The organism is Simiduia aestuariiviva (assembly GCF_014192475.1).
Classification (GTDB): Bacteria; Pseudomonadota; Gammaproteobacteria; order Pseudomonadales; family Cellvibrionaceae; genus Simiduia; species Simiduia aestuariiviva.
Genome location: NZ_JACHXZ010000001.1, coordinates 1 through 56,203, shown reverse-complemented (window position 1 = coordinate 56,203; position 56,203 = coordinate 1). Strand labels below are relative to the sequence as shown.

Sequence of the window (56,203 nt, the reverse complement as noted above, 5' to 3'; positions counted from 1 at the left end):
TTGCACAGCTGCGCTAAGTAGTAGCTGTGCATGGAGGTGCGATTGATGGATGCCAGCCCCAATAAGATGATCGACACGGCGAGGGAAATTTTATAGCCCAGGGTGTCGATGATGCCGGCGTCAAACACCCAGTGATAGGCGGCAGCGGCCAGGCCAAATAGCAACAAGGTGAGGCCAAACATCGCAAATTGTGGCCGCGCTTTCACGCGACTCAAGGCGGCGACACCACTTAAAAATGGCACGGCGTAATTTAAGTGGTCGGTCCAAACGTCCAGTGCCTCGGCCTCTGCCGCACCGACAATGGCGTCACCCAATTGTGCGGCGACGGGTAATAGTCCAATGAGCCCTGTGACTAAACTGAAGGTTAACAACTGGCCCATGCGGCGGCGCGCGCGAAAACTATGGTGGCGGTTGTGCTGACGCCACAGTGCCATGGTGGGGATACTCAATAAAAACAGGCCAAAACTGCAAACCGACAACCAAAGCGCCAGTAGATAACCCGCGTGACCCTCGATGATTTCAGCGCCCGGTAGATGCCAGTGGCTGGGCCAGCTAAAGGTGGCGTGGGGCAAGCCCGCGAGCCACACGGCGCCGAGTAACAATGGCACCACCACCAATAAGTTAAACAGCGTGCTGGCCAGCAGCGCCGATAGCAAGGTAACACCGGTAACGGATTTGCCATCGATTAAAAATTTGCCGTGCGCGCGCAACCAGTCGAGCACGCTGCCCTTGCCGGCCGTTTGGTTGAACAACGGCGCGTCGTCTGCGGAGGTGGCGTGGTGTTTTAACCATTGAAAGCAAGCGCCGATGTAGCCGCCACCCGAGACGCTGGATAAATAATCTACCTCGCGCAGTTTGTTGGCGGCTTGCAGCGCTTGTAACACGCCCAAGTGAAAGCACGCAGAGCGAATGCCACCGCCAGAAAACGCCAGCCCCAGGGCGGGTTTGTCGAGCGCGACGCCGGCATTTTTCCGGCGCTTGGCAATCCAGTGCTGTTCGGCGGCGTTAACCTGATCAAAGTTTTCAGTGCTAGCCATTATGGGTAGCTCGCCAGGCAGCTGCTACCGGGCGTGAATTGATAGCCCTCCGGGTTATCGCGGTGCACTTTCAGGTATTCGATGAGCGCCATGCGTTGCTCGTGGCTCAGCTCGGGGCCAATGATACCTTTGGGCAGCGGGTTGGCTTTGTAGTCGGCCTTGTAAGCGGCCCACTGTTCTGGTGATGCGCTGAAACCGTGGCCGGTATTGTGGTTGCCGGTAATGCCGGTGTCGAACCACATGCCATCGTGCTCGCGCCCCGCTGCGGGCGTGGTGATATAGCCTAAGTGCGCTGGGTCGTAATCGCGACGGCCCACAAAAAAGCGCTTGTCGCGCTCAGCCGGCGGCATCAGCATTTGATAAATGTTGGGCACCGAGCCGTTGTGCAGGAACGGCGGCGTGGCCCACACACCGGCCAGCGGACGCGGCTTGTAACCGGCGATTTGTTGCGGTAAGTCGAGTGTGCCGAATCCTTCTAAACATTGAATTTGTTCGTGGCTCAACTGGTTGTCTTCGTAGTAGCGCGCCTTGATCAGCAGGCCCACGATGTTTAACCCAACGCCTTCCGTGAGGGCAGTCGGGTCGAGCGCGTCGAGCTTTTTCGCCACCGCGGCTTGACCGTAATCCAAGTTCCACCAGAGCGCATTAATTTGACACTGGGTGTTGCAGCCCAGTTGGCGGTAGGGTTGGTAATCGGCGTTCACTTTTTTACTGGGCAGAAAATTATTTTCGGTGAGCGCGGTGCGAATAGCGTCGAAGGGTGCCGCGTTAAAACCATCGAGCGCCAATTGATCGGGGTCGGGATAGTTGGCGGCGAGCGTTGCGAAAATGGAATCGTTATTGCCGTCTGCCTGCTGTTTGGCCGCCAGGGTTTGGAGGCGGGCCAGTATGTCGCGCGCCAACTGTTTATCGAACAGTGGCGTGAGCACGGCGCCGATGGTTGCTTTGTCGATACCGGCCGGCGTTAGGTCGTAGGTTTTGTTAATAAAGCCTTCGGCGGCGTTGGGATCCGTGCCGATGTGATCGAGATCGATCACTTCAATTAACCATTGATCATCGGTGCTGGTTTTGAGCGGCGCTTCGGCGTGCATGCGCGCAGCGCTGGCTGGATGCGGGCCGTGGCATTCCACGCAGTGGTTTTCAAACAGCGCTTTGCCGTCGGCGGCGAGTGCTTCATTGACCGCACCGAAAATTTCGGTGGGCCACGCAGGCTCTTGCAGCGTTTGCAGGGTGTGTTCAATTTTTTCAATATCGGGAATGCGCACGGAGCTGCGGAAGCGTTGGTGCGCGGGCAGTGGTGCGCCCTCTGGGGTAATCAATGGAATCACCGCGCCCACACCCAGCGCTTCGCCGATGTTGCGCGCCAGCGGCTGCGCCACTGAGCCGTTGTATTGCACCCAGTTAAATTTCCAAATATTCCACAAGTAGGGATAGCTTACGGGCGCGTCGCCCACTTGCATGTTGGACTCTATCAAGTGATCGCCAAACAAGGTGTTGGCGATGCGGCCCAGCGCATCGGTGCGACCATAGCCCTCGCGCGTGGGGTAGAGGTGTTTGAGCGGGTTGTTTTGCTTAATGCCCACGAACGCTTTCAGCGATTGCCCCAGTTGGGTTTTCAGCGCAGCGCGGTCGCCGCCGTCGGCCAACACCTTGTCGGCGAAGCGATTAAATTTAACTGGGTTGGCCCAGGTTTCTATTAACGCGGTTATCAACGTGGGGCCAAAGGTGCCGCGATTGAGATCGGTAAAGGCGTGCATGGCTTGGCCGCCGTCCACGCGCACGGCGTAGTTGGTGTCGCCCTTTTGGTAGTGCAGCTCGCCGGTGTGACAAGCGGCACAGGTAATGTCGAGTACGTCTTCGCCAATATCAGTGTTGAAATGTTTGGTAAAACCCACGGGCAGATGATCGGGGTTGGCCGTTGACGCTTCGGGGTCTACCAAAAATTTAAACCGGCGCATGTTCGAGGGCGCGGCAAAGCGCTCAGTGGACAATGGCATTTCCAAATTGATAAACCAGCTGTAGCGCAGGGCGCCAAGATTGGCCCCCTGGGGCACGGAGGTGCCCTGCGGGGTGTAGTAGTAGATGTCGCGCTCGGCGTCGGACCAGTGTTGTGTGAGGTACACGGTTTTATCGGTGACTTCCTCCTGCGGCTGCAGCGACTTTGATGTTTCAACAAAGTACACAAACGCCATGACTACTACCGCCACAAAGGTGACTGCAGTGCCCACCAACCAGCGCAACCAGCGCTGGCTCGCCAATGTTTTAATCCAGTGTGTCATGCTTTTTATCCTTATCTGAATGTTGGGAGCCAGCGTGGCTTACAGTGTTTTTAAATATTCGATGAGCGCGCGCTTGGCGTCGGTACTGAGTTGCACGCCATAGGTGTGGCCGGCATTACTATTGCCAAGCAGGCGGGTTTCAAACCGGTGCGCTTGCGATTCATCGAGAAGGTTGTTGCTGAGGCCCACTGCCGTGGGATCGAATTCCACTTTGCCCACGAAAAATTCTGTGGGGCGCTGCGCGGGTTGGGTGAGCATGGCGTCCAGCGTGGGTACCGAGCCGTTGTGTAAATAGGGCGCGGAAGACCAGATGCCCGACAGGGGGCGCGCCTTGTAATAATGCGGATCGGTGCTGAGTGGGGCCTTGTCGACTTGGTGCATGCTGAGCGCCGCCTGCCAAGTCGCTGCGAGTGGGTGGTCGAGCAGTGCACCGACGGCCGCGTGGGCCACCAGCTGGATTGTGGGCGCGGTTTCTCCAATGACGGGGCCGGCAGCGAACAGAATTTTCTTGCCGGCGAATGCGCCGGACTTGGCGTGAGCGCCCGTGAAATTGTGCGCCATGGTGGGGTCGGTGCCGATGCTGGCCACGTCGACGGGGGTGCTCTTTAATATGCGCTTGGGGTCATTGCGGTTGGAGAGCTCGTGGCACTGCACGCACTCGCGCTGATAGATATCGGCACCCTGTGCAATCAGTTGCTGATCGAGTGAACCCAGAATGGCTTCGGGCCACTGGGGTGAAGTCAATTGATACCATTGGTCTTGTATGGCACCGAGGTTGTCGATTTCAACGGTGGATTTGTAGCCAAGGCCGAAGTCATTATCGTGAATATTCAAGTGACCAAACACGGCCAGCGCCGTGGTGGCATTTTGAATCAGTGGGCCGGGGCCGGCGTTGGGCGCCGAGGCGTTCCACTGCACCAGATCGAGGTGCGAGGCATCCCAGAGCACGGGGTAGCTCACGGGCGCATTGGGTTCGCGACGATTGTCGGGAATGCCTAAAAACTCTACCGCCACCGCGTTAAAAATTTGGCCGAACGCATCGAGCCGACCGTAGCCGTAGTGGCTGTCGGTGCGATTGGTGTGTTGGCGCTCGGTGAGGCTGGCAACCCATTCGCGCATTGCCGCGCGCAGTGCATCGGGTTTGGAGGGCTGAATTTTGTCGCTAAAGCGCGCAAATTTTTCGGCGTCCTCAAGGGTGCTAGTGAGCGCGTCGATGGCGGCCTGCTCAAAGGCTTGGAAGTCGAGTAGCGCGGCGCCGCCGTCGATGTGAATGCGTTGGTCGCCATAAAATACTTGCCCCGAGTGGCAACCTGAACAGCCAAGGCCCAACCACGCGTGGCCGTCCCGTGGCTTGCTGACGGTGAGTCCAATGGGCAGGTTGTCGGGATTGGTTGCGCTGGCGCCCGGCACCGCAAAGCCGAAGGACTCTAGATAGGCTGGGTTGTTAAACGCAGTGCGCGCATTGGGTTGCTCGAGTGCGAGGAACCAACTCTGGGGCATGACCCGCGAACCGAAGGACGTAAACCACGCCTTGTTGCGAGTGGCGTCGTCCCAATTTTGATCCAGCAACACTAGGCCACTGGGCGTTGAATGGTGTTGGCTGGTGGGTGTTTGGTCACAGGCGGTGAGCCCAGCGGTCGCCACGGCCGCGCACAGGCCGAGTGATCCCCAAGAAGGTGTCGTCACGGAAGAAGTCCTTATTGTGTTTTTTATCCAGCGCGTTTTTTACCATATTTGGCGAGTGATTGCGTGTTTCACTCGAAGTAATGTCTGAGCGCGCTGGTTTCACTGGCGAGAGTAACTTGGCACAATAGCTAAAACGCGGGTTTGTCACCTTTGCTATCAAATGATTTGGGCGACATTTGCGAAGGCAAACCAGCAACAATAACAAGTGAGTAAATGTTATGGCGGATTTTCGGGTGTGGTGCATGGTGGTTTTGCTGTGTGTGGGGTGCAGCAGTTTCGCCGACGAGCACGCGGTAAAAGTGCAGGCCAATATGCCAAATCTCTCCTTGGTTCCGCACATGACGTTGCTCGAGGATCCATCGGCTGAACTTACGTTGAAAGAGATCGTGAGTGGCAAGGCCCCCGAGTTTCGCCGCTGGGCGCAGCCCGCGGCAAATTTTGGTTTTTCCTCGTCGGCCTATTGGGTGGCACTGACCTTTGAAAATACCCAAGGTAGCGCAGCCGATTTGTTCATTCGGCAAGATTACCCGCTCATCGACTATCTGGACTTTTGGTTTAAGGATGCCAACGGTGTGTGGCGCAATCAGGCCACGGGTGATCGGCGCCAGTTTTCGAGTCGCCCGGTGGGGGTTAGGGATTTCGTGTTTCCGTTACAGGTTCCGCCCCACGAACGGCAAACGGTTTACTTTCGGTTTAAATCTGACGGCCCCATTAATATCGGCTTAAGCGTGGCCGCCCCCGGCCCCGCCTTGAGCCGCGCGGCCGGTGAGCAATTGTTGTTTGGCGCTTACTACGGCGGCTTCCTGGTCTTAGTGATTTACAACCTGATTTTATTTTTGGCGGTTAAAGACCGCGTCTATGTGTACTACATGGTGTATGTGGTGAGCTATGGGCTCTACATGTCGGTGCACAACGGTTTGGCCTTTCAATATATTTGGCCCGGTAGCCCGTGGTTGGCCAATCAAAGTTTGCTAATGCTGTTGGGCATCTCTCTGCTATTTGGGCTGCAGTTTTCCCGAGAGGTCAACGGCACCGTGCGGCTTGCGCCCAAGACCGATCGCGTGGCAGTGGTGCTCCAGGCGGTTAGCGCGGCGCTGTTACTGGTGACGCCATTTCTCTCCTATCAATTGTTGGTGTTGGCCTACTCGCTTCAAACTGTGTTTGTGTGCAGCGTGATCGTAGTGCTGGGTTTCCTATGTTGCTTGAGAGGTTCGGTTCCGGCGCGCTACTTTATGGCGGCCTGGCTGTTTTTCATGGTGTCGGTGTTGATATACATGTTTAAGCAGTTTGGCTTTCTACCGCACAACTTCTTTACCCAAAACAGTTTTCAAATGGGCTCGCTGTTAGAGATGGTTTTGTTGTCGCTGGCACTGGCCGCGCGCGTAAATGAAATGCAAAAGTTAGGTTATTCTGATGCGCTGACTGGCCTTGCTAATCGCCGCCATTTCGACGAGCGCCTTCCGAAAGAAATCGAGCAGGTTCAACAGACCGGTGCTCCCCTGTCACTGGTAGTGCTAGACATCGATCATTTCAAGCGTATCAATGATGAGCATGGACACGCCGTGGGCGATGAAGTGATCGCCACCATCGGGCGCTTGCTGCGCAAAAATGTGCGTCGGCCCAGTTTTGCGAGCCGCTACGGCGGCGAAGAATTTGCCGTGCTGTTGCCCAATACCGACTTACAGCAGGCTCAAATTTTGGCGGAGCGTTTGCGGGTATTGGTAGAAACAGAGTCACCCATGCAATTGCCCATTACGGCGAGTTTGGGTGTAGCCTGTTGCGATGGCGATCAGTTAATGGCGCGTGGGGCGCTGTTTGAGGCGGCGGATTCTGCGTTGTATCTTGCCAAAACGGAAGGGCGGAATCAGGTGCAGGTGTACGCGGTACCAGAGGCCAGTCGCCGCGCTGTAGAAGAAAGTTGAATAAATAAAAAAGTGGCGATGCAACTGCATCGCCACGCGCTCACTTCAGACAATTTCAATCGGCTTTATTTGCCCTTTTTACCCGGTGCGCTCTTGGCAGGTGTGGCCACCTTGCCGGTGGTGTTTGCGGGTTTAGTTGGCACTTTGGAAGTAGCAGAGGGAGCCGCTTTGTTGCCATTCGGGGTTTTAGCCATTTCAATCTCCTAGAAAGGCTGGCGGGCTAGTGAGGGTGTCGGGAATCGATGCCTGCGCTAGCGCTCGCGGGTTACCAACGTGTTGTTGGCCCCTTTAATATATGCTCAATTTTGCGGCGCGCAAGAGGCTGTGAAAAATATTTTTTTGGTCAAAATTGGGTGGCGTTGGCGCACTACTTTGGGTCGAGACTGAGCGCAAACGTTTCGCTCAGTTCAACCCAGGCGGCGAGCTGTTTTTCTGAGTCTACGCCGGCGGCGGCGATATAGACCATGCCGCGCAGGGGCTTGCCGGTGAAGTCCATTTGCCGCACGTAGGGAACTTTCAGGCAGGCTTCATAACGCTCGGGACCTACGCGCGCCATCAACTCCTCGCCCACCACTCCACAGCACATGTTGCCGTTCAACATAATGGCCAGTCCGCCAAACATCTTTTTTTCTTGGTAGCTGTCATGGTGGTGTAAATGGCTTCGCACGCGCTCTACCAGTGCTTCACTGTAAGACATGGTGTACTTTCCTTTGGGTAAACTGACCCTGTGACGCCGTTAATGATTTAGCGATGTGTTTTGCTTGGCGGACGCTGGTGCACGTGTGCAGGATGGGTCGCCGTTTAATTGGCCGTGCCAGAAGCATTGATGAGGTTGTGAGCGGCAGCAAGGCCCTGTGGGAGGCTGAAATGTTTTTCAATAGGCTTAGATCAAATTCGTTGTTGCCAGTGGTGGGCATGTGTGCGTCCCGGAATCCTACTGTTGCGGCTTCATTACGATTTTTGTGCTAAGCCCTTGGCGACAACATGAATGCTAAGGTCGACAAAAATGCAGTGCCGATTGCCATCGCAAACTACCAGAGTAGCCAGCTATAGCCGTGGTTTAAAAAGTGTGGGCGGTGCCGATCGAAGGGCTAAAACTATCGGCACTCACTCCACACAACGACTTAAGTTTAGCACATACATACTGGATTGCCGGCTCCGTAAAATCTGAGCCGTCTGGCGCGGCAATTGGCCCCCGAATTTGCAAGGACTTTACGTTCGCGCACATGGAATCAGCGTCAATTTTTTGATGATTTTGGATTTCCTTCAATCGACAGGTTTTGGGCGCGAGCGCACAGATTTTAAGGGTGTGTTTTCGGCATACTGTGCCATGTTAAACGGCAGTTAATTTAGGTGTTAGGTGATTTTATGCAGTTCATAAACAATACTTTTTTTATAACAATTATCGCGGTTTCGAGTGTGTTAAGCGCGTGTGGGGGCTCCTCCTCCAGCGACCCTGAGCCCATGGCAACGCTGAATTTATCGATTGTCGATGGCCCCGTTGATGCCGCAGATGCCGTGGTCATCGCGTTCAATGAATTGGAAATAAAGCCCGCCTCTGGCGCCAGCCAGGTGGTGACATTGGCGGAGACTGCCACCATTAATTTGTTGGACTATCAAGGCGAAGTGAGTGCGCCCTTGGTGCGCAATTTATCGCTCACGCCCGGCAACTATAACTGGGTGCGCTTGGGTATCGATGCGGCCGCGTCCTACATCGAAATTGACGGGGCTCAGTATCCGCTGGAGATTCCCAGCGCGGCCCAATCGGGCCTGAAATTGAATCGCGGATTCACTCTGGCGGCGGGCGGCGTGAGCGATTTTACGCTGGAGTTTGACCTGCGCAAATCGGTACATCAAGAGGGCACAGGCGACTACAAGTTGCGACCCACATTGCGCATGGTTGATAACCTAGAAGTGGGTACTGCGGTGGGCACAGTGGATCGCGCGCTCATTGAAGATGTGGCGTGCACCAACAACGGCGATAATAACGACACCGGTAACGTGGTCTATGTCTATGCCGCTGCCGATGTGACACCGGTGGATATTCAGGGTGCCGAGACCGACCCAATTACCTCCGCGACGGTCACTTATGATGATGCGAGCAATAACTTTGTGTTCACCGTGGGCTTTTTAGCGGCGGGCGATTATACCCTGGCCTTCACCTGTGACGGTTTAGTGGATGATCCACAGGCGGTCGATGAGCTGCTATTTGGCGCCACTGCCAATGTCGCCATTACAGCGGGTGCAGCCACGCAAGTGAGTTTATAAATTTTCCGAAGTGCATGCTGAGAACTTGAGCGGGCCAGTGGCCCGCTTTTTATTTTCCGAGCAGATCTCTGGCGATGATCAATTTCATAATTTCATTGGTTCCCGCGTATATTTTTTGCACGCGCGCATCGGCCCAGGCGCGCGCCACAGGATATTCCCACATGTAGCCATAACCGCCGTGCAGCTGCAGGCACTCGTCGGCCACCTTACATTGCAGATCGGTGGCCAGTAGCTTGGCTTTGGCGGCGGTGGGTACATCGAGTTCACCCTTGATGTGAAGTTCTAAACATTTATCGATAAACACCCGCATGGCCGTGATCTCTGCGCTGAGTTGTGCCAAGACAAATTGCGTATTCTGGAAGCTGGCCACGGCTTTGCCAAATGCCTTGCGATCTTGTACGTAATTCACGGTGTGCGCCAACACGGCTTCGGCCGAGCTGATGCCGCCTATGGCCACCGACAACCGCTCCTGCGGCAACTCCTGCATGAGGTAGACAAACCCCTGCCCTTCTGAGCCCAATAGATTTTCTTTGGGTACTTTGACGTCTTGAAAAAATAACTCAGACGTATCCTGCGCTTTCATGCCAACTTTTTCTAAGTTTTGGCCTTTGCTAAAGCCCGGGCTGTTGGCTTCCACCAAGAGCAAACTGATGCCGCTAGCACCGGCGCTGGGATCGGTTTTGGCGACCACAATGACGAGATCGGCCAGCTGGCCGTTGGTGATAAATGTCTTGGCGCCGTTGAGCAGGTAGTGATCGCCCTGCCGCACGGCGGTGGTTTTTACCGCTTGTAAATCCGAGCCGGTGCCCGGTTCAGTCATGGCGATGGCCGTGATGATGTCACCACTCATGCAGCCGGGTAGGTATTTTTTTTTCAGATCGGCGCTGCCGTATTTATATAGGTAGGGCACGGCGATGTCGGAGTGCAGACCCCAGCCAATGCCCGACAGACCCAAGCGCGAAATTTCTTCGTCGATGATGGCGTTATAGCGAAAATCAACACCTAAACCGCCGTCGGCTTCGGGGATGGTGGCCCCTAAAAATCCTTGCGCGCCGGCTTTGCGCCACAAATCGCGATCGACGCTGCCCTGCTTTTCCCACTCGCTGTGAAAGGGTACCGCTTCGGCTTCTAAAAATTTCGCCACGCTGTCTCTAAACTGTTCGTGCTCGGGTTGGTAAATTGTTCTAGCGATCATCGCTGGCTCCGCTGTCTGAGAAAGGGGTGTTGTCGCGCGCGGCGTTTATCAATATCTCGGGCGGTGTGAATCGCTCGCCGTAGGTTTCGGCGAGGCTCTCGGCGCGCGCCAAAAATTCTTGCAGACCCGTTTGATTGACAAATTGCAGGGCGCCGCCGGTCCACGCTGGAAACCCGATGCCAAAAATCGATCCGATATTGGCATCGCGCACCGTGTTGATGACACCGGCTTGGTAACAGCGCAAGGTCTCCAGTGCCATGATGTAGAGCAGTCGATCCTTGGCGTTTTGCAGTGTTATTTTTTCCGGCTGCACATCGAAGTGGGTCACCAGCTCCGGCCATAGATGCTTTTGCCCCTTGGCGGGGTATTGATAGAAACCTTGGCCCGCAGCCTTGCCGTGGCGATTTAATTCCAGCATGCGATCGAGCACCGCCTCGCCTGAATGATGGGGGTAGTCTTGCCCTTCAGCGCGCAAATCCGCCTGGGTTTGCCGGCGCACTTTATCGAGTAGCGTTAAGCTCACCTCATCCACCACGGCCAGTGGTCCCACCGGAAAACCGGCGAGAAAGGCAGCGTTCTCGATGAGTGCCGGGTGTATGCCCTCGGCCAACATGGCCATGCCCTCGTGGGTGAAGGTGCCAAATACGCGCGAGGTAAAAAAGCCGCGGCTGTCGTTTACCACAATGGGGGTTTTGCGTATCTGCTGCACAAAATCATAGGCCTGCGCGAGGGTGGCGTCGCTGGTTTGGGCGCCCCGAATAATTTCCACCAAGGGCATTTTTTCTACCGGTGAGAAAAAGTGCAGGCCAATAAATCGGTCGGCGTGCTCGGCGGCCCGCGCCAGCCCGGTGATGGGTAACGTGGAGGTGTTGCTGGCGATGATGGCGGTGTCAGGTAGGTGGGTTTGTGCTTCGCGGGTTACGTTTTCTTTGAGCTCCCGGTTTTCGAACACCGCTTCAATGACGAGTTCGCAGTTTGCGAGATCGTCGGGAATGTCGGTGGCGTGAATGCGCGCCAAGATGGATTCCGCCTCGGCTTCACTGAGGGCGCCCCGCTCGATGCGTTTTTGCAATAGCGCGCGCGCGTGCTCTTTGCCCTTGTTGGCCGTGTGTTTGTCGATATCCTTTAACACCACCTCGATGCCGTTGGTGGCGCATTGATAGGCGATGCCAGCGCCCATCATGCCCGCACCGAGTACCGCCACCTTGCCTAGGGCAGTGCTTTGTTCCTGCGGCGGACGGCTTTTACCGGCTTTGATGTCGTTCAGCTGAAACCAAAAGGTGTTGATTAAATTCTTACACACTTGCCCGCGTGCCAACTCGACAATGTAGCGCGATTCAATGCGCGTGGCGGTGTCAAAATCCACTTGCGCGCCCTCAACGGCGCAGGCCAGAATTTTTTCCGGCGCGGGCAAACAGCCGTGGGTTTTGGCGCGCACCATGGCGGGCACTATGGGCAGTGTGCGCGCGACTGCAGGCTGCGACGGCGTGCCGCCCGGAATTTTGTAGCCCTTTTCGTCCCAGGGCTGACTCACCTCGGGATGGGTGGCGGCCCAGGCTTCTGCGCGCGCGATCAGGCCGGTTTGGTCGTCTGCCAGCTCGTGGATTAATCCCGCTTTTAGGGCGCGCTCGGGGCTGAGTTGCTTGCCTTCAGTGAGCAGTGGCAGCGCCGTTTGCAATCCCAAAAGGCGCACGGTGCGGGTGACGCCGCCCGCGCCGGGCAGCAGCCCTAAGGTCACTTCGGGCAAACCCATTTTCACGTGGGGGCGATTGAGTGCCACGCGGTGGTGGGCGAACAGGCACATTTCCCAGCCGCCGCCCAAGGCTGCGCCATTGATGGCGGCCACCACCGGTTTGCCGGCGGTTTCCAAACGGCGCATGCAGCGCTTTAAGGTTTCAACCATCTCAAAAAAGGCGGGCGCGTTGTCATCGTTTACCTGACTGAGTGCGGTTAAATCGCCGCCGGCAAAAAATGTGTCTTTGGCAGAGCGAATAACCAGTCCGCGCCAATCACTGGCGAGTAGTAATTCGGTGGCCGCGGCGAAATCATTGGTAAATTGTTGGTCCATAAGATTGGCGCGGGCCTCGGGCCGATCGAGCACAAAGTGATGGATACCGTTGTCGTGTTTGATAAGTTGCACGCTGGTGGCTGTCATGTGTGTCTCCTACACCCGCTCGATGACGGTGGCGATGCCCATGCCACCGCCCACGCACAAAGTGATTAATCCAAATTGTTTGTCGCGCGCTTCCAGTTCATCCAATAGCGTGCCCGTGAGCATGGCGCCGGTGGCACCGAGCGGGTGGCCCATGGCAATGGCGCCGCCGTTGACGTTAATTTTTTCCAGCGGCACCTTGAGTTCGTGCGCGCAGCGCAGCACGACAGAGGCGAAGGCCTCATTGATTTCATACAGATCGATGTCGGCAGCGGTGAGACCGGCAATGGCCAGTGCTTTGCGCGCCGCCGGTGCGGGGCCGGTGAGCATGATGGTGGGGTCGGTGCCCACCAGTGCGGTGGCGCGCACCACCGCACGGGGTTTAAGCCCCCACTGGCTGGCGGCGGTTTGGCTGCCCATCAGCAGGAGTGCGGCGCCGTCCACAATGCCCGAGGAATTGCCCGGTGTGTGCAGATGGTGGATGCGCTCTACCTCGGGATATTTGGCGCGGGCAACGCCGTCGAAGCCCATGGCGCCCATATCGGCGAAGGACGGTTTGAGTGCGCCTAGGCTGTCGAGGGAGGCGTCGGGGCGAATGGTTTCATCCTGGGCCAAGATGACAAATTGGTTGGCGTCGCGCACGGGCACAATGGCGCGATCAAAGGCGCCCTTCGCCCACGCTTTGGCCGCCTTGTGGTGCGAGTGCATGGCAAATTCGTCGAGCTCCGCCCGTGAAAAACCGGCCAATGTAGCGATTAAATCGGCGCCGATACCCTGAGGCATGAAGCCGGTGTTGGCATTGGTGGCGGGGTCCAGGGCCCAGGCGCCGCCATCGCTGCCCATGGGCACCCGCGACATGGATTCCACGCCGCCGGCCACCACGAGATGCTCCCAGCCCGAGCGCACTTTTTGGGCGGCCATGTTGACGGCCTCTAACCCCGACGCGCAAAACCGATTGAGAGTGACGCCCGCCACATTATCTTGCCAGCCGGCGGCGAGGGCCGCGGTTTTGGCTATGTCGGCGCCCTGATCACCGACGGCGGTTACGCAACCCAGCACTATGTCATCCACTTGATCGGTGGGGAACTGGCCATTGCGCGCATGCAGTGCCTGGAGCAACTGGGTCAGCAGGCTGATGGGCTTGACCTCGTACAGCGTACCGCTGGCTTTACCGCGCCCGCGTGGCGTGCGCAGTGCGTCGAAAATATAGGCGTCCGGTGTCATAGCATTTCCACGTGTATAGGGTGATCTATTCACTATAGGCCAGTGCGCTATTGCAATTTAATGACGCTAAGTGACAATGCCAGTGACCCTTGGGTTGGTGGTAACCCATTGCGATTGATAGTTTTACCCAACCTCCGCACAAGCCCGCGAGAATGATGTGATTCCACTGATAACGCACCCCGCTTACAGTTATGAATTTCCCGAGCGACACCGTTTTCCCATGCAGAAATTTGGCTTGCTGCATGCGTATTTGCGCGCGCAGGGGCTGGCGACGCCGGTCAATACCTTGCGGCCCGGGCGCTGTCAGCCGGCGCTCCTGCAATTGGCCCATGAGGAGGAATATGTGACGCGCTTTTTGAGCGGCCAACTGACGCGCCAAGAAGAGCGCCGCATGGGCTTGCCGTGGAGTGATGGGTTGGTGCGTCGCACCTGTATTTCGCCTGCCGGCACATTGTTGGCCGCCCACTATGCGTTGGAATACGGTATCGCCTGCCACTTGGCCGGCGGCACGCACCACGCCCATCGGGACTTTGCCTCGGGCTTTTGTATCTTTAACGATTTAGCCATTGCGGCGCTAGCGGTGCTTGCGCACACGCCCGTGCAACGGGTACTCATTTTTGATGTGGATGTGCATCAAGGCGATGGCACGGCGCGCATACTGGCCGATAATCCGCGGGCGTTTACCTGTTCGATACACTGCGAGAAAAATTTCCCCGCGCGCAAGGCGCACAGCGATTTAGATATCAATCTGCCCGTGGGCATGGGTGACGATGCCTATCTCAGTGTGGTGGAACACACCTTTGCAAAGTTACTGCGCGAATTTAAACCGCAATTGGTGTTGTACGACGCCGGTGTGGATGTCTATGCACAAGACCCGCTGGGACTGTTAAATATTTCGGAGGCAGCCATTGCCGCGCGCGATTACAGCGTGTTGAGTTTGGCCAAGGCCGCGAACGTGCCGGTGGCGACGGTGATCGGCGGTGGCTACGATCGCGACCAGCGCGCGCTGGCGCGCCGCCACGCATTGTGCGTTGAGCAAGCGGCAAGGGTACACGGCCTGTTATAATCGCGCTTTTGCGAAATATTCCTATGTCCGTATTAGCCGCCCTGCAAGCGCGCAGCGATTGTTGCGAGTTGTGTAAAGCCACCGATCAATTATCTGCCTTCGAAGTGGGTCCCGATGCCACCGCCAATTCTGATCGCCACTTACTCGCCTGTGCCACCTGTTGCGCGCAAATGCAGGGCGATGCAGCCATGGATCAAAACCATTGGCGCTGCTTGAACGACAGCATGTGGAGTTCGGTGCCGGCGGTGCAGGTGCAGGCGTGGCGGCTGCTCAAGCAGTTGTCGGGCGATGCCCACTGGGCCCAAGAGCTGTTGGATATGCTGTATCTGGAGCCCGATACCGAGGCGTGGGCCAAAGCATTGGGCGCTTCACAGAATCTGGTGCACAAAGACTGCCACGGCAATGTCTTGACTGCCGGTGACAGTGTGACACTCATTAAAGACCTGCCCGTGAAGGGCGCTAACTTCACCGCCAAGCGGGGCACGGCCGTGCGTAGTATTTCCTTGGTGCCCGACAATGCCGAGCACATCGAGGGCAAGGTGGAGGGGCAACGCATCGTCATTTTGACGCAGTACGTGAAAAAGAATTAATCAGCTAAAGATTGTTGCGCACTAAAGAACACGCATAAAAAACCGGGCAATGCCCGGTTTCTTTAGATGTGCGAGCGGCTAAGCGCGACGACTTTGACGGCGTGCGGCAACTAGCATGAGCGCGCCAATCAGCATCAGTAAAGCGCTGTTGGGTTCTGGCAACACGGTTTTGATTTTGGAGGCGTAGAGGTTGACGTGTGACAGGCCGCCACCTTTTTCAAATACGTTGAAAAAATCCCAAGTACCAGAGCTGACGCCGCCTACCAGTTCAAACACAAACCACTCGTCGGGTTTATTGCCGGTACCGAATTTAAAGCCCAGTGCGGCATCTTCGTAGTGATTCCAGAAATCACTGTCGATACTCCACGTGCCGGTGGTTTCAGTCTTGGACTTGACGCTGGTTGTGTAGGTAATCACAAATGGATTGCTGGAATCCGTTTTACTGATTAGGTTGAAGCCGCTACCGACGCCGGTCATAAAGGGATCGGGGTTGGCGCCTGTGCTATTGCCGCTTATGTTGCCGGGGCCGGCGTCCATGCAGCTCGCCGCATAGGCGTCGCTCATCGCCATATAATTTTTGGTGGTGCTGACTTCTTTACAGTAAACCTGTGTAGCGCTCACCTGCGCTGCCGCTATTACTAATGCACAAGCGACTAGAATCCTTCTCATCTTGGGTACAACCTCGGGTGCTATGTTCGGTAATGGGGGTGTTTTGTCGAACCTTGAGGCGCGAAAAACGCCGAAATGATGCATTCATCACTTAGGCGTCAAATCTACTGCAAAAATTACACCAAAGGTAAATTTTTCATATAAAACAATAGCTTAACTGCACTGCTTACTTTTGCGTGGCGTGAGCCTGTTAAGTTATTCGACACTAGTATGGGTCGGACAAGGCGCTGCGCGCACGGGCCACGTTGTCCTGCAGGTGGCGGGGGTTGATGGTACCCACTATGGCACTGGTGACACCGTTGGTGTTGAGCACAAAGTTCATGCTGGCCTGCACGGGATCTGTTGGTGCTGAGCCAATGTCGTTGCACAGGTGGCCACTGGCCAGCGCCTTTTTAATGAATACGCCCTTCTGGTGTTGTGCGCAGTAGTCGATGACCGCGCGCTCGTCGCGCTCGCGCAGGTTGTAGGTGACCATCACGCCGTCCGATTGCGCCGCCGCCAACAGTCCGCCGGCCACGGTTTTTGTGGACATGCCAAAGGCGCGAATCTTGCCTTGCCGTTTCAGTTCAGCCAGCTGTTCCAGCGCGCCCTCCCGTTCGATGATGCGGCAGTCGTCGCCATCGGAGTGCACTAAAACGATGTCGATCACATCGGTGTTTAAGCGCCGTAAACTGCGCTCGATACTGGCGCGGGTGTGCTCGGCGCTGAAGTCGAATTGCGAGTTGCCATCGACAAATTCCTCACCCACTTTCGAGCAAATAATCCAGTGCTTTCGCTGGCCTCTTAGCAGTTCGCCCAGGCGGGTTTCGCTGGTGCCGTAGGCCGGTGCGGTGTCGATTAAATTGACGCCCAGTTCGCGCGCGCGATCGATCAGTGCCAAGGCCTCGGCGTCGGTGGGCAGCGCAAACCCCTGTGGGTATTTGACGCCTTGGTTGCGGCCCAGCTTGACCGTGCCAAGGCCCAGTGGGCTGACGTAAATACCGGTGGTGCCGAACGGGCGTTGAATCATGCGGGCGTCTCGTCGATAAGGTTAAAGGCGCTATCCCACGGCGTGTGGGCGAGGGGCGCCGGCGGCAAAAATTCACAGTCGCTCGGCTGGCCGCTGGGCTCGATGCCGTCTTCTTGCAGCAGCGCCATTAAACTGTTGGCCATGTTTGGTGCCAGCGTCAATTTGGTGGGCCAGCCCACTAAAATATTGGTGGGCGCGCCGTCATCGCGCTGCGCGCGCGCGGCAAAGGCTTGATCGGGGCGCGCAAAATTGCGCTGGCGGGGCTCTGCGCGCGCGATGGGCAAGGTGGCCCACTCGGCGCGAGTAAAGTCGAGCCACGGCATGAGCGCCGCGAGCTCTGATTGTGCAGTAGTGATGAGTTCGGCCGGTGATTGCGTGGCGCCCTGTTCGGCCAGACTGCCCCCCAAATACCAGACGGTGTCGCCGTCGCGGGCGGGGTGGCTGGAAATGGTGAGGCGCGGAGTTTTGTCGGCACCTAAACAGTGGCCATAAAATTCATAGCCCAAATCGTGCTTGACCATCACTTGCTGCAGTGGTCGCAGTTGCATGGCGGGGCGCTGGCAACCGCTGGCGGCGAGCAGTGCTTCATTGCCGCGGCCGGCGGTGAAAATCATTTTTTTCGCGTGTATGCGATGGCGCTCGCCGTTCTGCTCGATGGCGAGGCTGATGCCGTTTTCGCCCTGCTCAAGGTGCGCGTGTTGCCAATCAATGGTGCGCGTGCGGCCGCTGAGGTTGCGCGCGAGCGCCTCGATGACACTGGGAACATCGAGCACCACATCCACCAGCTTGTAGAGATCGAAGCTTTGCCCCGCGGCGGCCAGCAGTGGCGGGTATTGATCGGGTTTAAGGCTATCGACGCGCCCGCGCAGGGCCTTGCTGGCGAAGAAGGTGGTGATGCGCGAGGTGACACTTTGGCTCGCCCACATGTAAAAGTGTTGGCTCAACACCTGGGCGCCACGCAAATCCACATCGCCTTCGCCTTTCAAACAGGCGGCCCAGTGGGCGGGCATATCGGCAATGGCCTCGCTGGCGCCGGTGAGTGCGCCCGACAGCGCGTATTTTACGCCGCCATGGATCATGCCCTGCGAGGCCATGGATTGCTGATCGCCCAGACCCGATTGTTCCAGCAGCAGCAAGTTGTAACCCGCCGATTGCAATCGATTGGCCAGCCACAGGCCGGCGATGCCACCGCCGATGATAAGGGTGTCGAAATGGTGTTGCTGTTCGGACATGACCGGGCTCGCGCAAAATTTCGCAAATTATACGGCAAAGGCACGCCGCTGGCTCGGCGTGGCCTGTGGCGGCCGGTTTCGGTATGCTTGCGCCTTCGATACTTAGCGTCCAGCCTATGACCCGCGCGTTTTACTCCCTGATTTTATATGTCGCCCTGCCCGTGATTGCCCTGCGGCTGTTGTGGCGCGCGCGCTTGGCGCCCGCCTATCGCCGGCGTTGGGGCGAGCGCTTTGCGCTGACCGGCAGCAAACCCGCAGGCCCGAGTATTTGGGTGCACGCAGTGTCGGTGGGTGAAACCCTGGCCGCGTTGGATATGATTCGCGCGTTGCAGCGCGATTATCCCAAGCACCGACTTTTGGTGACCACCACCACGCCCACCGGTTCGGAGCGGGTGCAAAGTGCGCTGGGCAATACCGTGGATCACGTCTACCTGCCCTACGATTTGCCGGATTGCTGGTGGCGTTTTTTCCGACGCTTTCGGCCGCAGTTATTGATCGTCATGGAAACGGAATTGTGGCCCAATTTATTGGCGGCTTGCGCGCGCCGAAAGATTCCGGTGTTGCTGGCCAATGCGCGCCTGTCAGAAAAATCGGCGCGCGGTTACCAGCGACTGGCGTGGTTGACGCGTCCGATGGTGCAGCGATTGACGTGTATCGCCGCACAGCAAACTGCCGATGCCGAGCGCTTCGTGCATTTGGGTGTTGCAGCCGATCGAGTGCAGGTCACTGGCTCCATCAAATTTGATCTCACCCTGACCGATGGGTTGCGCCAATCGGCGACGGCCCTGCGACAGCAGTGGGCGCCCAAGGATGAAATTATTTGGCTGGCCGCCAGCACTCACCAAGGGGAAGATGACATAGTGTTGCAGGCCTTCGCGCAGGTGCGCGCACAAGTGCCAAACCTGCGCTTGGTGTTGGTGCCGCGCCACCCCGAGCGCTTTGATCGCGTGGCGGCGTTATGTGCATCGTCGGGTTGGTGCACCACTCGACGCAGCGCGCCGCCCTGTGAGAATTTTGATGTGTTGGTGGGCGACACCATGGGCGAGCTGTTGCTGTTTTTTGGTGCCTGTCACATGGCCTTTGTGGGCGGCTCACTGGTGCCCACCGGCGGTCACAACATGATTGAGCCCGCGGCTTGGGCAAAGCCGGTTTTATGTGGCCCACACCTTTTTAATTTTGCAGCAGTGTCGCGCTTAATGGTGGACGCGGGCGGTTTGCGCATTGTTGAAGATGCCAATGCACTCGCGGGCGCGGTGTTGGCTTTGATGGATGCCCGTGAGCGGGACACAATGGGGCGCCAAGCGCTGGCGGTAGCAGACGCCAACCGCGGCGCATTGGCGCGGCTGTTAGCGTTAATCGAAACCGCGTTGGCGCGTGAAAAAATCTAGCGTGGGTTTTCGATTGTCCACAAAAAAACACCGGCCTAGGCCGGTGTTTTTTTGTGTGGAGCGCGCTACAAATTATTCGTACTTAGCGCGCTTTACCTCGCCCAAATTATCGAGCCACTCGTTGATATTCACCACGTCGGCGGGCGTTAGGTTGCCGGCCACGGCCTTCAACTGAAATTGGTTGATGACGTAGTCGTACAAGGCGTTGGAGTAGTCGCGCCGCGCTTGGTAGAGCGTGCGCTGAACTTGCAACACATCCACCAAATTGCGCGTGCCCACTTCGTAACCCGCCTGCGTGGCAGACACGGCGCTCAAGCTTGAAGTGATCGCCTGCTTGCGCGCAGCCACGCGCGCTACATCAGTGCTCACCAGTAGATGCAATGAGCGGGCGGCTTGAATGGTATCGCGGGAGGCTTTGTTGTACAGCTCTTCAGCTTGCATGGCCGACCCGTAGGCCTGTCGCGCGCGCGCGCTGGTGCCACCGCCGGCAAACAGGGGCACCGATAAATTGATGCTGGCTGTGGTGCCATTGCTCGCGCGGTTAAAGAGCGCATTCTGTGTGTTTTCGGTGTCCGAATCGTTGTAGCCAATGCTGGCGGTGAGCGTTGGATAGTGCGCTGCACGGGCCGACTGGGCGCCACGACGCGAGGCTTCGGCGGCCAGTTTGGCCGACTTCAGCTGGTAGTTGTTTTGCAATGCAAACTCAACCCAATCCGCGCGCGCTTCCGGCTGTGGTTTTTGCACGGGGAAGTCTGCTTTGAGTGGCGCGATGGCGTCGTGGGCTTTGCCGGTGAGTACTTCCAAGGCTTCAAAGGCGATGCCTAAATTGCCGCGCGCCGTGAGCGTTTGCGCGGTGGCGATGTCGTAGGAGGCCTGTGCTTCATGCACGTCGGTGATTGCAGTTAGACCCACTTCGAAACGCTGTTTAGTTTGCGCCAGCTGGTGTGAGTTGGCGTTTTCTTCGGCGATGGAGGCCTCGAGGGTGTCGATGGCGCGCAACACATTAAAATAGGCGGTGGCAACGCGCACGATTAAATCTTGTTGCGCGGCGCTAAAATCGGCCTCTGCTTTTTCCGATAAATCCACACCTTGTTGATAGCCAAACCACGCGGCCATGTTAAACAGTGGCTGCGCCAAGCTAACGCCCCAGCTGGTGGTTTCCGTTTCCGAGACGCCAGCGAGATTTTGTTCGGTCACATCCAAATCAGTTTGGGAGTAGCTCGCATTGGCAGTAATCAGCGGCAATAAATTTGCCATGCCAATTTTTTTGGCTTCGCGGGCGCTGCGGTAAGCCGCTTCATCGGCTTTGATTTGGTGGTCGTTTTCAACGGCCTGTTGGTAGATGTCGTTGAGCGTGTCGGCTTGGGCAAAGTGCACGCTGCCCAGCAACCCAGCTGCACAAATCCAGCGCAGGGTTTGGGCCAGTGGTTTTCGGGAAAACATAGACGCATCCTTCGATGACGGTTAACAAGGATAATAGTGCGGCAAGGGTACCTGAACAATTCTGTACCTCCTAGTGTGAATTGCTTAAAGAAACGTTAATTCAGGGTGAACAGAAAGCCCGCTGAGACGGGCTGGTATAAGTGGGTTAGGCTAGGCGTTTAAGGGTCTGATAGGCTGCGTGGTCAGTGTCCGGTTTGACCTGTCGCGGATTGTTAGCCTGTGCTGCTATAAAACGGGCGTAAAGAAATTCGAAATCCATAGGGAAAAAGCGTATGCAAAGGGACGTAAAATGTGGGCCAATGCCCTGGCTGGTGCTGCTGCCGACGATCAGTTTTATTTGGCTGGTGGCAACCGTGCTTATCGGCGCAGCGCTTGCGCCCGGTTATCAGCACGCGGGGCAATTTATGAGCGAGCTGGGCGCGGTGGGTGCGCCCCATGCCCTGTGGGTTAATCTGCTCGGCTATTTGGTGGTCGAATTGTGGGCCTTGGCGTTTTTTGTACTGGCGTGGCGCGCTGCACCTCGCGCATTGCTTTCGCACTGGGGTTTTGCAGTATTGGGATTTTATGCGGTGTGTTTAGTGGCGGGCGCACTGTTTAGTTGCGACATCAATTGCCGCCCCACTGTGCCGAGCGTCACCCACGAAGTCCATATGCTGGCCGGTGGCCTCGCCTATTTATCGGCTGTTGTCGGCGTTTTGTTGACCGCCTTTGCGGCGCGCCAGTGGCGCGGTGGCAGCTACCTATTTTGGACCGGTATGGTCGCGGCGGGTCTCGTGTTGGGACTGCTGTTGGCACTCGATCCCGATTCACCTTGGGTAGGTGCGCGTCAACGGTTGCTCGAAACGACGCTCTACCTGTGGTTTATTTTTTTGGGCATTACGCTCTATCGACAGGGGCCTGCGGCGCCTGTTGCCGCTCCAACTGAAGCAGGCGCCACGCCTGAGGTCCAAGCCCATACCAGCGTTTAAAGCTGCGCGTAAAGGCCGACAATTCCGAAAAGCCGAGCATGGCGGCCACGTCTGTGGCGCGGTAAAAATCATTGCGCAAATAGCGCGCGGCCTGTTGTTTGCGCACCGCTTCTTGGAGCCCCAAGAAGCTGGTGCCTTGGTGGTGTAGACGGCGCTGTAGCGTGCGTGCACTGTAGCCGATGGCACCGGCAATGGCGTTCAGCTGGCACTCTTCGGTGGCCAGCGTGAGCGCGATAACTTCGCGCAACTGTTGCAGTAGGTCGGCGCCATGGCGCTGCTCTAGATGTTGGCGCAAGCGCGTGGGAAATTGTGCCGCGTCCTGGTGCAGTGGGCTGCCCAGTAGCTCGGTATCCAATACCAGCGCGAGGTGCGAGTGGTCGAACCCGAGAGGGCAGCGAAAAAAGTGCGTGTAGGGCGATAGGTTTGCAGGTTCGGCGTGGGCGAAATAGGCGGCGCGCGGACGCCATTCGGTGCCGCAAAAAACTTTAATTAAGTCGTAGGCCAAGGCCAATGCGTGATCTTGAAAGGTCACCGTGCGCGCCACCTGGTCGAAGCGACCCCGCACAATCAAGTGTGCCAATTGGCCCTGCTGGATGAGTTCGATATCTACGGTTTGCACTACCATGGACAGGTGTTTGCTAAACAGTGTGAGGGCGTCACCCACGGTCTGGCACTGTCGGGTGAGGCTGGCCAGCGGGCCGAAGATAAACAAACCTTGCCGCCGAGCCAATGCCAAGCCAAGGTGTGGGCAATTGAGCGCCTCGGCTGCGAGCAAGAGCAATTGGTTGTGCCGATCAAACGGTATCAAACTGTCGCGCCGATCACTTAGGGCGGCGTCGAGCCCCACGCGGCGATACAGCGGCACAGGGTCTACGCCGTGCTCGGCCAGTAATTCGGGCAGCCCGGTCAGAAAGTGTTGACTGATTAATGGGTAGTGCATTGCCCACCAGAAGTTTCACAAGTGCGGCGCGCAGAATTGCAGGCTTTGGCGCCTCAGGTCAATTTTTTGGCGGCTAAGGTCAAGTGGGGCGGAGCCGATTAGGTAGACTCAGGCGTCTGTGCAGCTGAATGCCGCCATGTCTTTGCTTGGCGGCAAGCACTATTTGGCAGCCTGCTTATGACGCCAGTGTTTGGTGCAGTGTTTGGTGGGTACAAATATGGTGGGTGTCCCGACAGTAGTTGTAGTGGGTGTCCTGACAATAGGTGCGACAGTAGTAAATATGGTGGGAGTAGTTGTAGTGGGTGTCCTGACAATACTGACAATAACAGTGGGTGTCCTGACAATAGGTGCTGCCCAAATATGGTGGGTGTCCTGACAAATAGGTGCCCTGAAAATAATAACCCATGCTAGGAGTGGTCCGTGTCGAAGCCCTATGACTATGTGATTGTTGGCGGTGGTTCCGCCGGTTGCGTGTTGGCCAATCGGTTGAGCGCCGATGGCGTGACCCAAGTGTGTCTCTTGGAGGCGGGCGGCAGTGATCGCAATCTCGTCATAGATACGCCCACGGGTGTCATCGCCGCTGTGGCAGGGGGGCTTTTCAATTGGAACTACCAAACCAAAGTGCAGCCCACACAGGGCAACCGACAAATTTACTGCCCGCGCGGCAAGGTGCTGGGCGGCAGCAGTTCGATCAACTCCATGCTCTACGTGCGCGGACAACCCGAGGATTACGACCGCTGGGCCGCCGAGGGCTGCGAGGGCTGGGACTGGGCCAGTGTCTTGCCCTACTTTAAAAAAGCCCAACATCAAGAGCGCGGTGCCGATGACTATCACGGCACCGGCGGCCCCTTAAATGTGGCCGATCTGCGCCACAAGCACCCACTGTGTGAAGCCTTTAGAGCCGCCGCCATCGAAGCGGGCCTGCCTGCCAACGATGATTTTAACGGGCCGAGCCAAGCGGGCGTGGGTTGGTTTCAGGCGACCCAAAAAGGCGGCAAGCGCTGCAGCGCGGCGGTGGCCTATGTGCACCCAGTGTTGGCTGAGCGCCGCAATCTCACGGTGATCACAGGGGCCCACACGCGCCGCATTATTTTCGATGGCAAGCGAGCGGTGGGCGTGGATTATGAGGTGAGTGAGCGCTTGCACCGCGCGCTGGCCAGCCGCGAAGTTATCCTTAGTGCGGGCGCTTTTGGTTCACCCCAACTGCTGTTGTTATCGGGCATTGGCCCGCAGCATAAGTTGGCGCCGCACGGCATCGAGCAAATTCACCCACTGCCGGGGGTGGGCGAAAACCTCCAAGAGCACGTCGACGTGTTGGTGGTGGCGAAGGACAAAACCGCCCGCAGTTGGGCGGTGTTGCGACCCCGTCATCTGCTGCGCTGCGTCGGTGCGCTGTTGCGCTATTGCTGGCGCCAAGATGGCATGTTGGCCTCCACCATTGCCGAGGTGGGCGCCTTTTTTAAATCGGATGCTGCCCTTGCCACGCCCGACTTACAGCTTCATATGACGCCCTTGGCGATGGCCGATCACGGGCGCTATTTACCCTATTACCTGCACTATGGTTTAACGATCCACGTGACGCTCCTGCGTCCCCACAGCCGCGGCAATCTGACCCTGGCCAGCGCCGACCCGCTAGCGCCGCCCTGCATCGATCTCAATATGCTGAGCGACGAGCGAGACCTGATGCCCATGGTGGCGGGCGTGCGCAAAGTGCGCGACATTTTGCGCCAGCCGGCGTTGCGCCATTGCGTCGACGGCGAGTTGCGGCCCGGCGCAACACTCACAACGGATGCCGAGTTGGCCACCTTTGTGCGCATGGAGGCCAATCACATCTACCATCCGTCGGGCACCTGCAAAATGGGGTGCGATTCCATGGCGGTAGTGGACCCGCAGTTGCGGGTGCACGGGGTGGAGGGTTTGCGGGTAGTGGATGCCTCGGTCATGCCGTCGCTGATTAGCGGCAATACCAACGCGCCCACGATCATGCTGGCAGAAAAAGCTGCCGACCTGATATTGGGCGAGGCCGCGCAATAGTGGTGGGCGTTTTACCGTTTCACGGGTCTGCTATACACTGCCGTTTACCTCGCGCTCAATCGAAAATCGATCGGCGTCATCCATTGCTACTCATAAGGAACGCCCTATGCAGCGAATTCTACTGTTGAGTTTGACCCTGCTGGTCATGGCCTGCGCTTCAGCGCCCAAGCAGTCCCCCGCACCGACTAAAACGCCGCAAGAGCTGTCGGTATTTTCAGTGATCAGCGTTACCGATCCCGATTTTAAACCGCGCAGTGGCGACGCTATCAGCTGGATTTCCGATGTCATTTTTGTGGGCGATGGCGAAACCCCGGAAGACGTACACGCAACGGCGGCCATCAAATCAGATATCGGAGCAGTCTTGACCCGCAAAGGCTATCAACTGGTAGAGGGCATGGCGGTCGAGTATCGCGTGTTGGCGCTAGTGCAAGTAGGCGATGAAAAATTGTCGGAAGAAATGCGCGAATTGTTTCGACTCTACCCAAGCTTGGGGCGCGACAGCCAGCGCCACAAAGGCATGCTCATTGTGGCCATCGCCCGGCCCGGCAGTGTCGAAGCGCTGTGGCGCGGTGCAATTAAAGTGTTTGTGGAAGACGAGCACGAGCTGACGCCCGCGCAACAGCGCACGCGCATTCAGCAAGCCGTTGGCAAAGTGATGGCGTCGCTGCCCAGAGCAAATTGATGGTTGGTAAATTTATTTTATTTCTAACGCCAGCGTTTGTTTTTGTAGATGTTTTTAACCCAAAGTGAGTGTTCATGTTAGCGCCCCAATTCCAACGCAATGATGTGGAAATTGCCGAAACGGAAATCCAATATCAGGGCTTTTTTCGCATGGTGCGCCACCGCTTGCGGCACAAATTATTTAACGGTGGTTGGAGCAATTGGATGCTGCGCGAAGTGTTTGAGCGTGGCGATGCCGTGGCCGCAATTTTGTACGATCCTGCGCAGGACTTGGTGGGTTTTGTGGAGCAGTTTCGCGTGGGCGCGCTCGCGGTGCCCTACGGCCCTTGGTGTTTAGAGGTGGTGGCGGGCATGACCGAGCGCGGTGAGACGCCCGCTCAGGTAATCGCCCGCGAAATCCAAGAGGAGGCGGGCTTGCAGGCCCGGCAGCTGGTGCCCATTTGCGATTATTTGAGCAGCCCCGGCGGCTCCGACGAGCGCCTGTATTTGTATTGTGCGCTGTGCGATTTGACAGGTGCCGGCGGCGTGTTCGGGCTCGCTGAAGAAAATGAAGATATTCGCCTGCATGTGGCGCCTGCGCAGGCGGTATTTGCCAATCTCTACGACGGTCGCTTTAACAATGCCGCGACGCTGCTGTGCCTGCAGTGGTTGCAAATACACAGGCCCGAACTGCGCGGTGGTTCTGATCTGTGATACGTAATGGGTGAGTTTACGGCGATCCTGTGCCATGCTTAGTCGCATATAGAGGCATTTCGGGCCAGTTTTATGGCAAATTACCCAAATATTCGTGCAAAGCGCCGCTACCAAGTGGATTTGGTAGAGCAGCAAGCGTTGGGTGATCTGAATTATGCCAGTCTGTTGCGGCTAATGCCGGATCTGGCCTGCCGAGAGCAGTGGTGCTTTAACGTTTGTGTCCCACAACGTGACTGGCGTATCACAATCGCCGTAGAGGAGCGTGCGAGGTTCACGACCTGCGTGCTAATATCCCGCCATCAGGGCGATTGTCGATGGACGCGTTCGCCGGTGATGAAAGTGCGCATGTATCACGATGCGCAAATGGCAGAGGTGGTGGCTTGGGAGCGGCACAGGGTCAATCGGGGTCAATACCCCTACCCGAATACCAAGATGTACCACAAAGATGAGAAGGTACAGCTCAATCGCTTTCTCAGTGAATGGTTGGCGCACTGCCTTGCTGAAGGCAAGGTGTTGGATGCCAACCTGAAGTTAACCGGCTAGCGCTGGCGCAACGGCAACATAGGACTGGTTCAACCGGATGGACTTTCCAACTCACATCAGCTTTCCCCACGATCGGCCCTTGCGGTTGCTGCAGATTACAGACTGCCATTTGGGTGAATACCCCGGTGAGGAGTTGTTGGGTCTCAATACCGATGAAAGCCTGCACGATGTGATGTCACTCGTTGCCAACGAGCCTGCCGACCTCATCATCAACACCGGCGATGTATCCAGCCATGGCCACGTAGGTTCATACAGCCGCTACCAAACCTTAGTGGACGGCTACACCCAAGTGCCCCACGCGTGGATTCCCGGTAATCACGATTTACCGGATGCCATGGATGCCGCAGTAAAGGGTGGCAGCCCGCGGGTGATCGACGCGGGTCAGTGGCAGTTTATTTTGCTCAGCACCTATGTGCAGGGCCATGAGCACGGCGATTTAACCGCGCAAGAACTCGATTTTCTGGCCCAAACCTTGGCCGCGTCCGACAAGCCGGCATTGATTTTTCTACACCATCAGCCACAGCCCGTGGGCAGCGCGTGGATCGACCAATACATCGTGCGCGCGCACGCGGATTTCTTTGCCCTAGTGGATCCCTGTGCGCGAGTGAAAGGTGTGGTGTGGGGCCATGTGCATCAGGCCTACGATCAAATGCGCGGCCACATTCGCATGTTGGCGAGCCCGTCTACCTGCATTCAGTTTTTGCCCGACAACGACGAGTTTGCTCTGGACGATGCCATGCCGGGTATTCGCTGGTTTGAGCTCAATGCTGATGGCACGTTTGACACCGGTATAAAGCGCATTGCGCACCGCGATTACCCCATCGATTTTAATTCTACGGGCTACTGATGCCCCAGCTGTTGTACCTGCATGGCTTTCTCAGCTCGCCGGGCTCCTTTAAAGCTGTGCAAGTGCGCGACTGGTTGACACAGCACCGGCCCGACATTCGCTACTGCTGCCCGGCGCTGACGCCGCACCCCTGCGCCACCCGCGCTACGCTGACACAAATAATGCGCGACGCCCAAGGTCCGGTGGGGGTGATGGGTTCGAGTCTCGGAGGGTTTTGGGCCACCTGGCTGGCGGAACAATTCGGGGTGCGCGCGGTGGTGATCAATCCTTCGGTCAATCCCATGGCCTTACTGCCCCAGTATTTGCATAAGCCCGTTAAAAACTTTCACAACGATGATACCTACACGCTCACCGAGCGGGATTTAGCGGATTTGGCGGCCTGCGACACGCCCTCCTTACAGGACCCCGCGCGCTATTGGTTGATGGTACAAACGGGCGACGAAACCTTGGACTATCGGCTGGCGGTCGCCAAGTATCAGCGCTGCCGGCAAACCGTTGAAGCCGGCGGCGATCACGCGTTTCAAGGCTTTGAGCGTCACATAGAAGCGGCGGTAAATTTTTTACTGCCCATTGAGGAGCAATAGATGGCCCGTTGGCTGATATTTTTATGGGTGCTAAGCGTGCCGATGGTGCACGCGGATGCCATGGATGACTGTTTATTAGATAAGTTGAAAACCGCCCGTAACGACATGGAACTCGGCGAGTTGCGATTGAGTTGTGAGCGCATGTTAACGCTGCAAGAAGAGCGCGTGGAAAAGCAGGCCGAGGGCGAAGCCAGCCCCATTACGCGGCGCCTCATCGCGGAACAGGAGACCGTAGATAACCCCTTCGAGTTATCGGCCTACCGGCGCAACTACCTGCTGCTGGGCTCCTTCAACGATTCACCCAATACGGATGTGTGGGATCAAGATCACCCCGAGCAAGCGATGAACAACACCGAGGTCAAGCTCCAGTTGTCGTTCAAGGCCTTGGTGGGGCGCGGAATTCTGGGCGCCGATTTATGGGCGGCCTACACCCAGCAAAGCTGGTGGCAGCTGTACTTAAATTCGGCGCCGTTTCGGGAGACCAACTATGAGCCCGAGGCCATGCTGCGCTGGGACACCAAATTGACCGGCGGCGGTTACACCGTGCGCGCGTTGACCTTGGGCTACAACCACGAGTCCAACGGCCGCTCGGGTGAGTTTTCCCGCAGCTGGAACCGAATTATGGCGGCGGCGGTGATCGACAAGGGAAATCTGGTCATCGTGCCGCGCGTTTGGTGGCGTATCCCGGAAGATGAAGCGGAGGATGACAATCCCGACATTGAGGATTATTTGGGCGTGGGCGACCTGGCCATGGCCTATAAGTGGGACGACCAGCTGTTTACCGCCACCATCAAGAGTAACTTTCATCGCCATCAGAACCGCACCAGCGTGCAGTTGGATTGGACCTTTCCCATGGGTGGTCGATTTCGCGGTTACGTGCAGTACTACAACGGCTATGGCGAGAGCTTGATCGACTACAACCACCACAACCACCGCATCGGCGTCGGCATTCTGCTGAACGACTGGATGTAGGTGGCCGCTGCTAAACAAAGCGCGCACAACTGCGGTATAGTGGCCGCTGCTCAATAACCCTATTCAAAAGTCTGCTGTGATGTCTAATTACAACGCCCAAGATATTGAGGTCCTCACGGGCCTGGACCCGGTCAAAAAGCGCCCGGGCATGTACACCGAAACCACCCGCCCCAATCATTTAGCGCAAGAGGTCATCGACAACTCGGTGGATGAGGCCCTGGCCGGCCACGCGCGTCAGATCGACGTGGTGCTGCACAAAGATCAATCGATCACGGTGAGTGACGACGGCCGTGGCATGCCCGTGGATATCCACCCCGAGCAAAAGAAACCCGGCGTGGAAGTGATTTTGTCGACGCTGCATGCGGGCGGCAAATTTTCCAACAAAAACTACCAATTTTCCGGTGGCTTGCACGGCGTCGGGATTTCAGTGGTCAATGCCTTATCCGATCGCTTGGTGGTGACCATTAAGCGCGAAGGCCAAGTGCACCAGATCGAATTTTCCAACGGTGAAAAAACCCGCGACCTGCACGTTGTCGATACCTGCGGCAAGCGCAACACCGGCACCGCAGTGCACTTCTTGCCCAACCCAAGCTATTTTGATTCGGCAAAATTTTCCGTGTCGCGCCTGCGCCACGTGCTGCGTGCAAAAGCCGTGTTGTGCCCGGGCTTAAAAGTTACCTTCAAAGATGAGCAAAACGGTGAAACCGACGAGTGGTATTACGAAGACGGATTGTCGGACTATTTAAATGCCTCCACCCAGGGCTGGGAAACCTTGCCTCAGACGCCCTTTGTGGGCACCTTTACCGGCAGTACCGAAGCCTGTGATTGGGCGGTGCAATGGTTGCCGGAAGGCGGTGAAGCCATTCAGGAAAGTTACGTCAACCTCATTCCCACTGCGCAGGGCGGTACCCACGTCAACGGTTTGCGGACCGGCTTGCTGGAGGCCATGCGCGAGTACTGTGAGTTTCGCAATTTGCTGCCGCGCGGCGTCAAGTTGGCACCCGAGGATATCTGGAGTGCCTGCTGCTATGTGATGTCTTACAAGCACCACGACCCACAGTTTTCCGGCCAAACGAAAGAGCGATTATCGTCGCGCGAGGCGGCTGCATTTGTGTCCGGTGTCGCCAAAGATAGCTTTAGCCTTTGGCTCAATCAGCACACGGAAGACGGCGACAAGTTGGCGGAAGTGTGCATAAGTAATGCGCAAAAACGCGTGCGCTCCAGTAAAAAAATCGCTCGCAAAAAAGTAACACAGGGGCCAGCATTGCCCGGCAAGTTGGCGGACTGTTCCTGCGCAGAACCCGAGCGCGGCGAATTGTTTTTAGTGGAAGGTGACTCGGCCGGCGGCTCCGCCAAACAGGCGCGCGATCGCGAGTGCCAGGCCATCATGCCATTGCGCGGAAAAATACTTAACACCTGGGAAGTGGACTCCACGGAAATTTTGGCGAGCCAAGAAGTGCACGACATCGCCGTGGCGCTTGGCGTCGATCCGGGCAGCGATGATTTGTCGGGCTTGCGCTACCACAAAATTTGTATTCTGGCCGATGCCGACTCCGATGGTTTACACATCGCTACCCTGCTCTGTGCACTGTTCTTGCGCCACTTCAAACCTCTGGTGCAAGCGGGGCATATCTTTGTGGCCATGCCGCCGCTGTATCGCATCGACTTGGGCAAAGAAGTGTATTACGCACTGGACGAAGCCGAGAAGCAGGGCGTGCTGGATCGGTTACTGGCGGAAAATAAAAAGGGCAAGCCCAATGTGCAGCGTTTTAAGGGCTTGGGTGAAATGAATCCCCTACAGTTGCGCGAAACCACCATGGCCGCTGACACCCGTCGCTTGGTGCAGCTATTTGTGGACGAAGGTGACGATACGGTGCAAATCATGGACATGATGCTCGCCAAAAAACGCGCCAGCGATCGCAAGCAGTGGTTGGAAGGCAAGGGCAATCTCGCTGATATCGCGCTATAGCCTGCGCAGTTCCCAACGTGGGCGCGCCCTCATCGCGCCCTTTCTACTTTATAAATCTACCTTCGGTTTGTGTGGTTAAAGCCTTAGTGACCGGCCTGAGTCCACTCAAATCTGAGCTATGTACTCGATCCTTATTCTGTCGAAAAAGTTTACATCTGGCGTCTTCATCCACCTTTATTTAAATAAAAATCTTTAACAATCAAATGCTTAGCACTTTGGCACCAATATTGCTAAAAAGGTTGGGTCCGTGAGCTTATTTAAATTAAACAAGGGAATTTCAGGATGAAAATGTTAAAAAGTTTTGCGTTTTTGTTGACGTTTGCGGTGGCTAGCGCCGCAAACGCAATGGTCATTGGTGTCATTGATCCTCAGGGCAATACAACATCAAATGCAACCACGGCGGCCAATACACTGGAGCCTTCTACCATAGTCACCACCAACACCGCGGCCGTTAATGGCGCGACCGCTGCGTCGTTGAAAGCCAGCTATGACGTGCTGATTTTTTCATGGTACGGCGGCAGCTACTCCTCTACCTTCTGGACCGATACCCTGTTGGGCTACATCCAGATGGGCGGTGGCGTGATTTTTGATGGTGCATCGTCTGCAACATCTGCCATGAATGGCTCGGGTTTGTCGTTCTTCGGATCTTCAACCTTTAGTTCTGGCGCGCAAACTGTGACTGACAACGCCATTACTTCTGCCACTACCGTGCATGGTGCCAACCACCACTTGGGTGGCTTGAGCGGCAATTCAGATTGGACTGAATTCCTGAGCCATAGCACCACTACCTTGGGTATGTACGCCAGCTTTGGTGCGGGTCGCATCATCGCCACTTCCACAGACTTTTTCTACCATGGTCACACTACTGCCGACATGAGTTTCATGGTTGACGAGTTGACTTGGGTCACCAGTGCGTCTGTACCAGAGCCCATGCCTTTGGCGCTGTTGGCACTCGGTTTGATTGGTCTTGCCTACTCGCGCAAGCGTGCTTAATCACTGAAATCAGTAATGCGTTTGAAAAGCCCCATTTGATGGGGCTTTTTTTTGGGCTGTGTTTTTAGCCGGCAGGGTGTTTAGAATTCTAATCACCACATTATTTCGGCTTGCACAAGCGTGGTAGTATCGACGTGAATGGGGGCCCTGATTAGGCCGCCCTTTAACTTAGCATTGAACACCGACGATCATAGGCTTCACTGAGGTGAAAACAGCAATTGATGGGGTGTTCAGGCATAATAGCGCTACTCATTCAATCGATAAGGGTGCAGCACAGATGAACAAAATAAAATCCATTTTTGTTGTTGGGATTATTGCGCTACTTGCAGCTTGTAGCCACCAACAGCGGGCCGATGTGGATTGGAATGAGGGCTACGATTTCAATCAGGTGAAAACCTATCGGTTTATCGATCGCGAAAAGCTGCGCAACATGACGCCGCTGACCAGCGACATTACCCGCAACCGCATTGAAAATGCCATTGAAAAAACGCTGCAAGCCAAGGGCTTTAGCTACGAGCCCGAAGTGGGGAAAGCCGACGCGCTAGTGAGCTACCACGTGACCACCAAAGACAAGCAAGACATCCGCACCTACAATACTGGCGTGCGCCATTGCTGGGGCTGCGGTTGGGGTCGCGGCATGGGGCGCGGTATGGGCGTGATGATCGGCACCACTGAAACCCGGGTAAGGGATTACACCGAAGGCACGTTAATTATCGATATTCTCGACCCCAAAACCAATGAATCTGTCTGGCGTGGGTTTTTAAGTGCGCGCATTACCGATTTCAAAAATCAGCAAGATCGCATCGACGCTATCTACCACGCCGTGCGCACGATTCTGGCCCAATACCCGCCCGAGCAGACCACCCGTTAGGCAATGACAAAAAGGCCCGCGGGCCTTTTTTAGTGTGAGTGAGTTTATATTGCAGTACAAAATTATCCCGGTGACACCCTTCCAACAAAATTGCACGCTGGTGTGGTGCGATGAAACCCAAGACGCGGCACTTATCGATCCCGGTGGCGATCTGCATTTGTTGCAAGCGGCAATTGAGCAGGCGAATGTTAAAGTCACCAAAATATTGTTGACCCATGGGCACTTGGACCACGTGGGCGGCACCGCTGAATTGGTGCGCAAGCATGGCTTGCCCATCGAGGGGCCGCAGCGCGAGGACGCGTTTTGGATTGATCAATTGCCCATGCAGTGTCAAATGATGGGATTTCCGCCGGTGCAAAATTTTCAGCCCGATCGCTGGTTGGAGCAGGGCGATCGAGTGACAGTGGGACGCGAGCAACTCGAAGTATTTTTCTGCCCAGGTCATACGCCGGGGCACGTGGTGTTTTACCACGCGGGCCAACAATTGGCGTGGGTGGGCGATGTATTGTTTGCCGGGTCTATCGGACGCACGGATTTCCCGCGCGGCGATTACGATACGCTGGTCACGTCTATTCGTAAAAACTTGTGGCCCTTGGGAGACGCCGTGCAATTTATTCCTGGTCACGGGCCCATGTCCACTTTTGGCACCGAACGCAAAACCAACCCCTTTGTGGCCGATCACAGGTTCGGATAATGACAGATACCATTTGGAAGAGTCCGGCCACGCCGGCGCAGTTAAACGCCTTGGGTAAAAATACCGCAGCGGAATTTTTAGGTATTGAAGTCACCGAAGTGGGGCCCGATTTTGTGCGCGGCACCATGCCGGTGAGCGAGCGCACCGTGCAGCCCATGGGGCTAATTCACGGTGGCATCAATGTGGTGTTGGCCGAAACGCTCGGCTCCATGGCCGCCAATATGGCGGTAGATACCCACAAATATTTTTGCGTGGGCCAGGAGGTTAACGCCAACCATGTGCGCGCCGTGCGCAAGGGGCCCGTGTCGGCCACGGCGCGCGTTAAATATTTGGGGCGCAGCTCCCAAGTGTGGGAGATTGAGATCATGGATGAGCGCGGACGCCTGTCGTGCATTTCTCGATTGACCATGGCGGTGGTGGCGCACGTCCATCCGTGAGTGCCGACCTGCCGCCGACTCTGTTGCGTCAATTGCACATCGTGCGCTCGCGCCGGCGCGCCACGATTGGCATTCGCATCTACCCCGATCGCATTCAAGTGAATGCCCCGATCGGCGTCGCACAATCGGAATTGTTGGCCCTGCTCGCGCACAAGCGCCAGTGGATAGAGCAGCGATTGGCGTCGGCCCGTGCGCGCTTTGCTGAACGCCCCGTGTATCGCTATGAGGCAGGGGAGCGCTGGCCTTATCTCGGCAACCACTACCCGTTAGTGATTGCACTTGGCACTCACACTCACGTGGCGCTGCGCGATCATCAGCTGCACGTTTGCCTGTCGCGGCGCGGCCGGCGGCCTCAAGCGGAGCGCGTTAAAGCGGCACTCACGGACTGGTACAAAGCCGAGGCCCTGTCGCTGCTCGAAGCAAAAAGCCGCGCGTTGGCGGGCCAATTGGGCGAGCCGGTGGGGCGAGTCGCCGTTAAATTTACGCGCTCAAAATGGGGCCACTGCACCAGCGCCGGTGACTTGCAGTACAACTGGCTGATTCTTCAAGCTGCGCCGGAGGTAGTGGACTATTTAGTGGCGCATGAAGTAAGCCATTTGCGCCACGCCAATCACAGTGCCGCCTTCTGGCGCCAAGTGGAAATACTCTGCCCGCATTATGCCGAGGCGCGCCGTTGGCTGAAGCGCCACGGACACAGCCTGAGTATGTAATTCTTTGTGCCAAGCCAGCCCGCATCAGTTATAGTAGCCGCGCATTCACACCTCAGCAGCTAGGGCCAACCTATGACCGAACTCAGCGACGACTTTGATGAAAACTACGACCGCTTTGTAGTGGAAGTTGCAGAGCACGGCATCGTCTGGGCGCTCGAGGGTGAGGATGGATTTGCGGTGTGCCCGTCACTGCGCCACGAAGAAACCGATGTGATGCCCTTCTGGTCTAGCCGCGAATTGGCCGAAGCGGTGTGCGTGGATGAGTGGGAAGTGTACAAAGCCGTACCCATCGACCTCGAAGAGTTTCTCGACGATTGGTTGCCCGGCATGCACGAAGACGTGATCATTGTCGGCATCAATTGGAACGAGGACTTGGAGGGCGCCGAAGAGGAGCCGCTCGATCTGCTCGAAGATCTAGAGGAGGAGTTGGGCTAGACTCCACTCAGCACAAGCGCCGGCGCAAGCCGGTTTTTTTATGGGCGTCGGTTAGGGTTTGGGCCCAAGTAGCCGGCTGAGTTCAGGCTGGGCGCCGCCCACGCGGGCATTGTTGAGGATGTTTTTTTTGCCGTCCACCAGCACCCAGGTGGGCTGCCCGCGCACGCCATAGTGGCGACCCACGGCGTGGGCTTTAAACAGGGGCGTCATGCGGGCGGGCAAGGTCGGTAACTCTGAATGGCGCGTGTGACCCGAATTCAACAGCAAATAGGTTTTAATGCCCTGCGCGTGCGCTTGGTCGTTGAGGCGCTCCATGGCGTCGACGCATTTTGCGCGGCAGGTAGGTGTCCAAAATACCAATAAGCTGGGTTGGTTGGCGCTGTCTTCGTAGAACGAAACATAGTCCCCTTGGGCGTCGCTGAGTAGCCAGTCGGGGGCCTGTCCGTGCAGCGTCTGTTGGGCCGTCACGGGCAGAACCATCACGGCGCCAAAGAGCAGCAGGGGCAGTGATATTTTCACGGGTCAGACTCCAGAGTATTGATGGGGTTTAGAGTCGGACAGCGCGGCTAAGTTCCTTTCGCCGTGCTTTAGGCGTTAGGTTAACCGCTAGCGCTCTGCATCGACGAGCGCAATTAAGTGGTCGTCGACTGGGGTGACCACGCCGATATCGACGCCCTGTAATCCCGCAGCGGTCAGTGCGACGAGCAGTGGCGCCACTTGATTTGCGGGCACCCCTGCCAATAAGCCGCCACTGGTTTGTGGATCAAATAGCAAGGCAAAGCGCGGGTCGGACTCCCACTGGCTTGCACTTTTCACCGCCGCGCGGGCCTGCAAATTTTGCGTCTGCAAGCTGCTCACATAACCCTTTGCCAAGCAGGCCAAGGCGCCGTCCAAGGCGGGCAATCGGTTCAGCTGCAGCCGCGCCGACAGGTGCGAAGCCCGCAGCATCTCCGACAGGTGCCCCACCAGTCCAAAGCCGGTGACATCGGTACAGGCGCGCGCGCCGTGCCGCGCTAGCAGTTCGGCGGCGGGCCCGTTGGACTGCAGCATGTGCACGAGCGCCTTGTGGACCCAGCGGCCCTTTGTGGCCCGCTGGGCGCGCGCGGCAAACAGACAGCCGGTGCCCAGCGGTTTGGTGAGGATGAGGTGGTCGCCCACGCACAGGCCGGCCTTGGTCAGCAGCGGGCCGCGGGCCAAGCCGTTAACCGCAAAGCCCATGGAGAGCTCGGCGCCCTCGCTGGTGTGGCCGCCGGTGAGTTGGCAGTGCGCGCCGTTGAGTACCTGCAGTGCGCCGGCCATTAATTGAGTCAGATCCCGCACTTGCAGCGCCTCGCGGGCGTAGGGCAAGGTCACTAACGCCTGTGCGCTGTGCGGTTCGGCGCGCATGGCAAACACATCGCTCAGGGCGTGCAAGGCAGCCAGCTGGCCCTGTACAAAGGGGTCGTCTACCAGCGCGCGAAATTGATCCACGCTCTGCACCAAAACCGCTTCTGTCGGCCATTGGAGCACCGCGGCGTCATCGGGGTCATTCAGCCCGATGCGCACCTCGGCGCGCTCAATGGTGTCGAGTTGATGGACAACTTGCGCAAGTACCTTGGCGCCCACCTTTGCACCACAGCCGCCGCAGCGCATGGCCGCCGCCGAGGGCGGTGGTGTTTGATCGCCCCACAGGGCGTCATTGGGTGCGGTGCCGGGCGCCATCTGGCGCGGCACCAAGTGCGTGAACATGGCCATGAAACGGCGGTCAATGCGGTCTTTCCAGCGCCACACCCAGCGGCCGGCAAGTGTGGGCAGCCAGCCGCCCGCGCGGGTGCCGAGGGCGACGCCATCGCCCAGTGATAGCAGGCTTAAAAACGCGCGCTGCGCGCGGTAGCGACGCAGCGGCTGGGCGAGTAACAATGCGCGCAGGTTGTGGGTCAGCACCGGCGCTTGGCGCACGGCAAATACCCCGGCTTTGGGGCGCGTCTGCCCCAATAGGCTGGCGATGTCGCCGGCGGCGAATACCCGCGGGTGGCTCACACTTTGCAGTCGATCGTTCACCAAGATGAAGCCCTGCGCATCTAAACGTAGGCCCGTGGTTTGGAGCCACTCTGGGCCGGCGGCCTGGGTACACCAAAACAGATGATCGACGGCAAAGGCTCGGGTGTCGGTGCGCACCTGATCGGCGTCCACCTGGGTGATACGGCAGTTGCCGTGAACGTCGATTCGACGGCGGTTTAGTTCGGCGTGCGCGCGCGCGCGAAAGTGTTGGCTGTAGCCCGTCAGCGGCAGATGATCTTCAAGATAGATTGCAATGTGCGCCTTTGGTGCCTGTGCGCGCATGGCGCAGGCCAGCTCCACGGTAGCGGCGCCACCGCCCACTAAACCAATGCGCGCCTCAGGGTGCAGGGCCAGCTGGGCTTTTATGGCCTGCCAGCGGGGATAAAACTGGCTGATGGGTTTCACGGGTGTGGCGTAGGTGTGGGCGCCGGGCACGGTGAGTGAGGGGGTCGCCCCGATGTTGACCGACAGTAGGTCAAACCCGAGCGGCGGTCGATCTGCGAGCAGCACCTGTTGTGCGGCCAGATCGAGGCCCGTTGCGCGCGCGCGAATGAAGCGAAAGCCGGCGGTGGCACAGAGTCGATCCAGGTCAATGTGGGTGTCGTCCACGCTGTAGTGGCCGGCCACAAGGCCTGGCAGCATGCCCGAATAGGGGGTGAGGGCATCGGGTGAGATCAGCGTTAACCGCACACCGGCCACGGGCGCCATGCACCACTGTGCGATCAGCAGGGCGTGCGCATGGCCGCCGCCGAGCAGCACCAAATCTTGCAGTTGGGGATGATTCATGGCGGCGATTATAGCGCCAGTGGTGTCTGGCGTGGGGGCAAACCTGCGGGCTTAATGGGTGAGCGCTGCGTCGCCACCTAAATAGCTGTGCAGAATATCCACCATATGCCGATGCACATGGGATTCTAGCGCGGCTAAATCGTCAAACGCAGGGGTGATGCTGGGCGCGTGAATGTCTTGCGGGGCCAGTTGAAAACCGCGGTGTTCAACTACGCGAAAATTGAAATCCATGCACAAGCGCATGAGATGCGGGTAGAGCGTTTCTTGTCGGCTCGCGAAGTGGACTTCCTTTTCCCCTGCGCTTACTTCCACTGGTCGAATGGACATGGCAGAGCAACCTTAAATCGATGTAGCCAGAATGTGATTCGCTGCCCAGTGCGTATGGGCGCAAACGTTGTTGTTATCGCGCGGTCAAACCGCCGGTTGATTAGAGCACAGGACCCCAATTTCATTATGTGAACTGTGTCACATAAACTTGGCGCCTAGTTCCTCCGGCTAGGGGCGGTGGCAGGTGGCTGGATTGGGTGGCCAGAGGGCCAGTTTGGGCGGGTCGCCCAGACTGATTCGGTGCTGAGCGGAGAGTAGGCGGCTGCAGCGCGCGGCGGGTTAGATCGGCGCGCTGTGCGAATCAATAAAATCAGCGGCCCAAGCGACGTAGGCATTGGCGTCGCCGCGAAATATCTCGCGCCCGCGCCGCAACCCCTTTTGGTAGTCGTACATGGGGTCGTAGTAGTCGGTGAGCAAGGTTTCTATGCCGGGCCGGAACAAGTCGGCGTTGCCATCGCTAAAAAATTGATCCAGGGCGGCGCTAAATTGCGTGTGGATCTGATCGTATTTTTGCCCGCCCAAGCGTTTGCGTATTCGCGCTAGGTTGTCGAGAATTTGTGCGCGAAACAGCGTCTCCGCTCGCGCTTGTTCACCCTGGAAATGCGCGAGGTACTGCGGCCACGCATCGGTCACATAGTCGGCCAAAGCGATCTCTATGCGCTCGTGCATGGGCGTTTCCAGTACCGCCAGTGGCGCCTGTTCCATGCGCGCCTTAAACGTCAGTGGCATGGATACACGGCCGATGAGCTTGCCTTCATCCTCCACAAACAGGGGCAGGTGTTGACTCTCGTCAAGTCGCTTTAACAGTGCAATGCTGAGCGAATTTTCGAATTCAATTTGTGACGGTTGGGGCTCTACCTGACGGCCAAAGGCGCTACCGCGGTGCTTGGCCAACCCCTCCAAGTCGATGTGGCGCGCCAGCTTTTGCAGCAACAGGGTCTTGCCGCTGCCGGTGCGCCCACTCACCAATACCAGCGGGGCCTGTGCGCTGTGGGTTTCCAGCGCGTCGATCAAAAAGCGCCGCATAGCTTTGTAGCCGCCCACGACCAGCGGGTAATCCAAACCTGCCTCGCGCAACATTTGCTGGGTCAGGCGCGAACGCAGGCCACCGCGAAAGCAATAGAGGTAGCCGTTTGGGTGTGCCTGCGCGTGGGCCAACCAGGCGCGCGCGCGCTGGGCCTTGATCTCGGGCGTGGCCAGCTGCCAGCCCAGCTCGATGGCGGCATCTTGGCCCTGCTCTTTGTAGCAGGTGCCGACCGCAGCGCGCTGTTCGTCATCGAGCAACGGCAGGTTGACCGATTGCGGAAACGCGCCCTTGTCAAATTCCACCGGTGCACGCACGTCCATCAACGGCAGGTCGTCGAGAAAAATGCGGCGGTAGTCTTGGCTGTTGGCGCGGGTCATAGGTCGGCTCGGTTGTGAGGGCGCAAGTTTACTGAACCCCTGCGCTCGGTGCCAGCTACACGGTGCGCAGTGACGGCCATGCGATCTTGTGGGCGCGCTGTTACAATGGCCGCGGCGCTGACTGCATAGCCGGTTTGCGTTTGAATGGGCGGTGCATCCATTCCCATCCCAAAGCCCCGTTAGAGGGCGACTAAAGTCACAGGTAAGAATCGCAAGATTCGCAGGAGTTAAATGATGAGCGCATTGCGCAATCAAGTGAAAGCGCTGGGCACCCTATTGGGGCAGACCATCGCAGATGACAAGGGCCCCGCGTGTTTGGACTTGATCGAAGCTATTCGATTGCAAGGCAAAGCCATCGACGCCGGCGACCGTGCCGCGTTGCAGGCCCTGATGGAAAAAATTGGCAGCGCCGATGACGAAACCCTACTCACCATCGCCCGCGCATTCAGTCAATTTCTCAATATGGCCAACATTGCCGAGCAAATTTACACCGTATCGGATGAGGCGCGCACGCTGATCGATCGCCCCGATCCCTTTGCCAGCTTGCGCGAGCAGTTTGACGGCAAACGCTGGGGCAAGACGGAGTTTTTAGCGGCCGTTGAGGCGCTCAATATCGACTTGGTATTAACGGCTCACCCCACCGAGGTGACGCGCCGCACATTGATTCACAAATACCGCAAAATCGAAGCGCAATTGCGCCGTGGGGACGAGGCTGATAGGCGTCGCATTCAAGAGTTGATGGCCCAAGATTGGCACACTAACTCCATCCGCCGCGTGCGCCCCACGCCCGTTGATGAAGCCTCTTGGGGCTTGGCGGTGATCGAAGATTCGCTCTGGAGCGCGCTGCCAAAATTTATGCGCGACCTGGATGCACAGGCGGAAACTTACACCGGTGAACCGCTGCCGTTAACGGCAGCGCCCGTGCGCATGAGTTCGTGGATGGGCGGTGATCGCGACGGCAATCCCTTCGTGACGGCCAAGCTCACCCGTCAGGTCATCGCCATGTCGCGCGCCAAGGGCGCCGAGTTGTTTGGCCGCGATTTGGAGCAGCTCTCTATGGAGCTGTCCATGATGAAGGCCAGCCCAGAATTGATCGCGGCATTGCCGGAGGCGCTCAAAACTTCCGAGCAACCCTACCGCGAAATCATTCGACCTCTGCGCAAATTATTGGCGAGCACGGCCGAGCAAATGGACGCGCTCTATCGCACTGGCAGTGTGGCCGACAGTCGCGCCCCGGTGCTGACCGAGGCCCAGCAATTGTTGGCGCCGCTGCACCTGTGCTACCGCAGTTTGATGGACTGTGGTCTGCGCGCCATCGCCCGCGGCTATCTGTTGGATGTCATTCGCCGCATACAGTGTTTTGGTATCGGGCTCATTCGATTAGACATTCGCCAGCACTCCGAGCGCCACGATGAGGTGTTGGGTGAAATTACCCAGGCCTTGGGGTTGGGTGATTATTTGGCGTGGAGTGAAGCGCAGCGGCAGGCATTTTTACAGGCGGAAATAAACAATCCGCGCCCGCTCATTCCGAGCCAGTGGGCGCCGTCGGCCGACGTCAAAGAAGTGTTGGATACCGTAGCGGTAATAGCCGAAGCCCCAGCGGAAATGCTCGGCATTTATATTATTTCTATGGCCAGTCAGCCCTCCGATGTATTGTTGGTTGAGCTGCTGCAAAAGGCCTGCGGCGTGCGCAAGCCACTGCCCGTTGCGCCCTTGTTTGAAACGCTCGACGATCTCGACAACGCTGAGCAGGTGATGACTGATCTGCTCGCCATGCCCGGCTACAAAGACCGCCGCTGCGGCCATCAGTACGTGATGATTGGCTACTCCGATTCCGCCAAAGATGCAGGCGTGTTGGCGGCCTCGTGGGCGCAATACCGCGCACAGGATGCATTGATTAAATTGCACCAACAGGAAGGCTTGCGGCTGACACTGTTTCACGGGCGCGGCGGCACCATCGGCCGTGGCGGCGGCCCCGCCCACGGCGCGATATTGTCGCAACCGCCCGGGTCTGTGGCGGGCGGTTTGCGGGTCACCGAGCAGGGCGAAACCATTCGCTACAAATTTGGTATGCCAAAGCTCGCCGTGCGCAGCTTATCGTTGTACGCATCGGCCATCTTAGAGGCGATGCTAGTGCCGCCGCCGGAGCCCAAGCCCGAGTGGCGCGCATTGATGGATAGCATGGCCAATCGTGCCTGCGCCACTTATCGCAGCTACGTGCGCGAGCAGCCGGATTTTGTGCGCTATTTTCGTCAAGCCACGCCCGAGCAAGAATTGGGGCAGCTGCCGTTGGGTAGCCGACCCGCCAAGCGCAAGTCGTCGGGTGGTATTGAATCCCTGCGCGCTATCCCATGGATTTTTGCCTGGACCCAAAACCGTCTGGTATTGCCCAGCTGGCTCGGTTTTGGTTCCGCATTGAAGGCGGCATTGAACGAAGATCAGGCGGCGCTGCTGAAAGACATGCAACAGCAGTGGCCGTTTTTCCGTTCGCGACTCGCCATGATGGAAATGGTGTACAGCAAAGCCAACACAGAAATTTCTGCGCTCTACGACGCGCGCTTGGTTGAAGAGTCTCTGCGGCCCATGGGCAGGGAATTGCGCGATCAATTGACGGGCGATGTTGAAACCCTGCTGGAATTTTTGGGTCAGCAACGCTTGCTGGAGCGCGATGCGTGGGGGCAGCAATCACTGGATGTGCGGCAGAGCTACTTAGTGCCTTTGCACCTCGCTCAGATTGAATTGCTGGCGCGCGTGCGCGCCAATGGCGATGACAATCAGGTGAGTGATTGCAACCGCGCATTGATGGTGGCCATGACCGGCATTGCTGCGGGTATGCGCAATACTGGCTAGTAAATTACTCGAAAATTGTGAGTGAGTGTAACGTGAACTAAAAAGCCGCGCCCCTGCGCGGCTTTTTTATGGCAGTTTGTGAAGCCTGAATATTTCAGTGCCGTTACTACTCTGCGCAAAAATGCACTAGTATCAGTACCCATAAAGCCAACAGGTAAGGAAATCACGATGGTTCGCCACCTACTCATACTGCTTTTCTCTCTCGGCCTTGCCGCCTGTATTCAGCAGGCGTCACAGCACTCACCAGATAATGCCAGCACAACGTCCTTTGTGGCGCTCTATGGCGGCTCGAACGTGGGCTACGTAAATGTCACAGAACAGGGCAATCGCGTTGAGATCGCCATGAAGATCAGCAATAACGGTCGGGGCCCAGAGACCCAGGAGACTGTTCAGTTGGACTCACAGGGTATTCCCCAGCAGTGGCAGATTGTGGGCAATACCACCTTTGGCAACGAAATAGACGAGACATTTGTTAACGACGCAGGCGTTGCGCAATGGCGCTCTGCCGCCGGCGAGGGCCGCGCAGGCTATGCCGACTCGGCTATCTACGTAGCGCAAAATGCCAGCGTCTACGCACCCTTTATCTACGCAAATGCCATGCTCAAAAACAAAACATCTACCATGGCAGCATTGCCCAGTGGCGAGTTGAGCCTGAAAAAAATGGGCGAAATTGCGCTGCAATCATTGGATGGCACAAAAACGGGCGTTGTCTACGCCCTAAGTGGTATTGAATTAGCACCGGACTATTTAGTGTTTTCTCAAACAGGCGAAATGATTGCACGTATATCGCCTCGCTTTGTGTTGGCGAAAACTGGCTTTGAGCAAAACGACCAGCTGTTTCGCGAGTTTGCCACTAGCGCCAATGCCAGCCGTTTCGAAAATATTGCCAAGCGCATGACCCATGATTTTGATCGGCCCGTACGCATTGTCAATGTGCGTATATTTGAACCGCAGACGCTCAGCCTAAGCGAACCAAAGTCAGTATTGACTCGTGACAATAAAATCATCGCCATTGATTCACCTAACACGCGCGGTAAAAACGAAGTGATCATCGACGGCCAAGGTGGCACTTTGATTCCAGGCTTGTATGAAATGCACGGCCACATGAGCGACGACCACGCCATTTTTAATGTGTTGGCCGGCGTGACGTCGGTGCGCGATATGGGCAACGAAATCGACGTTATCGAACCGCTGATTGAGAAAATAGCCAGCGGCCAGATTATCGGCCCGCGCATCACCAAAAGCGGATTTATTGAAGGCGACAGCGAATTCAGCAGTGCGACCGGCGAAAAGGCCAGTAGTCAAGAGCAGGCCGTGCAGCTTGTCAACGACTATGCGGCGCGTGGTGGCTATCATCAAATTAAAATATACAGTTCAATCAATGGCGACTGGGTGCCGGCCATGGCCGCAGAGGCCAAAAAGCACGGCATGCGCGTAGCAGGCCATATTCCTGCTTTTTCTAAAGCCGATGAAATGATTGCCGCAGGTTACGATGAAATTACGCATATTAATCAAGTGATGCTGAGTTGGGTGCTGGACCGCAAAGAAGATACGCGCACGCTGTTTCGCATAACCGGTATGAAGCGTTTTGTAGATTTGGATTTAAATGCTCCGGCGGTTCAAAAAACCCTGGATACGATGGTGAGTAAAAACATTGCCGTGGACCCAACCATGGTGATCCATGAGTTCGGCCTGACTGGCCGCAACGGTGAAGTGCGCCGGGACATGCGCGACTATGTGGACCACATGCCCATCGGCGTGCAGCGCGACGCCAAAGTTGCCCTATTAAATGTCGCCGATGAGCAAGAAGATCAAGCCTACCTTCAGGCGTTTGATAAAATTATCGAAACTCTGAGCCTGATGCATAAGCGCGGCATTTTTATTGTGCCGGGCACCGACATGGGCGGGGCATTTAAATTGCATCGCGAGTTAGAATTGTTCACTCAAATTGGCATGACCCCAGCCGAGGCTGTGCGCCGCGGTTCTTACGATATGGCTAAGTATTTGGGCTATGGCGATGAGTTAGGCAGTATTGAAGTTGGCAAGCTGGCAGACTTTTTCTTGGTGCCTGGCGATCCAACCCAAGACATTAAAGCAATAAAAACCATTTCATTGGTGGCGAGCGATGGACGCTACTATTTTCCCACCGACGTGTATCCCGAGTTTGGTATTCGGCCGTTTACGGAAAAGCCCAAGGTGTATTTACCACAGTGAACATGATTCCTTGGCAGGTAAGAGTTGATCTTCATTCGCCTGTCATAAATATGATGTTCTGCTAAACATTGCAACTGCTGGCAGTTGGATCATTGTTTTTTCCTCAGCCGAAGTGCAACGAAAATCGCGTGCACTTCGGTTTGCACATACTCACTTGATTGATACAGTCCTTAATTTAGCGACCCAATGGAATCGTTGGTGCCGGCTTAATTTAATTGACTGCTAGAATGGACGTAGGGTCAAGCGGCGCCCAAGACTGTAACTGTTCGTCGCTCACCTACAGGGAATGTGCCAAGCAGTGCTAACAGAATAAGTGCTGCCAAATTGAACGCCCTTGCTCGATTAGCCTAACTTCTTGCTAGCGCGATTACGACGTGGCCTTGAGCCACTGCTCTACACCAATGGCATTCATCACCAATTCAACCGATAGCGCCGCCAAAATCATACCCATCACTTTTGTCAGAATCGCTGCACCCGCATTACCTATCACGCTGAGAATTTTTTGCGAAAAGCTTAACAACAGCCACGTTACAAACAATATTGCGATAGTAATTAGTGCTGTTCCAACCTGCACCGGGATAGGATGAATATGATTGTCAGTTAATAGTATGACGGCCAAAATGGCGCCCGGCGTTGCCGTACCTGGAATGGCAAGTGGGAATACCGCCATATCGTGATTGGGATCTTGTTTCAACTTTTGATAGGGCGCGCCGAAAATCATTTGGAGGCCGAACAGGAATAGGATAATCCCGCCGCCTAGTTGAAGCGAAATCAAGCGAATTCCCATTGCGGTCAGTAGAAGCTGCCCTATAACAATGGCACCTATCAATACTGCTCCTGCATAGAGAACAGTTCGCTTTGCAGCTTGCTGACGTTCTTGTGCGCTCAATTCAGCGGTAATGGAGACGAATATAGCCATTGTGCCAATCGGGTCAATGGTCGCCCAGATAATTAGCGCATCTTGTAGAAACTTTTCAACCATGCGTCACCTATCAAATTGGGTTGCAGCGGCTAAGTTGGGTTACAGTGTCGCCTTTCCGATACACTTGTCCTGCCAGTGTCTTGCCAGTGTCCTGCCAGTGTTGCTGGCGATGTCGGGCGCCTCGTTAAGTGGTTGCTTTATAAACGTAAATTGTAGTTTCAACGCCGTTGTGCACTGCTGCGTGAATGGGCTTGAAGCCCAGTTTTTCATACAGCCCTTTATTGTGATCTTCGCACTGAAGATACAAGTGCTCAATCTTTAAGGCCGCAACATGTTCCTGTGCCTTAGATACTAGCGCCTTTGCATAACCCTTGCCGCGCTTGTTTTTTACCACGTACACCCCACCCACCCAATGTTCGTATTGGGGGTAATCTATGTGCTCACGAAATTTAAGCTCGGCTGCAGCTACTAAATCCTGATTTTCATGGATAGTAATTATCAAAGGAAAATCAATGCGATTTTTTGCCTTTAAGGACACTTTTTTAAGAACCATTTCTTCAGTAATTGAGGGAATGGTGTGCCCCCATTCATCGAAGTACCACTTCGCTATCAGTTTGGCATCTTTAGGATTGTCAGCTAAATACGAAATTTTCATTGGTTTTCTTTGACGCCTTTGGTAGCAGCCGAGTGTAGCGGGCCTCGATCCCAGCGTCGCTATACAGGCTAAATTTGTATGGTTATAAATGTACCTTTTTAGTGTTGAGCGTATTTTTCGCCAACGAATAAGTTAAGACTCACGCTCTTCTTACTAGGACATCCATCATAAGCAGTTATCATTAAACCGCAAGCCTAAAACCATACTAATAGACCGTGGGCGACACGCCGTTTGTTCGCTATAAATGCACTTCAACAAGCCGGAGATCAAGGATGACTAAGCCGCGCAAGCAACTGATAGATGCAGCCACAACGCCCTATTACCATATCGTCTCGCGCTGCGTGCGCAGAAGCTTTCTATGCGGCATAGATTCTCAAGGCAATAACTTTGAACACAGGCGACAATGGATAGAAGACAAAATTCTCGCCTTGCCGCAGATCTTTGCAATTCATGTATGTGCCTATGCCGTCATGTCCAATCACTACCACCTAGTTCTAGAGATCGATGCCGCGCAATCTGATGCGTGGACAACGGAAGAGGTGATTCAACGCTGGCATATGCTTTTCAAAGGAAACCTATTTAGTCAACGCCACATCAAAGGAAAATCACTAACACAGGCCGAACGCGATGTATTGAAGACCTGTGTGGACGTGTGGCGCAACCGACTTGCGGATATCAGCTGGTTTATGCGCCAGATAAATGAAGCTATAGCGCGTGAGGCAAATCATGAGGATCAATGCACCGGCCGTTTCTGGGAAGGCCGTTTCAAATCCCAAGCACTGCTAGATGAAAAAGCGTTAGCCGCCTGCATGGCCTATGTAGACTTAAATCCCATCAGAGCGAAAATGGCAAAGACACCGGAGCAGTCAGATTACACTAGCGCGAAACAGCGCATCACTAAAGCCAAACGCGCCCACAGCCCCAATCATCACCAGCAACAGCCAAAATCACTCAGACCCTTTGTGGGAAACCCCAGGCAGGATATGCCCGCCGGATTACCTTTTCGATTAACCGACTATCTGGAACTTCTGGATTGGACAGGCAAGCAAATACGCGTAAACAAACGGGGTGCTATCGACGCAGAACTACCTCCAATTTTGGAGCGGCTCAACATAGATCCTAAGCATTGGATCTACAGTGCTACACAGTTTGAAAGTCGATTTAAGGGATTGGTTGGCGGGGTCTATAAGCTGAAGCAAGCATGTCATAAATTGGGGTATCAGCGAATCCCAGGGCTCAGTAATTGCCGATTGCTTAGCTGAAGCGGACACAATATCTACTCAATATTATTCCTACCGATCACGGGGTTTCGTGACGTCCTGAGATTGCCCTTTTAGCAATTCAAATTCCATTGCGCGTTCAAAACAGCTGATTACTGAAGTGGATGCAAGTCATGCGCCCATTTTTTAATGAATTTGAAGAGTGATTTTTAAATGTGGCTGTCCTTGTGATTTTGATTGAGCTGTTTGTTATGCGTCATTTTCGATCAACCACTTACAGAAGGGATCGCTAGAATCTTTATCTCCAAATTCCGCAGGCTCTTTAACTATTTCAATAGCCTTTCTTGGAATGGAAGTTTGGAACTCTTGAATCAGCCAATCTTGAAATTTTAGATTTGGCTGAACCGCAAAATTGTTTTTCTTGAAACTTTCACTAGGGGTGTACTCAAACTCGTCATTCCAGCAAATTTCGTCGTATCCGATAGCAATAAGCCTCAAAAAATCCAGAGGGTTATCACACAAAACACAGGCAAGCATAGAACCGGAGCCGGAGCCTATATGCACAATTTTTTGATTCCCTTCATCGTCAATCCAAAACGCAGCCATTGATCCATCACCACCGGTTCTGGCAAAGACCCGAAGTCGACCTTTAGTTTCTTCATTTATGAAATACATTAAATCGCTGTCTTTCTCAGCGTAAAACTCTACCAGAGTCCCTCCTGGTCTTTCATTATCGCCCCACTCAGATCGAAGCTTGCTTATTGGATATAAATATCCAATCCTTCCATCTTCAGTGTCTTCGTAGAAGCCATTCCTTTCAATCCAACTGAAGAGTTTTTCGAAAGCATCTGGAATCACCATTGGTTCCAGCAAAATCTCGTCTATTTGATTGGAAAGAGATTTCAACGATGATGCTCCTTTACGCATAACGCCGCCCACAGGGGCCGCAGTGGAGGTGATTGTTTTGCGGTAGCGTTAGCGACGACCGCAAAACGAGCGCCGGAACGGAGGTCCAGCCCGCTTGCGGGCGAGCCTGATGGGCATTGTTATGCACTAGTACGCTTCCCATGGCGCTTGCTCGAACTGCCAGCCGGCTTCAGTATTATAATAAAGTAGCTTAGTTTTTTCTCCGCCCCAATCCACTACTGAATAAGCGGTATTTCCATCCTCTACAGTTTCTATAATTTTTACAGGCTCTAGGTAACGCCACACAAAACTTGAAGCATTAGAATGTTTACGATGATTTATTTCCAACTCATACAGCATTTTCCTGGGTTCTGATATTCTCATTATTGCCGACTCCCAAAGCCCAGTTATTTCGCTAGGATGCTGATATTCTGGTTCAATCCATCCATAGTTATTTAGAATCAACTCACAGTCCGTAGATTCTTTATAACCGTATTTTTTAACTTGATCCAACTTTAGAGAAGAACACAAACCAATAGAATTTTTTAACTTAGCCCTAACCTCTTTATCAGTGATTGTTTCAAAAAAAGCCATCATATCTTTTTTACGCAAAGCAGTTTTTGCCTCAAAAAGAGCGCCTTCCGGACAAACATTCCTTTTTTCACAGCGATAACCTTCTTTGTTTGAACAGGATATCAAAAATATCATAATGAAAAGGCAAACCATTCTTCCCATCTTGGTAAGTTCTCCTATATTGCATAACGCCGCAACCAGCGGCGAGCGAAAAAACGTGTAGCGAGTCCACCACAAACCGCGCTTTTTGCGGTTTGTGGGCGCTGGGTTGCTTTGTTAAGTGTTTTTACTATGGCCAATATCTTATTCCAATTAGCTCCCGAAGGCCGATTTCGTTTTCATCTTCCTCGAAGTCAATAATGACTCCGCTATCTGCTTTAATAACGATGCGACCATAGTATTCCTCTAAACAAAATCTTATGCCGCTGTTTTTTAGTTTACTGGAAATACTCTCTATATTTTGGCAGGTGCTATTATTCAAAATCCATGGATCGATTTCGAATTTACTATTTTGAAAGATATATGTTTCCGGGTATTTCGGATCATAGTTATCATTTTGTATCGAGTACAATCTATCTTCGGAATTTATAAATAGCTCATACCATCCATATATTAAGATAGATCCGTTTTGATCCATATCGTTATCAGAGTCGGCCTCACCAAGAAATTCAATTATTTCCGGTTTCGACATTCCAATTTGGACTGGACCAAACTTCCCGGTTTTAACAAACTCTTCAATACTTAGCTTCATGCTTATTACACTTAACGCCGCTGTATGGGGCATTTTTGTGTAGTGGAGTTTTGGGGTACAGTGGCGAAGCCACCCCAAAACGGAGCGCAGCAAAAAATGTCCCAATGACAGCTTTGTTATGCATTTACACCTTCCAAAAACATAATGGCCCGACTAATCTCTTCACAGCAGTATTCGGACCAGTGTTCATGATTTTTACACCAATCTAGAAACATTTTTAAACAGCCAACTTGCTCTTTAGAAAACAAGGAAAGCTGCTTAATAGCATCTTTTTGGTATTTTAGGTCTGGAGATAAATGATAAATAAGAAATTCCGTTTCCAAACCATCATACGTATCGTTCGCTTGGACACAATATCTCAGTAGTGATGGCAGCACCCAAAGTAATCCTTTCGAGGAAAGACAGGACAGCTCATTGTGTAGCCACCTCAACCCATCTTTGGGTATTTGCTCGCTATATTTCTCCATATCATTACGCAAGTAGTAACAATGCGGACAATCATCTTTATGAAATGACAACTCAAGCCCTTGCGGTTTTTTCACAAACGGGAATGACTTATCAATTTCAATTAGTAACTTCTCTGTGTTCATGATTTTGCATAACGCCGGTAGCAGGCGCGCGCATTTTGCGTCGCCTGCCTGCGTTTGTTAGTAGCCTCAACTCCTACTTGAGACAAGATAGTCTCTGGCTTTTTCAAATCGTTCACCTTCACCAGCTATGGATACAAAAAAGTAGCCCTCATACTTCTCCAAAAGAACTGATATTTCAAAACCACCGTCTTTCAGAATGAAACGTGCTTCTTCCTGGCCAGAGCTCACAAATTCATCTTCAAAGCGAGAGAAGTCGCCCTTTATATATGGGACATTCGCTACTTCAGACAGTCCAATTAAAACTGACTCTGTATTGGCCACACACTCTGTATGATTCATGTTCAGTCTTTTAGCTACTAACGCCCGGTTTAGGGGCGGCCGGAGCGTCAGCGTAGGCCGTCCCAGCCGCACGTTTTTTGTGCGGTGACTAGAACCGCTTGTTATGTTTGAACTAGCTTTGCCAACCATACCTTACCCAAAGATAAACGCGGTGAAGAAAAGATAACAAACAAATAATTAGACCAATAGCACAAAGTACAAATAGCAGGCCTAGGCCACCTGAGTATCCAATCCAGGCAAAGACACCCAGCATTAAACCTACGAAAATTTCGACTAGGGAAGATTCCCAGTCCACTGTCCTTCTATATGGAACGGTCTTCGACGCAAAATGCCTAACACTAATCTTCTTCATCGAGCCCTTTCAACATAACGCCCGCAACAAACGCGAGCGTAGCGAGTCGAGGCCGATAGGCCGGTTTGGTTGCGTTTGTTAAGAGCCATTTGACTTTCCAGCTATTGAGTAGAGGTATCTTTCTTTACTTAAAGTCTCGATTTTCTCAAGCTTAAATCTATCACCTGGAGTGAAACTTATCATTCCAGGTGAAGTAGCAAGAACAATTTTTCCAGAATCCAAGCGCACCTTATAGCTATAGTAGTGCTTATACTTACTTTGCATTGCAGCCAATTCAAGAATTTCTCCCTCAACTTGATAGATGGTGAAATCCCTACCCCTGCTTTCTAGAACTAGGTAAACGACCGTAGCCAACAGCGGAATAACAACAAAACAAATACTCAATACATTACGAAGCTTTTCCTTCGCAAGATATTTATCTATTAGTTTTACTGCTGGCCTCATAAACTCTTAACGCCCGCAACAAACGCGAGCGTAGCAAGTCGAGGGCGATAGCCCGTTTTGGTTGCGTTTGTTATGCATTTGACCAAATTCCTTGAACTTTTAGGGCTTCCATTTCACAACCATTGGCCTCAAGTTGCTCAGTGTGATGCAATATGATGTACTCAATAAAATCTGTGATGAAGCTACGCTGCTCAGCATTGCAAGCACAGTATAATTTATTCTCCTTGCCATCTCCTTCAAGGCAAGAAAGTAGCTGACCCAAGTAGAACTCACTATGCATCGTTTCCAAGCTTAAGCGGATAAACGATGGCATGTAGTATTTCTTACCTTCCACTGAGGAAAAGCAAATTGGGTTCCAGCCAGGATTGCCCAATTCATCTAAACCGATCGAATCAATAGTCGATCTATTTAAAGTTTGATCGTGCTCCTCGCATTCTTCACAGTGTGTGTAATTAGTGAAGTGCTCGGGCTTTTCTATGCGGAATATCCGCTTCGCTTCGTTAATCCAGTCCATGTCTAATTCTGCATAACGCCCGCAACAGCCGGGAGCGTAGCGAGTCGGATGCTTGCGTTTGTTATGCATCTGCTTCTCTCCCGTAACTGGATACTTGCTCAAGATATACAACACCCGTAGCAGATAGAATCAACTCCACCAAAATCCCTGATCCATTCTTTCCAATTAGGTCGCACTCTATCAGTGCTTTTATCCCAGTAGAACTTTTCCCAAATCGCTTGACGGACACATCAGCTTTGGAGGAACCATCATATCCTGACTCTAAAACGGCTTTTGTATAATCCTCTTCGATTGCGTCGGCTGCACTTTGATCAATTGCTACCGCATACCCATATTGGTTCGCAATATCGCCATATCTCCCGCCATGAAGAAGCCTACAGACTTCCAGTCCGATCAGTACTAATTTATCTTCATCCATGTGCTTTAAGTGCATAACGCCCGCAACAAACGCGAGCGGAGCGAGTCGAGGGCGGCGGCCCGTTTTGGTTGCGTTTGTTATGTGTAGTCTTGATCATTTGCTTGTATCTTCAGTTTTGGACAAGCCATCTTCTACAGGCTTTTTCGCTTGCTCCTCCCTTTTTCCGAGTTGCTTTCTGAGTAATTCAAGCTTCTTTTTGTAATAACGCTTATCTATTTGGCTGATTACAAGCCACAAAATGAAAGCTGCGCCAAGACCATAAATATAACCCTTACCGTACATTAGCGTACCCTTTCATCGATCTGCATCAACACATAACGCCCGGCTTTGGGGCGGCCGGAGCATAGCGTAGGCCGTCCCGCCGCGTATTTAGCGGCGTACAAGAGCCGCTTGTTATTGGAGCCACGGCTTGCACTTGCTACAACGCTGTTAAGCGGAGCGATCGCGCAGCCAGTGGCTGGTTTAATGGCAAGAATACCTTACCTGACACCTTTTGAAACCCACTTAGGGCAAACCATAATTTTGGCATGCCTTGGCCAACACTGAAGGCTAACTACTGGCACCAGGAAAGGAACTGCGATGGTGATACAGCACATTCCCTGATGCCGGCATGCCGATCAATGGCACGCACTTGGATTCAATCCCTTAGCCTATTTATCCTGAAAAAGGTTTGGCTCAATAACGCCTTTGTCACATGCTTAATTGTAGTGGAGCCTTTTGCCGTATAATTGCGAAGCAATGGCAAAAAGTGTAACGGAAATTAAGTCCTGTGCACAAACTTGTTACATTTCGTTTCGTTGAATAAATGTTGGGCAATCATAGTGCTCACCAATACAGAAGCCTTTTAATTGAAGAAGTACTTTCTCCAAATCTGACTCTTCTTTTACTTTGTTTTGATCACAATCAGCCTCGCAAATCAGAGTGAAATCATTAGTCATATCTAGCAAGGTTTTTAATGCTTTATTGAAATCATCATATTTAGGGCAGAGTAAATATTCATTTTTTGAAACCATGGGTGTTAACTTTATTACAACTCTGCCTTCATATTTTGTATTTAGGCCTTCGTAGTAAACTTTCCCTAGTTCAGCACTACCAGATATTTCACCAATAAGAACATCATTAAAGTAACAGTACTCCTCATTACTTTTTCCAAACGGATATTCAATATTCTTGATTGAGACCATTGTTAAGAAAGTCTTACCAACAACTAATTCCAATACATCTGGCTTATTTTTATACGTTTGCATAGTTTCTCATAGGAATGTAACGCCTTGCTCAGCGGCAGGCAAAGGGTTGTGGCTTTTGTGTGATACTTTGCGAAGCAAATGCACAAAAGGCGCAACTCTTTGACTGTCCGGTGGAGGCGCGAAGCGCCGGAACGTACTGCAGCAACTTGTTATGTATTTTTAAGTTCATGATAAAGCCTCGCAGGGAACTCATGCTGACACCAGAGTTTTTTATAACCTGCTTCGCCAACGCCATCATATATTTCCCACAATACGTTCGTTATCTGATGAATAATTCGTGAAGCGGGACAACGCCCCTTCAACTCAACCTCATATTTGGATTCGGATCCCATCCCCAAGCTAGCCCAATGCTTGTACCAACGAAGCTCATACCTTGCCTCTTCACCGACCACTTTTACCAAAAACTGCAATTCTCCTGGCTCATCCATGAAAACCACTTTGCTTTCTCTGTGGCCAGATTTTATTGACAGTGCCATTTCTGCAAGCTCACTTAAGCTATCGTGCATATATGAAACGGCAGCATCTACCGACCTCGTTCCATCAGAAATTGACACTTCTGCCCAGCCAGCTCCTTTTACTTTATATTCAATATTGAGTTTCATATGAGTGATACATAACGCTGGTGGCAAGGGCGAGCTTTAGCGAGTCCAGCGGCGATAGCCGCGCCTTGGCCACCCTTGTTATGAGAAGGATTTCTACTTACTGAGCCAATTATCACATTCATCTTTTTCTGAATATCCATACGATTTAATAGAAACATTAGAATTTAGGGGCAAAAGATTGGAGACCAAACCGCTAACTTCTTGGTCGGTGCAAATCCCTAACTTCCCTGTATCCATTTTCAAAAATAGATTCTTAACCGAATCCCAATAATCGTATGGCTCATCAGTTGAAATCATTATATTCGGTGTATAACCGTATACTGCAACCCCTTGCTTGATATCTTGTACGAAGCTTTCTATATCAGATTCGAGAATAGGGATTTCAGAATCTAATTCGATATAGTAAATGTAGGGCGAAGCACTGCACTTGGTTCTATGCAAATTCCCTACTCCTCATAACGCCCGGCTTTGGGGCGGCCGGAGCGTAGCGTAGGCCGTCCCGCCGCGTATTTTGCGGCGCACAAGAGCCGCTTGTTATTGGCCGCCGGTATGCAACTACTACAACGCTAGCAAGCGGAGCGGTAGCGAAGCCAGTGGCAATTTAAGTGGTAAGAATACCTTACCTGAAACCTTTTGAAACCCACTTAGGGCAACCCACAATGCAGGGATGCCGTGGACAGTACTGCGAGCTAACTACTGGCACCAAGAAAGGAACTGCGATGGTGATACAGCACATTCCTTGATGCTGGCATGCCGATCAGTGGCACGCGCTAGAATTCAAATCCTTTACTTACCTATCGTAAAAAAGGTAAGGCTCAATAACGCCTAAAGCACAGGCGCAGCTTTATCGCGTCCTGTGCCTTTAATTGTTAGATTTGCTTTTCTTAAAGAAACTTACCAATGCCGGTAACGATATTGATAATACGGCAAGGGCAACGGTTAAGATTCCATATATAATTGAGTCCACCCTTGATGAAATGCTAGATAGCTCACCCTTTTGATCCTCTTTAAATTCAGAAAATCGTTCATCCAGTGATTCCAAGTCTTTTTGAATTAGAGCTAGTGATATCAGCTTGGCCGGGTCAATTGCCGCGGCCGACTCAATAGTTTCAATCCTACCCATAAGATTCGAATTTGTTTCCGCGATTCCATCAACTTTTGCTGCAAGCATGTAAGCCGGATTTCCAGAAGAAACATCCACTGACATTTTTTTAATATTCTCCAGCCTACTTCTTAGATCATCAATTTCTTTTTCTGATAGAGCAAGTTTATCTTTAATTGCCACTTTGTATTCATAATCAGATACGACTGATTCGGTCCAGGTTTCCGTTACCGTTTGCATGACAAAAAATATCGCGATGAGACTTGCGATAGCACCGAACGCCTTACTAAAGAACTCCATAATTTCTCCTGGTGAAAAATCTAACGCCGCCAGCAAAGGCGAGCAACTTGTTGCGAGTCCAGTGCGCGAAGCGCACGATTTTGGCTGGCATTGTTAGGCCCTTGTCTTTCGCGGCA

Annotated in this window: 56 protein-coding genes (1 of these 56 cut by a window edge); 23 read left to right on the top strand and 33 right to left on the bottom strand. The window is 54.5% G+C overall.

Features of this window, described 5'->3' with window-relative positions:
- The 3 genes in view from FHS30_RS00275 to FHS30_RS00265 are tightly spaced (at most 39 nt apart) and all read right to left on the bottom strand, a layout consistent with a single transcriptional unit that may run on beyond the window.
- A protein-coding gene (locus tag FHS30_RS00275; RefSeq protein WP_183907228.1) for a patatin-like phospholipase family protein crosses the window boundary here: on the bottom strand, positions 1-1,037 show its 5' portion. The gene continues 910 nt to the left of window position 1, outside the view; 1,037 of the gene's 1,947 nt are visible here — the first part of the coding sequence; its start codon is at positions 1,035-1,037; its stop codon lies beyond the left edge, outside the window.
- On the bottom strand, positions 1,037-3,316 hold the full coding sequence (locus tag FHS30_RS00270) for a di-heme-cytochrome C peroxidase (RefSeq protein WP_246341099.1): 2,280 nt from the start codon (positions 3,314-3,316) through the stop codon (positions 1,037-1,039). The genes FHS30_RS00275 and FHS30_RS00270 overlap by 1 nt, the downstream gene beginning before the upstream one ends.
- 39 nt (positions 3,317-3,355) lie before the next feature.
- Entirely contained in the window at positions 3,356-5,002 is a 1,647-nt protein-coding gene (locus FHS30_RS00265) for a di-heme-cytochrome C peroxidase (RefSeq protein WP_183907227.1), read from the bottom strand.
- 218 nt (positions 5,003-5,220) lie between these two features.
- Between FHS30_RS00265 and FHS30_RS00260 the strand changes: the two genes are divergently transcribed.
- Positions 5,221-6,924, top strand: coding sequence for a diguanylate cyclase (locus FHS30_RS00260; protein WP_183907226.1), 1,704 nt, complete (start codon positions 5,221-5,223; stop codon positions 6,922-6,924).
- Positions 6,925-6,989: 65 nt separating this feature from the next.
- On the opposite strand, the gene FHS30_RS17245 is transcribed toward FHS30_RS00260, so the two are convergent.
- Together FHS30_RS17245 and FHS30_RS00255 are read right to left on the bottom strand one after the other, a co-directional pair.
- Positions 6,990-7,118: a hypothetical protein gene (locus tag FHS30_RS17245; protein ID WP_281368169.1), complete on the bottom strand. Its 129-nt coding sequence runs from the start codon at positions 7,116-7,118 to the stop codon at positions 6,990-6,992.
- 173 nt (positions 7,119-7,291) lie between these two features.
- Positions 7,292-7,621, bottom strand: a complete 330-nt coding sequence (locus tag FHS30_RS00255; RefSeq protein ID WP_183907225.1) for a TfoX/Sxy family protein — start codon at positions 7,619-7,621, stop codon at positions 7,292-7,294.
- A gap of 671 nt (positions 7,622-8,292) precedes the next feature.
- On the opposite strand from FHS30_RS00255, the gene FHS30_RS00250 reads away from it, so the two are divergent.
- The gene (locus tag FHS30_RS00250) at positions 8,293-9,192 is read left to right on the top strand and encodes a DUF4382 domain-containing protein (RefSeq protein ID WP_183907224.1); all 900 of its coding nucleotides are present in this window, start codon (positions 8,293-8,295) and stop codon (positions 9,190-9,192) included.
- A 49-nt stretch (positions 9,193-9,241) separates the two neighbouring features.
- Here FHS30_RS00250 and FHS30_RS00245 read toward each other — a convergent pair whose 3' ends face one another.
- From FHS30_RS00245 to FHS30_RS00235, 3 genes are read right to left on the bottom strand one after another with little or no spacing between them, the layout of a single operon-like run.
- A complete protein-coding gene (locus tag FHS30_RS00245; RefSeq protein WP_183907223.1) occupies positions 9,242-10,387 on the bottom strand; it encodes an acyl-CoA dehydrogenase family protein in 1,146 nt (381 codons plus the stop codon).
- Positions 10,377-12,542: a 3-hydroxyacyl-CoA dehydrogenase NAD-binding domain-containing protein gene (locus tag FHS30_RS00240; protein ID WP_183907222.1), complete on the bottom strand. Its 2,166-nt coding sequence runs from the start codon at positions 12,540-12,542 to the stop codon at positions 10,377-10,379. The genes FHS30_RS00245 and FHS30_RS00240 overlap by 11 nt, the downstream gene beginning before the upstream one ends.
- A gap of 9 nt (positions 12,543-12,551) precedes the next feature.
- The gene (locus FHS30_RS00235) at positions 12,552-13,763 is read right to left on the bottom strand and encodes an acetyl-CoA C-acetyltransferase (protein WP_183907221.1); all 1,212 of its coding nucleotides are present in this window, start codon (positions 13,761-13,763) and stop codon (positions 12,552-12,554) included.
- Between the two features lie 157 nt (positions 13,764-13,920).
- Between FHS30_RS00235 and FHS30_RS00230 the strand changes: the two genes are divergently transcribed.
- Both FHS30_RS00230 and FHS30_RS00225 read left to right on the top strand, forming a co-directional pair.
- A complete protein-coding gene (locus FHS30_RS00230) occupies positions 13,921-14,829 on the top strand; it encodes a histone deacetylase family protein (RefSeq protein WP_343048891.1) in 909 nt (302 codons plus the stop codon).
- Positions 14,830-14,852: 23 nt separating this feature from the next.
- Positions 14,853-15,419, top strand: a complete 567-nt coding sequence (locus FHS30_RS00225; RefSeq protein ID WP_183907220.1) for a PhnA domain-containing protein — start codon at positions 14,853-14,855, stop codon at positions 15,417-15,419.
- Between the two features lie 78 nt (positions 15,420-15,497).
- On the opposite strand, the gene FHS30_RS00220 is transcribed toward FHS30_RS00225, so the two are convergent.
- The 3 genes from FHS30_RS00220 to FHS30_RS00210 form a co-directional block, all read right to left on the bottom strand.
- A complete protein-coding gene (locus tag FHS30_RS00220) occupies positions 15,498-16,088 on the bottom strand; it encodes a PEP-CTERM sorting domain-containing protein (protein WP_221197108.1) in 591 nt (196 codons plus the stop codon).
- Between the two features lie 205 nt (positions 16,089-16,293).
- Positions 16,294-17,097, bottom strand: a complete 804-nt coding sequence (locus FHS30_RS00215) for an aldo/keto reductase (protein ID WP_183907218.1) — start codon at positions 17,095-17,097, stop codon at positions 16,294-16,296.
- Positions 17,094-18,329, bottom strand: coding sequence for an FAD-dependent oxidoreductase (locus tag FHS30_RS00210; RefSeq protein WP_183907217.1), 1,236 nt, complete (start codon positions 18,327-18,329; stop codon positions 17,094-17,096). The genes FHS30_RS00215 and FHS30_RS00210 overlap by 4 nt, the downstream gene beginning before the upstream one ends.
- 116 nt (positions 18,330-18,445) lie before the next feature.
- Between FHS30_RS00210 and waaA the strand changes: the two genes are divergently transcribed.
- The gene (gene waaA, locus FHS30_RS00205; protein ID WP_183907216.1) at positions 18,446-19,717 is read left to right on the top strand and encodes a lipid IV(A) 3-deoxy-D-manno-octulosonic acid transferase; all 1,272 of its coding nucleotides are present in this window, start codon (positions 18,446-18,448) and stop codon (positions 19,715-19,717) included.
- A gap of 72 nt (positions 19,718-19,789) precedes the next feature.
- Here the strand turns inward: waaA and FHS30_RS00200 are convergent, their stop codons facing one another.
- The gene (locus FHS30_RS00200; RefSeq protein ID WP_183907215.1) at positions 19,790-21,160 is read right to left on the bottom strand and encodes a TolC family outer membrane protein; all 1,371 of its coding nucleotides are present in this window, start codon (positions 21,158-21,160) and stop codon (positions 19,790-19,792) included.
- A gap of 272 nt (positions 21,161-21,432) precedes the next feature.
- Here FHS30_RS00200 and FHS30_RS00195 point away from each other — a divergent pair, with 272 nt between their 5' ends.
- Complete coding sequence (locus FHS30_RS00195) at positions 21,433-22,128, top strand: DUF998 domain-containing protein (RefSeq protein ID WP_183907214.1); 696 nt, start codon at positions 21,433-21,435, stop codon at positions 22,126-22,128.
- Here FHS30_RS00195 and FHS30_RS00190 read toward each other — a convergent pair.
- On the bottom strand, positions 22,037-23,068 hold the full coding sequence (locus FHS30_RS00190) for an AraC family transcriptional regulator (RefSeq protein WP_183907213.1): 1,032 nt from the start codon (positions 23,066-23,068) through the stop codon (positions 22,037-22,039). The two genes, FHS30_RS00195 and FHS30_RS00190, sit on opposite strands and share 92 nt — an antisense overlap.
- Positions 23,069-23,488: 420 nt before the next feature.
- Between FHS30_RS00190 and FHS30_RS00185 the strand changes: the two genes are divergently transcribed.
- From FHS30_RS00185 to FHS30_RS00120, 14 genes are all read left to right on the top strand, one after another.
- Positions 23,489-25,102: a choline dehydrogenase gene (locus FHS30_RS00185; protein ID WP_183907212.1), complete on the top strand. Its 1,614-nt coding sequence runs from the start codon at positions 23,489-23,491 to the stop codon at positions 25,100-25,102.
- 106 nt (positions 25,103-25,208) lie between these two features.
- Complete coding sequence (locus tag FHS30_RS00180) at positions 25,209-25,784, top strand: DUF4136 domain-containing protein (RefSeq protein ID WP_183907211.1); 576 nt, start codon at positions 25,209-25,211, stop codon at positions 25,782-25,784.
- Between the two features lie 74 nt (positions 25,785-25,858).
- On the top strand, positions 25,859-26,476 hold the full coding sequence (locus FHS30_RS00175) for an NUDIX domain-containing protein (RefSeq protein ID WP_183907210.1): 618 nt from the start codon (positions 25,859-25,861) through the stop codon (positions 26,474-26,476).
- Positions 26,477-26,548: 72 nt separating this feature from the next.
- Positions 26,549-27,019, top strand: coding sequence for a DUF1249 domain-containing protein (locus tag FHS30_RS00170; protein ID WP_183907209.1), 471 nt, complete (start codon positions 26,549-26,551; stop codon positions 27,017-27,019).
- A 37-nt stretch (positions 27,020-27,056) separates the two neighbouring features.
- The gene (locus FHS30_RS00165; protein WP_183907208.1) at positions 27,057-27,866 is read left to right on the top strand and encodes a metallophosphoesterase; all 810 of its coding nucleotides are present in this window, start codon (positions 27,057-27,059) and stop codon (positions 27,864-27,866) included.
- Positions 27,866-28,450 carry a YqiA/YcfP family alpha/beta fold hydrolase gene (locus FHS30_RS00160; protein ID WP_183907207.1) on the top strand — a complete coding sequence of 195 codons (585 nt, stop codon included), beginning with the start codon at positions 27,866-27,868 and terminating at the stop codon, positions 28,448-28,450. The genes FHS30_RS00165 and FHS30_RS00160 overlap by 1 nt, the downstream gene beginning before the upstream one ends.
- On the top strand, positions 28,451-29,422 hold the full coding sequence (locus FHS30_RS00155) for a phospholipase A (protein ID WP_246341098.1): 972 nt from the start codon (positions 28,451-28,453) through the stop codon (positions 29,420-29,422). It abuts the gene before it with no gap.
- Positions 29,423-29,501: 79 nt separating this feature from the next.
- On the top strand, positions 29,502-31,391 hold the full coding sequence (gene parE, locus FHS30_RS00150; protein ID WP_221197107.1) for a DNA topoisomerase IV subunit B: 1,890 nt from the start codon (positions 29,502-29,504) through the stop codon (positions 31,389-31,391).
- 282 nt (positions 31,392-31,673) lie between these two features.
- Positions 31,674-32,384 carry a PEP-CTERM sorting domain-containing protein gene (locus FHS30_RS00145; RefSeq protein WP_183907205.1) on the top strand — a complete coding sequence of 237 codons (711 nt, stop codon included), beginning with the start codon at positions 31,674-31,676 and terminating at the stop codon, positions 32,382-32,384.
- Positions 32,385-32,661: 277 nt separating this feature from the next.
- Positions 32,662-33,255: a DUF4136 domain-containing protein gene (locus FHS30_RS00140; RefSeq protein WP_183907204.1), complete on the top strand. Its 594-nt coding sequence runs from the start codon at positions 32,662-32,664 to the stop codon at positions 33,253-33,255.
- Positions 33,256-33,301: 46 nt separating this feature from the next.
- On the top strand, positions 33,302-33,949 hold the full coding sequence (locus FHS30_RS00135; protein ID WP_343048923.1) for an MBL fold metallo-hydrolase: 648 nt from the start codon (positions 33,302-33,304) through the stop codon (positions 33,947-33,949).
- Positions 33,949-34,386, top strand: a complete 438-nt coding sequence (locus tag FHS30_RS00130) for a hotdog fold thioesterase (RefSeq protein WP_183907203.1) — start codon at positions 33,949-33,951, stop codon at positions 34,384-34,386. Before FHS30_RS00135 ends, FHS30_RS00130 begins: the two co-directional genes overlap by 1 nt.
- The gene (locus tag FHS30_RS00125) at positions 34,338-35,096 is read left to right on the top strand and encodes a YgjP-like metallopeptidase domain-containing protein (protein WP_183907202.1); all 759 of its coding nucleotides are present in this window, start codon (positions 34,338-34,340) and stop codon (positions 35,094-35,096) included. Before FHS30_RS00130 ends, FHS30_RS00125 begins: the two co-directional genes overlap by 49 nt.
- 72 nt (positions 35,097-35,168) lie before the next feature.
- Positions 35,169-35,531: a DUF2750 domain-containing protein gene (locus FHS30_RS00120; protein WP_183907201.1), complete on the top strand. Its 363-nt coding sequence runs from the start codon at positions 35,169-35,171 to the stop codon at positions 35,529-35,531.
- 51 nt (positions 35,532-35,582) lie between these two features.
- Here the strand turns inward: FHS30_RS00120 and FHS30_RS00115 are convergent, their stop codons facing one another.
- The 5 genes from FHS30_RS00115 to FHS30_RS00095 all read right to left on the bottom strand — a co-directional run bounded on the left by FHS30_RS00115 (position 35,583) and on the right by FHS30_RS00095 (position 40,249).
- Positions 35,583-36,050 (bottom strand): TlpA family protein disulfide reductase, encoded by a 468-nt coding sequence (locus FHS30_RS00115; protein ID WP_183907200.1) that lies wholly within the window; start codon positions 36,048-36,050, stop codon positions 35,583-35,585.
- 87 nt (positions 36,051-36,137) lie between these two features.
- A complete protein-coding gene (gene selD / locus FHS30_RS00110; RefSeq protein WP_183907199.1) occupies positions 36,138-38,357 on the bottom strand; it encodes a selenide, water dikinase SelD in 2,220 nt (739 codons plus the stop codon).
- A 51-nt stretch (positions 38,358-38,408) separates the two neighbouring features.
- Complete coding sequence (locus tag FHS30_RS00105; RefSeq protein WP_183907198.1) at positions 38,409-38,684, bottom strand: hypothetical protein; 276 nt, start codon at positions 38,682-38,684, stop codon at positions 38,409-38,411.
- Between the two features lie 279 nt (positions 38,685-38,963).
- Positions 38,964-40,088 (bottom strand): tRNA 2-selenouridine(34) synthase MnmH, encoded by a 1,125-nt coding sequence (gene mnmH, locus FHS30_RS00100; protein WP_183907197.1) that lies wholly within the window; start codon positions 40,086-40,088, stop codon positions 38,964-38,966.
- Complete coding sequence (locus FHS30_RS00095) at positions 40,085-40,249, bottom strand: hypothetical protein (RefSeq protein WP_183907196.1); 165 nt, start codon at positions 40,247-40,249, stop codon at positions 40,085-40,087. Before FHS30_RS00095 ends, mnmH begins: the two co-directional genes overlap by 4 nt.
- 73 nt (positions 40,250-40,322) lie before the next feature.
- Between FHS30_RS00095 and ppc the strand changes: the two genes are divergently transcribed.
- Positions 40,323-42,938: a phosphoenolpyruvate carboxylase gene (gene ppc / locus FHS30_RS00090; RefSeq protein WP_183907195.1), complete on the top strand. Its 2,616-nt coding sequence runs from the start codon at positions 40,323-40,325 to the stop codon at positions 42,936-42,938.
- Positions 42,939-43,106: 168 nt separating this feature from the next.
- Complete coding sequence (locus FHS30_RS00085; protein ID WP_183907194.1) at positions 43,107-45,152, top strand: amidohydrolase family protein; 2,046 nt, start codon at positions 43,107-43,109, stop codon at positions 45,150-45,152.
- Positions 45,153-45,519: 367 nt separating this feature from the next.
- Here the strand turns inward: FHS30_RS00085 and FHS30_RS00080 are convergent, their stop codons facing one another.
- The gene (locus FHS30_RS00080; RefSeq protein ID WP_183907193.1) at positions 45,520-46,134 is read right to left on the bottom strand and encodes a MarC family protein; all 615 of its coding nucleotides are present in this window, start codon (positions 46,132-46,134) and stop codon (positions 45,520-45,522) included.
- 124 nt (positions 46,135-46,258) lie between these two features.
- Positions 46,259-46,729 carry a GNAT family N-acetyltransferase gene (locus tag FHS30_RS00075; RefSeq protein ID WP_183907192.1) on the bottom strand — a complete coding sequence of 157 codons (471 nt, stop codon included), beginning with the start codon at positions 46,727-46,729 and terminating at the stop codon, positions 46,259-46,261.
- Between the two features lie 272 nt (positions 46,730-47,001).
- On the opposite strand from FHS30_RS00075, the gene FHS30_RS00070 reads away from it, so the two are divergent.
- On the top strand, positions 47,002-47,991 hold the full coding sequence (locus FHS30_RS00070; protein ID WP_183907191.1) for a transposase: 990 nt from the start codon (positions 47,002-47,004) through the stop codon (positions 47,989-47,991).
- Between the two features lie 207 nt (positions 47,992-48,198).
- Here FHS30_RS00070 and FHS30_RS00065 read toward each other — a convergent pair whose 3' ends face one another.
- From FHS30_RS00065 to FHS30_RS00005, 13 genes are all read right to left on the bottom strand, one after another.
- Positions 48,199-48,876, bottom strand: coding sequence for a hypothetical protein (locus FHS30_RS00065; RefSeq protein ID WP_221197106.1), 678 nt, complete (start codon positions 48,874-48,876; stop codon positions 48,199-48,201).
- Between the two features lie 126 nt (positions 48,877-49,002).
- The gene (locus FHS30_RS00060; protein ID WP_183907190.1) at positions 49,003-49,590 is read right to left on the bottom strand and encodes a hypothetical protein; all 588 of its coding nucleotides are present in this window, start codon (positions 49,588-49,590) and stop codon (positions 49,003-49,005) included.
- A 127-nt stretch (positions 49,591-49,717) separates the two neighbouring features.
- Complete coding sequence (locus tag FHS30_RS00055) at positions 49,718-50,179, bottom strand: hypothetical protein (protein ID WP_183907189.1); 462 nt, start codon at positions 50,177-50,179, stop codon at positions 49,718-49,720.
- A gap of 116 nt (positions 50,180-50,295) precedes the next feature.
- Positions 50,296-50,769 (bottom strand): hypothetical protein, encoded by a 474-nt coding sequence (locus FHS30_RS00050; protein WP_183907188.1) that lies wholly within the window; start codon positions 50,767-50,769, stop codon positions 50,296-50,298.
- Positions 50,770-50,835: 66 nt separating this feature from the next.
- Entirely contained in the window at positions 50,836-51,108 is a 273-nt protein-coding gene (locus tag FHS30_RS00045; protein ID WP_183907187.1) for a hypothetical protein, read from the bottom strand.
- Between the two features lie 430 nt (positions 51,109-51,538).
- Entirely contained in the window at positions 51,539-51,904 is a 366-nt protein-coding gene (locus FHS30_RS00040; RefSeq protein WP_183907186.1) for a hypothetical protein, read from the bottom strand.
- Between the two features lie 70 nt (positions 51,905-51,974).
- Positions 51,975-52,487, bottom strand: a complete 513-nt coding sequence (locus FHS30_RS00035) for a DUF6714 family protein (protein WP_183907185.1) — start codon at positions 52,485-52,487, stop codon at positions 51,975-51,977.
- On the bottom strand, positions 52,480-52,836 hold the full coding sequence (locus FHS30_RS00030) for a hypothetical protein (protein ID WP_183907184.1): 357 nt from the start codon (positions 52,834-52,836) through the stop codon (positions 52,480-52,482). The genes FHS30_RS00035 and FHS30_RS00030 overlap by 8 nt, the downstream gene beginning before the upstream one ends.
- A gap of 93 nt (positions 52,837-52,929) precedes the next feature.
- Entirely contained in the window at positions 52,930-53,118 is a 189-nt protein-coding gene (locus tag FHS30_RS00025) for a hypothetical protein (RefSeq protein ID WP_183907183.1), read from the bottom strand.
- Between the two features lie 500 nt (positions 53,119-53,618).
- The gene (locus FHS30_RS00020; RefSeq protein WP_183907182.1) at positions 53,619-54,083 is read right to left on the bottom strand and encodes a hypothetical protein; all 465 of its coding nucleotides are present in this window, start codon (positions 54,081-54,083) and stop codon (positions 53,619-53,621) included.
- Between the two features lie 149 nt (positions 54,084-54,232).
- Positions 54,233-54,685: a hypothetical protein gene (locus tag FHS30_RS00015; protein WP_183907181.1), complete on the bottom strand. Its 453-nt coding sequence runs from the start codon at positions 54,683-54,685 to the stop codon at positions 54,233-54,235.
- Positions 54,686-54,778: 93 nt separating this feature from the next.
- The gene (locus FHS30_RS00010; RefSeq protein ID WP_183907180.1) at positions 54,779-55,126 is read right to left on the bottom strand and encodes a hypothetical protein; all 348 of its coding nucleotides are present in this window, start codon (positions 55,124-55,126) and stop codon (positions 54,779-54,781) included.
- Positions 55,127-55,547: 421 nt separating this feature from the next.
- Positions 55,548-56,087 (bottom strand): hypothetical protein, encoded by a 540-nt coding sequence (locus FHS30_RS00005; protein ID WP_183907179.1) that lies wholly within the window; start codon positions 56,085-56,087, stop codon positions 55,548-55,550.
- Positions 56,088-56,203: the final 116 nt, after the last annotated feature.

Excerpts from the sequence above, each read along its gene's own strand:
- FHS30_RS00055 (WP_183907189.1), bottom strand. The coding sequence starts at position 50,179 with ATGAAGCTAAGTATTGAAGAGTTTGTTAAAACCGGGAAGTTTGGTCCA.
- FHS30_RS00145 (WP_183907205.1), top strand. The coding sequence starts at position 31,674 with ATGAAAATGTTAAAAAGTTTTGCGTTTTTGTTGACGTTTGCGGTGGCT.
- FHS30_RS00030 (WP_183907184.1), bottom strand. The coding sequence starts at position 52,836 with ATGGATGAAGATAAATTAGTACTGATCGGACTGGAAGTCTGTAGGCTT.
- FHS30_RS00075 (WP_183907192.1), bottom strand. The coding sequence starts at position 46,729 with ATGAAAATTTCGTATTTAGCTGACAATCCTAAAGATGCCAAACTGATA.
- FHS30_RS00040 (WP_183907186.1), bottom strand. The coding sequence starts at position 51,904 with ATGAGGCCAGCAGTAAAACTAATAGATAAATATCTTGCGAAGGAAAAG.
- FHS30_RS00155 (WP_246341098.1), top strand. The coding sequence starts at position 28,451 with ATGGCCCGTTGGCTGATATTTTTATGGGTGCTAAGCGTGCCGATGGTG.
- mnmH (WP_183907197.1), bottom strand. The coding sequence starts at position 40,088 with ATGACCCGCGCCAACAGCCAAGACTACCGCCGCATTTTTCTCGACGAC.
- FHS30_RS00175 (WP_183907210.1), top strand. The coding sequence starts at position 25,859 with ATGTTAGCGCCCCAATTCCAACGCAATGATGTGGAAATTGCCGAAACG.
- FHS30_RS00200 (WP_183907215.1), bottom strand. The coding sequence starts at position 21,160 with ATGTTTTCCCGAAAACCACTGGCCCAAACCCTGCGCTGGATTTGTGCA.
- FHS30_RS00250 (WP_183907224.1), top strand. The coding sequence starts at position 8,293 with ATGCAGTTCATAAACAATACTTTTTTTATAACAATTATCGCGGTTTCG.
- FHS30_RS00190 (WP_183907213.1), bottom strand. The coding sequence starts at position 23,068 with ATGCACTACCCATTAATCAGTCAACACTTTCTGACCGGGCTGCCCGAA.
- FHS30_RS00085 (WP_183907194.1), top strand. The coding sequence starts at position 43,107 with ATGGTTCGCCACCTACTCATACTGCTTTTCTCTCTCGGCCTTGCCGCC.
- FHS30_RS00270 (WP_246341099.1), bottom strand. The coding sequence starts at position 3,316 with ATGACACACTGGATTAAAACATTGGCGAGCCAGCGCTGGTTGCGCTGG.
- FHS30_RS00195 (WP_183907214.1), top strand. The coding sequence starts at position 21,433 with ATGCAAAGGGACGTAAAATGTGGGCCAATGCCCTGGCTGGTGCTGCTG.
- FHS30_RS00005 (WP_183907179.1), bottom strand. The coding sequence starts at position 56,087 with ATGGAGTTCTTTAGTAAGGCGTTCGGTGCTATCGCAAGTCTCATCGCG.
- FHS30_RS00255 (WP_183907225.1), bottom strand. The coding sequence starts at position 7,621 with ATGTCTTACAGTGAAGCACTGGTAGAGCGCGTGCGAAGCCATTTACAC.
- FHS30_RS00170 (WP_183907209.1), top strand. The coding sequence starts at position 26,549 with ATGGCAAATTACCCAAATATTCGTGCAAAGCGCCGCTACCAAGTGGAT.
- FHS30_RS00080 (WP_183907193.1), bottom strand. The coding sequence starts at position 46,134 with ATGGTTGAAAAGTTTCTACAAGATGCGCTAATTATCTGGGCGACCATT.
- selD (WP_183907199.1), bottom strand. The coding sequence starts at position 38,357 with ATGAATCATCCCCAACTGCAAGATTTGGTGCTGCTCGGCGGCGGCCAT.
- FHS30_RS00025 (WP_183907183.1), bottom strand. The coding sequence starts at position 53,118 with ATGTACGGTAAGGGTTATATTTATGGTCTTGGCGCAGCTTTCATTTTG.
- FHS30_RS17245 (WP_281368169.1), bottom strand. The coding sequence starts at position 7,118 with ATGGCTAAAACCCCGAATGGCAACAAAGCGGCTCCCTCTGCTACTTCC.
- waaA (WP_183907216.1), top strand. The coding sequence starts at position 18,446 with ATGACCCGCGCGTTTTACTCCCTGATTTTATATGTCGCCCTGCCCGTG.
- FHS30_RS00130 (WP_183907203.1), top strand. The coding sequence starts at position 33,949 with ATGACAGATACCATTTGGAAGAGTCCGGCCACGCCGGCGCAGTTAAAC.
- ppc (WP_183907195.1), top strand. The coding sequence starts at position 40,323 with ATGAGCGCATTGCGCAATCAAGTGAAAGCGCTGGGCACCCTATTGGGG.
- FHS30_RS00210 (WP_183907217.1), bottom strand. The coding sequence starts at position 18,329 with ATGTCCGAACAGCAACACCATTTCGACACCCTTATCATCGGCGGTGGC.
- FHS30_RS00035 (WP_183907185.1), bottom strand. The coding sequence starts at position 52,487 with ATGCATAACAAACGCAAGCATCCGACTCGCTACGCTCCCGGCTGTTGC.
- FHS30_RS00140 (WP_183907204.1), top strand. The coding sequence starts at position 32,662 with ATGAACAAAATAAAATCCATTTTTGTTGTTGGGATTATTGCGCTACTT.
- FHS30_RS00020 (WP_183907182.1), bottom strand. The coding sequence starts at position 54,083 with ATGCAAACGTATAAAAATAAGCCAGATGTATTGGAATTAGTTGTTGGT.
- FHS30_RS00160 (WP_183907207.1), top strand. The coding sequence starts at position 27,866 with ATGCCCCAGCTGTTGTACCTGCATGGCTTTCTCAGCTCGCCGGGCTCC.
- FHS30_RS00050 (WP_183907188.1), bottom strand. The coding sequence starts at position 50,769 with ATGAACACAGAGAAGTTACTAATTGAAATTGATAAGTCATTCCCGTTT.
- FHS30_RS00225 (WP_183907220.1), top strand. The coding sequence starts at position 14,853 with ATGTCCGTATTAGCCGCCCTGCAAGCGCGCAGCGATTGTTGCGAGTTG.
- parE (WP_221197107.1), top strand. The coding sequence starts at position 29,502 with ATGTCTAATTACAACGCCCAAGATATTGAGGTCCTCACGGGCCTGGAC.
- FHS30_RS00015 (WP_183907181.1), bottom strand. The coding sequence starts at position 54,685 with ATGAAACTCAATATTGAATATAAAGTAAAAGGAGCTGGCTGGGCAGAA.
- FHS30_RS00060 (WP_183907190.1), bottom strand. The coding sequence starts at position 49,590 with ATGGGAAGAATGGTTTGCCTTTTCATTATGATATTTTTGATATCCTGT.
- FHS30_RS00235 (WP_183907221.1), bottom strand. The coding sequence starts at position 13,763 with ATGACACCGGACGCCTATATTTTCGACGCACTGCGCACGCCACGCGGG.
- FHS30_RS00095 (WP_183907196.1), bottom strand. The coding sequence starts at position 40,249 with ATGGATGCACCGCCCATTCAAACGCAAACCGGCTATGCAGTCAGCGCC.
- FHS30_RS00070 (WP_183907191.1), top strand. The coding sequence starts at position 47,002 with ATGACTAAGCCGCGCAAGCAACTGATAGATGCAGCCACAACGCCCTAT.
- FHS30_RS00105 (WP_183907198.1), bottom strand. The coding sequence starts at position 38,684 with ATGTCCATTCGACCAGTGGAAGTAAGCGCAGGGGAAAAGGAAGTCCAC.
- FHS30_RS00180 (WP_183907211.1), top strand. The coding sequence starts at position 25,209 with ATGCAGCGAATTCTACTGTTGAGTTTGACCCTGCTGGTCATGGCCTGC.
- FHS30_RS00165 (WP_183907208.1), top strand. The coding sequence starts at position 27,057 with ATGGACTTTCCAACTCACATCAGCTTTCCCCACGATCGGCCCTTGCGG.
- FHS30_RS00065 (WP_221197106.1), bottom strand. The coding sequence starts at position 48,876 with ATGCGTAAAGGAGCATCATCGTTGAAATCTCTTTCCAATCAAATAGAC.
- FHS30_RS00215 (WP_183907218.1), bottom strand. The coding sequence starts at position 17,097 with ATGATTCAACGCCCGTTCGGCACCACCGGTATTTACGTCAGCCCACTG.
- FHS30_RS00220 (WP_221197108.1), bottom strand. The coding sequence starts at position 16,088 with ATGAGAAGGATTCTAGTCGCTTGTGCATTAGTAATAGCGGCAGCGCAG.
- FHS30_RS00240 (WP_183907222.1), bottom strand. The coding sequence starts at position 12,542 with ATGACAGCCACCAGCGTGCAACTTATCAAACACGACAACGGTATCCAT.
- FHS30_RS00120 (WP_183907201.1), top strand. The coding sequence starts at position 35,169 with ATGACCGAACTCAGCGACGACTTTGATGAAAACTACGACCGCTTTGTA.
- FHS30_RS00260 (WP_183907226.1), top strand. The coding sequence starts at position 5,221 with ATGGCGGATTTTCGGGTGTGGTGCATGGTGGTTTTGCTGTGTGTGGGG.
- FHS30_RS00045 (WP_183907187.1), bottom strand. The coding sequence starts at position 51,108 with ATGAATCATACAGAGTGTGTGGCCAATACAGAGTCAGTTTTAATTGGA.
- FHS30_RS00245 (WP_183907223.1), bottom strand. The coding sequence starts at position 10,387 with ATGATCGCTAGAACAATTTACCAACCCGAGCACGAACAGTTTAGAGAC.